Annotated in this window: 37 protein-coding genes and 1 CRISPR repeat array; of the genes, 23 read left to right on the top strand and 14 right to left on the bottom strand. The window is 44.5% G+C overall.

Annotated features, from left to right (window positions below):
- Window positions 1–310: 310 nt before the first annotated feature.
- The 4 genes from QZ918_RS22580 (at window position 311) to QZ918_RS22565 (ending at window position 10,189) form a co-directional block, all read left to right on the top strand.
- Complete coding sequence (locus QZ918_RS22580; protein ID WP_293155027.1) at window positions 311–1,003, top strand: response regulator transcription factor; 693 nt, start codon at window positions 311–313, stop codon at window positions 1,001–1,003.
- A 396-nt stretch (window positions 1,004–1,399) separates the two neighbouring features.
- Window positions 1,400–1,777, top strand: a complete 378-nt coding sequence (locus QZ918_RS22575) for a hypothetical protein (protein ID WP_293338535.1) — start codon at window positions 1,400–1,402, stop codon at window positions 1,775–1,777.
- 601 nt (window positions 1,778–2,378) lie between these two features.
- A complete protein-coding gene (locus QZ918_RS22570) occupies window positions 2,379–7,580 on the top strand; it encodes a WD40 domain-containing protein (protein ID WP_293338533.1) in 5,202 nt (1,733 codons plus the stop codon).
- 335 nt (window positions 7,581–7,915) lie between these two features.
- Window positions 7,916–10,189 (top strand): FdhF/YdeP family oxidoreductase, encoded by a 2,274-nt coding sequence (locus QZ918_RS22565; protein WP_293338531.1) that lies wholly within the window; start codon window positions 7,916–7,918, stop codon window positions 10,187–10,189.
- A gap of 149 nt (window positions 10,190–10,338) precedes the next feature.
- Here QZ918_RS22565 and QZ918_RS22560 read toward each other — a convergent pair whose 3' ends face one another.
- From QZ918_RS22560 to QZ918_RS22550, 3 genes are all read right to left on the bottom strand, one after another.
- Window positions 10,339–10,986 carry a hypothetical protein gene (locus QZ918_RS22560; RefSeq protein WP_293338529.1) on the bottom strand — a complete coding sequence of 216 codons (648 nt, stop codon included), beginning with the start codon at window positions 10,984–10,986 and terminating at the stop codon, window positions 10,339–10,341.
- A gap of 140 nt (window positions 10,987–11,126) precedes the next feature.
- The gene (locus QZ918_RS22555; protein WP_293338527.1) at window positions 11,127–11,594 is read right to left on the bottom strand and encodes a deaminase domain-containing protein; all 468 of its coding nucleotides are present in this window, start codon (window positions 11,592–11,594) and stop codon (window positions 11,127–11,129) included.
- 380 nt (window positions 11,595–11,974) lie between these two features.
- Window positions 11,975–13,216, bottom strand: coding sequence for a glycosyltransferase family 2 protein (locus QZ918_RS22550; RefSeq protein ID WP_293338525.1), 1,242 nt, complete (start codon window positions 13,214–13,216; stop codon window positions 11,975–11,977).
- Between the two features lie 637 nt (window positions 13,217–13,853).
- Between QZ918_RS22550 and QZ918_RS22545 the strand changes: the two genes are divergently transcribed.
- Complete coding sequence (locus QZ918_RS22545) at window positions 13,854–16,373, top strand: WD40 repeat domain-containing serine/threonine-protein kinase (RefSeq protein ID WP_293338523.1); 2,520 nt, start codon at window positions 13,854–13,856, stop codon at window positions 16,371–16,373.
- A gap of 203 nt (window positions 16,374–16,576) precedes the next feature.
- Here QZ918_RS22545 and QZ918_RS22540 read toward each other — a convergent pair whose 3' ends face one another.
- Complete coding sequence (locus tag QZ918_RS22540) at window positions 16,577–17,992, bottom strand: hypothetical protein (protein ID WP_293338521.1); 1,416 nt, start codon at window positions 17,990–17,992, stop codon at window positions 16,577–16,579.
- A 190-nt stretch (window positions 17,993–18,182) separates the two neighbouring features.
- On the opposite strand from QZ918_RS22540, the gene QZ918_RS22535 reads away from it, so the two are divergent.
- Complete coding sequence (locus QZ918_RS22535; RefSeq protein WP_293338519.1) at window positions 18,183–19,208, top strand: hypothetical protein; 1,026 nt, start codon at window positions 18,183–18,185, stop codon at window positions 19,206–19,208.
- A gap of 193 nt (window positions 19,209–19,401) precedes the next feature.
- Here the strand turns inward: QZ918_RS22535 and QZ918_RS22530 are convergent, their stop codons facing one another.
- Window positions 19,402–19,734, bottom strand: coding sequence for a TMEM14 family protein (locus QZ918_RS22530; protein WP_293338517.1), 333 nt, complete (start codon window positions 19,732–19,734; stop codon window positions 19,402–19,404).
- A gap of 126 nt (window positions 19,735–19,860) precedes the next feature.
- On the opposite strand from QZ918_RS22530, the gene QZ918_RS22525 reads away from it, so the two are divergent.
- Together QZ918_RS22525 and QZ918_RS22520 are read left to right on the top strand one after the other, a co-directional pair.
- Complete coding sequence (locus tag QZ918_RS22525) at window positions 19,861–21,165, top strand: ATP-binding protein (protein WP_293338515.1); 1,305 nt, start codon at window positions 19,861–19,863, stop codon at window positions 21,163–21,165.
- Window positions 21,166–21,590: 425 nt separating this feature from the next.
- On the top strand, window positions 21,591–22,037 hold the full coding sequence (locus QZ918_RS22520; RefSeq protein WP_293144004.1) for a tellurite resistance TerB family protein: 447 nt from the start codon (window positions 21,591–21,593) through the stop codon (window positions 22,035–22,037).
- Window positions 22,038–22,135: 98 nt separating this feature from the next.
- Here the strand turns inward: QZ918_RS22520 and QZ918_RS22515 are convergent, their stop codons facing one another.
- Window positions 22,136–22,297 (bottom strand): hypothetical protein, encoded by a 162-nt coding sequence (locus QZ918_RS22515; RefSeq protein ID WP_293338513.1) that lies wholly within the window; start codon window positions 22,295–22,297, stop codon window positions 22,136–22,138.
- Window positions 22,298–22,349: 52 nt separating this feature from the next.
- Here QZ918_RS22515 and QZ918_RS22510 point away from each other — a divergent pair, with 52 nt between their 5' ends.
- Both QZ918_RS22510 and QZ918_RS22505 read left to right on the top strand, forming a co-directional pair.
- On the top strand, window positions 22,350–22,763 hold the full coding sequence (locus QZ918_RS22510) for an acyl-CoA thioesterase (protein WP_293338511.1): 414 nt from the start codon (window positions 22,350–22,352) through the stop codon (window positions 22,761–22,763).
- A 237-nt stretch (window positions 22,764–23,000) separates the two neighbouring features.
- The gene (locus tag QZ918_RS22505; protein ID WP_293143341.1) at window positions 23,001–23,972 is read left to right on the top strand and encodes a putative 2-dehydropantoate 2-reductase; all 972 of its coding nucleotides are present in this window, start codon (window positions 23,001–23,003) and stop codon (window positions 23,970–23,972) included.
- Window positions 23,973–24,206: 234 nt separating this feature from the next.
- Here the strand turns inward: QZ918_RS22505 and QZ918_RS22500 are convergent, their stop codons facing one another.
- The 5 genes from QZ918_RS22500 to menA form a co-directional block, all read right to left on the bottom strand.
- Window positions 24,207–25,829 (bottom strand): AMP-binding protein, encoded by a 1,623-nt coding sequence (locus QZ918_RS22500; RefSeq protein ID WP_293338509.1) that lies wholly within the window; start codon window positions 25,827–25,829, stop codon window positions 24,207–24,209.
- Window positions 25,823–26,818 carry an o-succinylbenzoate synthase gene (locus QZ918_RS22495; protein ID WP_293338507.1) on the bottom strand — a complete coding sequence of 332 codons (996 nt, stop codon included), beginning with the start codon at window positions 26,816–26,818 and terminating at the stop codon, window positions 25,823–25,825. Before QZ918_RS22495 ends, QZ918_RS22500 begins: the two co-directional genes overlap by 7 nt.
- Window positions 26,819–27,018: 200 nt before the next feature.
- Window positions 27,019–27,819, bottom strand: a complete 801-nt coding sequence (gene menH, locus QZ918_RS22490; protein ID WP_293338505.1) for a 2-succinyl-6-hydroxy-2,4-cyclohexadiene-1-carboxylate synthase — start codon at window positions 27,817–27,819, stop codon at window positions 27,019–27,021.
- A gap of 25 nt (window positions 27,820–27,844) precedes the next feature.
- Window positions 27,845–28,090 carry a hypothetical protein gene (locus QZ918_RS22485; RefSeq protein WP_293338503.1) on the bottom strand — a complete coding sequence of 82 codons (246 nt, stop codon included), beginning with the start codon at window positions 28,088–28,090 and terminating at the stop codon, window positions 27,845–27,847.
- 148 nt (window positions 28,091–28,238) lie between these two features.
- Window positions 28,239–29,135 carry a 2-carboxy-1,4-naphthoquinone phytyltransferase gene (menA, locus tag QZ918_RS22480; protein WP_293338501.1) on the bottom strand — a complete coding sequence of 299 codons (897 nt, stop codon included), beginning with the start codon at window positions 29,133–29,135 and terminating at the stop codon, window positions 28,239–28,241.
- 59 nt (window positions 29,136–29,194) lie between these two features.
- Here menA and QZ918_RS22475 point away from each other — a divergent pair, with 59 nt between their 5' ends.
- The 3 genes from QZ918_RS22475 (at window position 29,195) to menD (ending at window position 33,466) form a co-directional block, all read left to right on the top strand.
- Complete coding sequence (locus QZ918_RS22475; RefSeq protein WP_293338499.1) at window positions 29,195–29,347, top strand: hypothetical protein; 153 nt, start codon at window positions 29,195–29,197, stop codon at window positions 29,345–29,347.
- Window positions 29,348–29,516: 169 nt separating this feature from the next.
- Window positions 29,517–30,947 (top strand): isochorismate synthase, encoded by a 1,431-nt coding sequence (locus tag QZ918_RS22470; RefSeq protein ID WP_293338497.1) that lies wholly within the window; start codon window positions 29,517–29,519, stop codon window positions 30,945–30,947.
- A gap of 272 nt (window positions 30,948–31,219) precedes the next feature.
- Complete coding sequence (gene menD, locus QZ918_RS22465; protein WP_293338496.1) at window positions 31,220–33,466, top strand: 2-succinyl-5-enolpyruvyl-6-hydroxy-3-cyclohexene-1-carboxylic-acid synthase; 2,247 nt, start codon at window positions 31,220–31,222, stop codon at window positions 33,464–33,466.
- 163 nt (window positions 33,467–33,629) lie between these two features.
- Here the strand turns inward: menD and grxC are convergent, their stop codons facing one another.
- Window positions 33,630–33,944 carry a glutaredoxin 3 gene (grxC, locus tag QZ918_RS22460; protein ID WP_293338494.1) on the bottom strand — a complete coding sequence of 105 codons (315 nt, stop codon included), beginning with the start codon at window positions 33,942–33,944 and terminating at the stop codon, window positions 33,630–33,632.
- A 256-nt stretch (window positions 33,945–34,200) separates the two neighbouring features.
- On the opposite strand from grxC, the gene QZ918_RS22455 reads away from it, so the two are divergent.
- Complete coding sequence (locus tag QZ918_RS22455) at window positions 34,201–34,410, top strand: hypothetical protein (protein WP_293338492.1); 210 nt, start codon at window positions 34,201–34,203, stop codon at window positions 34,408–34,410.
- Window positions 34,411–34,782: 372 nt separating this feature from the next.
- Here the strand turns inward: QZ918_RS22455 and QZ918_RS22450 are convergent, their stop codons facing one another.
- A complete protein-coding gene (locus QZ918_RS22450) occupies window positions 34,783–35,643 on the bottom strand; it encodes a transcriptional regulator (protein WP_293338490.1) in 861 nt (286 codons plus the stop codon).
- A 62-nt stretch (window positions 35,644–35,705) separates the two neighbouring features.
- On the opposite strand from QZ918_RS22450, the gene QZ918_RS22445 reads away from it, so the two are divergent.
- Genes QZ918_RS22445 through cas6 form a run of 5 tightly spaced genes read left to right on the top strand, consistent with a single transcriptional unit; the run spans window position 35,706 to window position 43,500 of the window.
- Window positions 35,706–38,513 carry a CRISPR-associated protein Csc3 gene (locus tag QZ918_RS22445; RefSeq protein WP_293338488.1) on the top strand — a complete coding sequence of 936 codons (2,808 nt, stop codon included), beginning with the start codon at window positions 35,706–35,708 and terminating at the stop codon, window positions 38,511–38,513.
- 17 nt (window positions 38,514–38,530) lie between these two features.
- On the top strand, window positions 38,531–39,550 hold the full coding sequence (gene cas7d / locus QZ918_RS22440) for a type I-D CRISPR-associated protein Cas7/Csc2 (protein WP_293338486.1): 1,020 nt from the start codon (window positions 38,531–38,533) through the stop codon (window positions 39,548–39,550).
- A gap of 3 nt (window positions 39,551–39,553) precedes the next feature.
- Window positions 39,554–40,315 (top strand): type I-D CRISPR-associated protein Cas5/Csc1, encoded by a 762-nt coding sequence (gene cas5d / locus QZ918_RS22435; RefSeq protein ID WP_293338484.1) that lies wholly within the window; start codon window positions 39,554–39,556, stop codon window positions 40,313–40,315.
- Window positions 40,308–42,593, top strand: a complete 2,286-nt coding sequence (gene cas3 / locus QZ918_RS22430; RefSeq protein WP_293338482.1) for a type I-D CRISPR-associated helicase Cas3' — start codon at window positions 40,308–40,310, stop codon at window positions 42,591–42,593. The genes cas5d and cas3 overlap by 8 nt, the downstream gene beginning before the upstream one ends.
- A 25-nt stretch (window positions 42,594–42,618) precedes the next feature.
- A complete protein-coding gene (gene cas6 / locus QZ918_RS22425) occupies window positions 42,619–43,500 on the top strand; it encodes a CRISPR-associated endoribonuclease Cas6 (RefSeq protein ID WP_293338480.1) in 882 nt (293 codons plus the stop codon).
- 148 nt (window positions 43,501–43,648) lie between these two features.
- Here the strand turns inward: cas6 and QZ918_RS22420 are convergent, their stop codons facing one another.
- Window positions 43,649–43,888 carry a hypothetical protein gene (locus tag QZ918_RS22420; protein ID WP_293338478.1) on the bottom strand — a complete coding sequence of 80 codons (240 nt, stop codon included), beginning with the start codon at window positions 43,886–43,888 and terminating at the stop codon, window positions 43,649–43,651.
- Between the two features lie 28 nt (window positions 43,889–43,916).
- Here QZ918_RS22420 and cas4 point away from each other — a divergent pair, with 28 nt between their 5' ends.
- From cas4 to QZ918_RS22400, 4 genes are all read left to right on the top strand, one after another.
- Entirely contained in the window at window positions 43,917–44,510 is a 594-nt protein-coding gene (gene cas4, locus QZ918_RS22415; RefSeq protein ID WP_293338476.1) for a CRISPR-associated protein Cas4, read from the top strand.
- Window positions 44,511–44,537: 27 nt separating this feature from the next.
- A complete protein-coding gene (cas1d, locus tag QZ918_RS22410) occupies window positions 44,538–45,539 on the top strand; it encodes a type I-D CRISPR-associated endonuclease Cas1d (RefSeq protein ID WP_293338474.1) in 1,002 nt (333 codons plus the stop codon).
- A gap of 2 nt (window positions 45,540–45,541) precedes the next feature.
- Entirely contained in the window at window positions 45,542–45,817 is a 276-nt protein-coding gene (gene cas2, locus QZ918_RS22405) for a CRISPR-associated endonuclease Cas2 (protein WP_293143413.1), read from the top strand.
- A gap of 253 nt (window positions 45,818–46,070) precedes the next feature.
- Window positions 46,071–47,669: direct repeats of the CRISPR family, unit length 37 nt; unit sequence GCCGCAATCAAACTAAACCCCTACTAGGGATTGAAAC.
- A gap of 91 nt (window positions 47,670–47,760) precedes the next feature.
- Window positions 47,761–48,063 (top strand): transposase (locus QZ918_RS22400; RefSeq protein WP_293338472.1); only part of this gene is annotated, 303 nt, incomplete at its 3' end.

Raw genomic sequence — 48,063 nt, 5'->3', positions numbered from 1 at the left:
GTTTAATGCGTTTGATAATCAACGCTTCTGTTTCTGAGAGTTCGATTGGAGGATGCCATAAGTGAGGGGGCATAAAGTTTCTTCCTTCTTCATGATTGTGAGAATTTAACAGGCTTTTTAATTCACATATCATTTTTAGTTGGTTTTGTCAAGATATTCTACTGAACCGACGCCCTAGGGGATCAGGTTTAACTGAACCGTATAGGAGTTTAATCGCAATTTTTGGAGTTGCTTCTATAGATGGAGTGAAAAAATAGTTGAATTCGGCTAAATTAAAAGATAATAGTAGTAAAACGTAAGGGTAATGGATATGTCAGCAAGACTATTATTGGTAGATGATGAACCGGGCTTGCGGGAAGCAGTACAAGCTTATTTGGAAGATAGCGATTTTTCGGTTGAGGTTGCCAGTAATGCTCGGGATGGCTGGGAATTATTGCAGCAGATGAATCCGGATTTGGTGATTTCAGATATTATGATGCCGCAGGTGGACGGCTATCAGTTTCTCAAGCAAGTGCGGGAAGATCCTCGCTATAAGGCTTTGCCGGTGGTGTTTTTGACGGCTAAGGGGATGACGGGCGATCGCATTCAAGGCTATCAAGCAGGCTGCGATGCTTATCTTTCTAAACCCTTCGATCCCGACGAGTTAGTAGCAATTGTCACGAATTTGCTGGCCCGTCGCGCGGCGGCTAAGGAGACGGGCGGCAATGCTGAAAGTCCTGATATTGCTGCTTTGGCCAGCCAAATGGCGAGAATTGAGTCTTTGTTAAGCGGGCGAAGTGCGATCGTCCAAAGTAGCTCGTCGGTTAAAATTGATTTGACTCCGCGAGAGCAAAGTGTTTTGGATTTGGTTGCTCAAGGTTTGATGAATAAGGAAATTGCCCGCCGCTTGGAAACTAGCGTGCGGAATGTGGAAAAGTACGTCAGCCGTTTGTTTAGCAAAACTGGTACTAACAGCCGTACTGAGTTGGTTCGCTACGCTCTCGAACACGGTTTGACAAAGTAACAAGCGCCTTACTTTTGCTAGTTTCTCTTCCTCGCCACCCTGCGTTACCAGGAAGAGCCTAGTAACGAGAATTATACGAGTTGACGGTTGCAGGGGCAGTGCCCCCGTGCCTGCCCTCTTCGTTGTTCGCCGTTTTTAGCCTGAAATAGACACTCGCCCTCATTTCCAAAATTACCTACAGGAAAACCTGATTGTTTAAGAGTTTTCACGTAATCAATAGAAACGGGAAAAGTTGGCCGGATACCCTCCGTCAGGCAAACTTGCCCCGAAGTGTCACAGATCGGGGTATTTTTTGTCGAAAATAAGCGACTATTAAATAATAGCAGCGCTCTCAAGTAGCGGCGGATGTTTAAATTTATAGCAGCACCAAAATTTAGTTGATACTAGGAGGAGATTATGGGGAAAATCACGGTACGAAAAACGATAAGTGCAATGGTAGCACTGCCGCTCGTACTAATTGCCAATAACAGTCAAGCTTTAGCTACTGATACCGGCCAGAAAATCGAGCCAAACAAGCAAGTTTCTAATTTAGGTGATGAGCTTGATTTAGAGATGGTGGCACCAACCACAACAATCCTCATTGAAGAAAGCGAAGATTGGGATCGACCTGATTTTTCAGCTACTAATTTAGATATGGAGATTGATAAAATTCTGCTCGAAAATGCGATCGCAAATATGCAAGTTGTCATTGAGGAACCGCCGCCCGTAGTTTATCTCAGTGCGGCGAGGGGCCAGCAAAGCAGGGAATGCAAGATTTCCGCCGTTTGCGAATAACTGCATCGGATTTGTGGGATTTTGGGCGATCGACTTTTTTGCTCGGGAGAATGTGAGTCACCGAGGGGAAAAAAATCAGTAAAATCCACCAGATTTTCCTGAAATTATGATAATAACAGAGTATGTATTTTTTCGGGTATGCTTTAAGGGCGATCGGCTAAAATAATCGGACAGTTTCAGAGCTGAGGTACGGGCAGCTAAAAACAAGGTACGTTGTTGGGCTTTAGCCCTAAGAGTTTAATTGGTTATATAAGCTGTCAGGCATACCTCATCTTTTTGAGAAAGGCTATATTTATTATATCGTTGACCGTTGCATAGGAATGATTTAACCGCAGAGAACACAGAGGACACAGAGAGAGAATAGAACTCTGAATAATTGTGATGTTAGAGGCTGCTCCCGAATCCGATCCCCCCTAACCCCCCCTTAATAAGGGGGGGGATAAGATTCCGCTCAAAGTCCCCCGAATTGAGGGGGATTTAGGGGGATCGAGATATATGGAACTTCACATTAAATTGGTATCAACTGTTAACTGTCAACTGTCAACTGTCTACTATCAACTGTCAAGTGAAAGCATCTATTCAATCAGGATTTTCAAATATTATGGTTAATTCGCACTGCCACCAAGACACCGCAGCAGAGCAAAATAAAAGTGCTCTGCAAACTCTCTCCCGGACTCTTTCAATGTCTCAGGGGCAATTTTCGCTGATTTTGGTGCGGTGCAATTACAGTGCGATGCGAGAACAAACTGTACGGCAATTGCGCGAGCAGTCTGGTGTCGAGATTCGAGAAATTGTCCTCCCGAAATCTGTTAAAACTCTGTACACGACGATAGAAACTGAACTTGATGGCAGTCAACCTCAAGCTTTAATGGTGTTTGGATTGGAATCGGTAAGTGCAATAGATAGGGTACTAACATCTACCAACTACGTCAGGGAAGAATTTCGCAATAATTTTCCCTTCCCAGTGGTGCTGTGGGTGACAGACAAAATCTTAAAAAAACTGATTCGGTTAGTCACAGATATCGAGACTTGGACGACAAGTGTTGAATTTGTGCTGGGCCCAGACGAGTTAGTGGATTTTTTGGGCAAAAGTTGCGATCGCATTTTTGCTAAGATTTTAGAAAGCGGCAAATGGCGTTTAAGTAACTCTGCCATCCTCGGAGCCAATTCTTTAGCTGAATTAGAGTCGGCGAGGCAAGACTTGCAAACTTGCAACATCAGGTTAGAACCAGCTATTGAAGCAAGCTTGCAATTTATTCGCGGTCGAGACGAATATGCTGGCAACCGCATCCAGGCAGCTCTTGAATTGTATCAAAAAAGTCTCAGTTTTTGGAAGTATCAAGTAGCATTTATTGGGCCCCAAACAGCATTTAGCGATTTATTATTTACTGTTCACCCTGCACCAGTATTAGAGGGAATCGTAGTATTTCACATTGGTCTTTGCTACCGTTTTCAAGCAGAAAAGCACCGCAGCGGCAACCGTCCTTACTGGACGGAAGCTAAAAATTATTTTCAGCAATGTATTGATGTTCTAGAACGCGCGGGACAGCCGGATGCCGTCGGTATATTCATCAATCAACTCGGCGAAGTATTGCAGCATTTAGAAGATTGGGATGCACTCTGGAATTTAGCTCTGAAAGCTCGGAGGTTACATGAAAATATGGAAAACTCAACAGTTAATTTGGCTCAAGATTACGGCTTTTTGGCTAGAGTAGCCTTAGAGCAAAAGAATTGGCAAGGGGCAAAAGAATGGGCTTCAGTCGCCCTACAATCTCTCAACTCAAAATTTGAAGCGACAGGACACGCAACGCCTCTCAAAGCGCAGCATCTAGGCTTATATCTGTTAATTTTAGCAGAGGCCCAGAGCGAGTTGGGTGAGATTGACGAGGCGATCGCACATTTAGAGCTAGCTCGATCGCAAACCGAACCTTGCTACAACCCGCAACTGTATTTGCGCGTTTTAGAAATGCTGCGAGGATTCTATTTTCAGCGGGGAGAATATCTCAAAGCATTTCAGCTTAAGCAAGATTATCGAGCGGTAGAACATACGTATCGCTTCCGAGCTTTTATTGGAGCCGGAAAATTGCAGCCGCACAGAGAAGCGATTAATCCCGCCGAAACAGTTGCCGCCGCTGCTACGATTGCTGACGAAATTACCGCTTCTGGTAGAGAAGCAGACCTCAATCGCTTGATATATAGGATGAACAATACCCCAGACAAACTGACAGTAATTTACGGTCAGTCTGGAGTTGGCAAAAGTTCAATTGTCACCGGGGGATTAGTGCCGGCTCTCAAGCAAAAAAAGATCGAAATGCGGACTGTTTTGCCTGTAGTGCTGCAAGTTTACAACAACTGGCCGCGGGAATTGACCAGACAGTTATCTGCTGGGAAAGCTGAAATATTCGATCGCGACATTTTCGATGCAGTACCGGGATCGGCTTCGGGAGATTTGAGCGCAGCAGGCGCAGTCAACGCCAATCTGCGGCTGGAATTTAACGGCGGCTCGTCGGTTGGAGCAAGCCAGGATCTGATTGAGCAGTCACAGCCTGTAGAAGTAATTGTCGAGAAACAGGCGATCGAATATGAGAAAATCATCAAAGAGTTGCAAACAAATTCAGAACATCTAGTGACAGTTCTGATATTTGACCAATTTGAAGAATTCTTTTTCGTGTGGAAAGAGCCTGCGGAAAGACAAATATTTTTTAATTTTTTGCGGGAATGCTTGACAATCAAGTATTTAAAAGTCGTCCTGTCTTTGCGGGAAGATTACCTGCACTATTTGCTGGAATTTTCCCGACCCAAAAACCCAACAAAATTTATCAACAATGATATTTTGGCGGACGTTCTCAGCAAAGATATTCTGTTTTATTTGGGTAATTTTTCCCAGGGCGATGCGCGAGCGGTAATTCGCACTTTGACAGAACGATCGCAGTTTTACTTAGAACCGGAGCTGATCGAAGAATTAGTCAAAGATTTAGCTGGAGAGTTGGGAGAAGTCCGCCCGATCGAACTGCAACTTGTGGGCGCTCAACTCCAACAAGAGGACATTAGAACTTTAACTCAATATCAGGAACTGGGTAACAGTCCCCAACAAAAATTAGTCGAAAGATTTCTCGAAGAAGTCATCAAAGATTGCGGGCCAGAAAATGAAGGAGCTGCTCGCCGAATTTTGTATTTTCTCACAGATGAAGATGAGATTCGACCCCTGAAAACCCGCGCCGAATTAGCCTCGGATTTAGCGATATTTGCAGCCACTGATAAATTAGATTTAGTCTTAGAACTGTTAGTCAAATCCGGTTTAGTTTTTCGGTGGACTGAACTACCCGCAGAGCTTTATCAGCTCGTTCACGACTATCTAGTTAGCTTCATCCGGCAGCAGCAGGAATTAGATAAAAAAGCAGAATTTGAGGAACTCCGCAAACAAAACCAAATTAACCGAGATGAAATTGAACAAATTCGTAAAGACAGAGAGCGAGATGCTTTGCTGTCGGAAGCTAGAGACAACCAGCGCTTAGCTAGAGACAAACAGCACCAAGCGGAAGCTCAACTTTATCAAACTCGGAGATGGCAATTGCGGGCGGCAATTCTAGGAGTGCTGGTACTCGGAGGTGTTTCTTGGATAGGATTCGAGCAAGCAAAATTAGCAGAAAGCGCGCGGCAAGAAGCAGAAACAAGTCGGACTGATGCCTTAAATTCTGCGTCGGAGGCGTTGGTGCTTTCTAATGAAAAAAATCAATTAGGAGTGTTAGGAAATAGTATCAAAATCGGCAGTGATTCTCTCAAAAGTACCGCACTGCCTGTGGATACTAAAAATAAAATTGCTGAGAGGCTCATACAAGCAGTTTCGGGGGTGCAAGAAAGCAACCGTTTCGAGCAGCACAGCAAGTCTGTTTTGGATGTGAGCGTGAGTCCCGATGGCAATTCAGTTGCTTCGGCAAGTGCTGACAAAACTGTTAAATTGGTCAGCAAATCAGGTAAGTTGTTAAAGACTTTCAAGCACGGCGATACTGTGACGAGTGTTAGTTTTAGCCCGGATGGGAAAACGATCGCAACTGGTAGCGCCGATCGCACAATTAGAATTTGGCAAGTAGATAACGACAAAAGTGCGATCGCCACCTTATCCGGCCACGGCGATATCGTCACCAGCGTCAGTTTCAGCCCCGACGGCAAAACCCTAGCTTCTGGGAGTCACGACAACACCGTCAAAATCTGGAACCTGGAAACAAAAAAATTGCTGCAAACCTTAGCCAAACACAAAGATTGGGTACTCGGCGTTAGTTTCAGCCCCGACGGCAAAACAATTGCCTCAGCAAGTGCTGACAAAACTATCAAACTTTGGAATCGCAAAGGTAAAACCCAGAAATTTCAAATTAATCCCAAAACATTAACCAAACATTCTGACTTTGTTCGCAGTGTTAAGTTTAGTCCAGACAGCAAACAACTCGTCTCAGCAAGTGCCGACACCACAGCCAAAATTTGGAATCGAAAGGGTGAGGAAATCAAAACTCTCAAAGGACACAACGATGGAGTTGTCAGCGCGAGTTTCAGTCGCGACGGCGAAAAAATTGTCACCGGCAGCGCCGACGATACGGTAAAAATTTGGAGTCGCAGCGGCACTTTGCTCAACACTTTTCGAGGACATCAAGACGACGTGAGGGCCGTAACTTTCAGCAGCGACGGCACGATTGCTTCCGCCAGTAGAGACAAAATGGTAAAACTTTGGCAACCAAACAGCACTCCGTTGAATAAGATTTTATCGGGCCATGGAGATTGGGTTTATCAAGTCAGTTTTAGTGGAGACGGCAAAACAATTGCATCTGCTAGCGGCGACAAGACGGTGAGACTTTGGCGCCCTGATGGCAGTTTAATCAAAACCTTAGCAGGCCACAAGGAATCTGTTACCTGGACGAGCTTTTCGCCGGACAATAAAACTGTAGCTTCTGCCAGCGATGACAAAACCGTGAAAATCTGGAGTTTAAACGGAAAACTGTTAGATACTCTGCGTCATAGCGACATTGTCAGAAGCGTGAGTTTTAGTCCAGATGGCAAGATAATTGCCGCCGCCAGTGCCGATCGCAAATTGTATCTTTGGCGCTGGAATGGTACAAAAGCAACAATGCTAGCAAAACTCGACCACAGCAATCCAGTAATTAGCGTTAGTTTCAGCCCAGACGGCAAAACTATTGCTACGGGTACCGCTGCTGAGAATAAGGCAAGTGGAACCCAAAATGATGCTAGAATTGCTGGACAAAATAGAGTTTACCTCTGGCAATTCAACGGTACATCGGCGAAGATGCTGCAATCTCTCGATCATGCAGATAGTGTCAGAAATGTCAGTTTCAGTCCAGATGGTAAGACTGTTGCTGCTGGTTGTGCTGACAAAAAAGTTTATTTGTGGGGTTTTGATGGTAAGACGGCTAATTTAACCGAAAAACTCGACCACAGCGATACTGTCGAAAGCGTGAGTTTCAGCCCAGACGGCAAGTTGATTGCGGCGGCGAGTGCGGGAAATACCGTTAAGCTGTGGAATTTTGACGGCAAGAAAGCACTGCTATCGAAAACATTGGAATCGGGCGATCGGGTATTGAGCGTTACTTTTAGTTCAGATAGCAAAACACTCGCTTTTGCTAGCAGGGATGGGAGTGTAATTCTGTTACCTGTGGAGAATTTGGAGCTAAATAATATTATTGCTCGGAGTTGCGAGTGGTTGGGCGATTATTTACAGAATGGCCCAAATGTCGCGGAGGGCGATCGATTGCTTTGTCTGGGGTTTGGCAAGCAGACGTTAAATAAGAAGAAGTAAACCCCGTTTGTAGTGAGGACTTCAGTCCTCTCTTTGTGAATGAAGAAGGACTGAAGTCCTTACTACGAACCAGGGTGAAGAATGACGGAAGTCCTTACTACTAACCAGGGTGAAGAATGACGGAAGTCCTTACTACTAACCAGGGTGAAGAAGGACTGAAGTCCTCACTACGAACCAGGGTGAAGAAGGACTGAAGTCCTCACTACGAACCAAGAGTTTAATTGAGATTAAAACATCTATCTATTGACTAATTTTTTGTGCTGTAAGTTTGCGGTAAATTATAGTAATAAACTTAACTGTAGATCAATTCGCAATTCCAATAAAAAATAAACCCTATGGACACCAACTCCCAAAATATCCAACCCGTTCCGCCATTTAGCGAAAAAAATGACGAAAGCCCAGACATGGGCGGCGGTTTACCAATAATTGAATATTGGGCAAAGCAAACTTTGTCACCCGAAGGCCCGAAACTTTGGCAAACTTTGCTGCACAAAAGTGCTTGTTTATCTTGTTCTTGGGGTACTGGCGGGCAGAAAGGAGGCTTTACTAATGAAGACGGCGAGAAACTTCAGCGCTGCATGAAAAGTGTGGAAGCAATCTCGGCTGAAATTAAACCAGCTATCTCGACTAACTATTTTCAACAGCACAATATTGCAGAACTCCAACAATTAACTTCCAGGGAAGCAGATAGACTGGGAAGGTTGAGTTATCCGATGATTTTGCGGGCTGGTGCATCTCATTACGATCGCATTTCGTGGCAAGAAGTCTATGAAATTGCCGAGGCTGCATTTCGCAAAACCCCCGAACGAGTGGCATCTTATAGTTCCGGTCGCTCTTCCAACGAGGCGGCTTTTTTGTTGCAATTGATGATGAGGGCGATCGGCTCTAACAACTTAGCAGATTGTTCCGATCTCTGCCACGCTCCATCGACCACCGGGTTAAACGAAATGTTTGCCACCCGCACCTCGGTAGTGAGTCTAGAAAACTTAAAGCAAGCAGATTGCGTCGTACTCGCGGGCGCGAATTCTGCCTACAACCATCCCCGCTTCATGAACGAGTTAATTAAAATTCGCGACAAAGGCGGTAAAATAATTGTCATCAATCCGGTAATGGAAATCGGGTTAGTTAAGTTTGGTTCTCCGGCATTTCCAGTCAAGTCGCTCATCCCCGGTTCCGACATTGCCTCGCTCTACTTGCAACCAATTCCTGGCAGCGATACGGCGCTATTTGTAGGCATTCAAAAATCGGTAATCGAACAAGGATTGCTCGACGAAACCTACTTGCAAGCCCACACAGAAGGCTGGGAAGCAGCAGTGCAGCACGCCCGCGAAACCGACTGGGAAACTATTACTACAACTTGCGGAGTTTCCCAAGCAGAAATTGAGGCCGCAGCTAAAATAATCGGCAATTCTCAGCGGGTTGTCTTCGGTTGGGCGATGGGAATTACCCAACAAAAAAATGGCGTAGATAATGTATTCAGCATTGCCAATACTGCTTTGATGACGGGAAATCTCGGCAAAACAGGCGCAGGATTACTGCCGGTGAGAGGACACTCAAACGTCCAAGGATTTGGCTCTATGGGCGTGACTGTGAACCTGAAAAAAGAAATCCAACAGACTCTCGAAAAGCTTTTGGGGCGTCCCCTGAGCGCCGTTAAGGGTTACGAAACTCGATCGCTCATTGAAGCAGCAGATGCAGGCAAAGTCGATACGCTAATCTGTTTGGGTGGCAACTTATACGGGGCGAATCCCGATTCAAATGAAGCAAAACGTGCTTTAGGCAAGATTGAAACCATTATTTACATTGCAACCAAACCAAACTTGGGACATTTTAGCGGATTGGCTCATCACAATACAATTGTGTTACCGGTGCTGAATCGCTTTGAAAATCCCTACAAAACAACCGTGGAATCCGGTAATAATTTTGTGCGTTTCAACGATGAAGGCGAAACTCATCTCAAAGATGCTGATTTGATTTCTGAAGTACATTTCTTGACAGAATTGGCAGCCAGAATTCACGGTACTTATCCGGTAGACTGGCGCCAGCTTCGAGATACTAAGTACGTTCGGCAATTGATTGCTCAAACAATTCCCGGCTACGAAAAAATGGCAACAATTGATGAAACCAAAGAAGAATTCACCATCAGCGGGCGGATTTTTACCGAACCCAAATTCCCCACAGATTCCGGCAAAGCCAAGATGTTTGTCACACCTTTACCAGTGCTAAAATTACCGGAAATCAAAGAGTTTGGAGCATCGGAATCGGTACGGGGTTTAGTTGTGGCATTGATGACTGGACGCAGTTATTCTCAGCACAATACTGTAGTTTACAAAATAGATGACAAGTACCGGGGAATGCCGCACCGCAACTGCATTTTGATGAATCGCGCGGATGCAGAAAGCGCTGGCATGAAAGAACACCAGCGAGTTACTGTGCAGGGAAACGTGGGGAAAATGGAAAATGTTGAGGTGATTTACGGGGCGGTTCGTGAGGGTGCTGCGTTGATGTTTTATCCTGAAGTTAATGTAATTTTTCACCCGGAGATTGAAAGGCGATCGGGCACACCTGCTTACAAGCGGGTACCTGCTTTCGTTTACGCGGAAGCATAAGGTACGTTGTTGGGCTTGGGCCCTCTTTATAATCTTAGGAAAGAGCGATCGCACTCCTCAAATAAATCGTGCGTCAGCATGAGAATTTTTGTCCTGATTCAAAATCTCAAACCTGACGCACCCTACTACTATTGATTGCCTCATCGCAATTACGCACACTGACTCAGGGGCGGAAATTCCCATTTTCCCGAATATAAAGTAGATGGCAGCTTTAAACAATAGGCAGCAGGAGTTACTTCGATCAACCACCAATTAAACATATCTCGTTGGGCCGCAGCAAAACCAGAAATAGCATCGCCAGTAATGGCATCATACAAAATATCCAAGATGGCATTATAAGCTGTTTTGGCATTGAGTGTTTGCAGCAAGCCATAGAAGATATTATAAGCTTCATCAGCAGCTTGATATTTTCCAATTTTGTCGATATGAGGAAACAAGGTATCTGCCCAAGTTTCTGGAATTTCACCACCATCTTTTAGCCAACAAGATACAATTGCTTGAACGATATCAGCCTTGTGTTCTTCAGGAAAGTAATGTTTAATGGTCGGTTTAGCTGCTAATGCTATTCCATAAGCCATATAGACGTATCGTTGATGGGATACTTTATCATTGGGCATTCCAAATGCTTGCATTACTTCCACAAAAGCTTCTTCTACATTGTACTTTCCACCTCTTTCGTACAAATCCCGATACTTTCTGTCCCAGACCATTTGAAGAGTTTGCTGCAATTGCTCTGGAATATCTAAATTGTTGGGCAACTTAAAATTGGTGTAATGACCTATCTCAAACTTAATCATCGATCTTCCCTCAATATATATTTTCCTTAATCGTCAATCAGGAGCCAGCTAATTTTAAGCTTTATATCACCTCTATTTTACCTCAGATATAGAAGCCAGTAAAGCCCTGGCAGGCTCTACTGGTTTTCTATTATCTATTTCTACGGATATGGATGTTCGTAGAAAATAATCACTTTAATATTGGGGAACCTCTCCTTAAAGTCTTGCAAATTCATATAGCAGCCAGAACACATATTTCTTTCAGTGTAGAGGTAGAGTGTCCCTTCTACCTCCAAAGACACATTATTTGTTTCCAAGTCTTCTGCAATTGCATTGAAGAGCTTGTGCTCAGCGTGCTTCTCGTTGTAATTTTCTCCCGCTCTGTCAATCCTTGGCTCAAAAAAACACTTTGGCCCATCGTCTTCACCAGGAATATTTAGAGGATGTTGCTTGCTGGTAGCTTCTTTATTATAAACTGCACCAGTATCTAGTGGTAGTTTGGCAACAGCAGCATTACCAGAACGGAGTCTTTGAATATGGGTCGATCGAACTTCTTGAGCCTTAGTCCGCACTTCCTCTACGATGCCTGCATACTGCTCGGGTATGCCTTCGGGGTACTGATAAATCATTTTTTTAATTCCTATACAAAAACTTTTAAATAACCTGACTTAGACAAGAAATGAAACATCCCTGGGACTGATCGGGGTATGACGATCGCTATGCTCGCCTGATAATTGGCCGCGTATTCAGGGTTGGTCATTGTCTCAATTATATGATTTTCTGTTGGATTTTGCCCAGCCAGTGAATTTGAAGTCTTTCCTTAAGCAGCCACGCTCCCCCAAAAAGCTATATGTAGGGTGCATCAACGAGGATTATTTTCGTAACAAACCAACAAGCTCATACTGACGCACTCCTCGAATAAATGGTGCGTCAGTATGAAACTTTTGGTGCTGATTGAAAATCTCAAACCTGACGCACCTTACTACTAATTGTGAATGCAAAATCGGGATTAATTATTGTTAATTTGCAAAGCTCTCCCGCGCCAAGTCCATCCCCAACCTGTTTCAGTTTTGATTGCAGAACCGATCGCAATTGCTGCAATTAACGTCCCTCCCAAACCTCCCAACCACCAATATTTCGTCGGACAGTCCGAAATTTCGGCACCCAAACGGCGCAAGGTGTAATGGTATCCAATGACGATCGCAGATAAACAGATAGTTAACAACGCAACCGGCAAATGGTAATTGCTAATTGCTAATTGGCCATTGCTAATTATGTTGGCAATTTCGCCGTTAGCCAGCAAAATAGCTAATGCCAGCCACGGCATCGGATAAAGAAATAACATAATTGCGGCCATGTAAATCATGCTCCCCCAACTGCGGTTAGCGCCGAGATACAGATTCTTTGTCCAGCCTTCCCACAACGCGTTCCAAGACCGATACATCCGCACGGATGCCAAATTTGCCCCCGAATAAAGTCCGAGCTTTAAACTCGCACGTTTGATGCGTCTAGCTAATTCCACATCTTCGACAATTTCGCCTGCAACTGCTTCGTGCCCGCCGATTTTTTCGTAAGCCGATCGCCTAAACAGCATAAATGGGCCGCCCGCAAAGGCACTGTCTGTTTTTGCAGCATCATTAACGGCTGTAAAATCGAAGCAAACAGCTAGGTTATTGAACATTAAAGGCTGCACCAACCACTCGGAAAAACACCCACAAACCAGCGCTGGCATACAGGTTAGCAGGTCTATTTTCTCGGTTTCGGCTGTGGCGATCGCAGTTTCAATCGCCCCGGGTTTCAGTCGCACGTCGGCATCGATAAATAATAGGAATTCTCCGGTTGCTTCCCCAACAGCTTGGGCGCAGGCCCAGTTTTTGCCCGCCCAATATTGGTTTGCCGGTCGCGCCTCACCTGCTAATATTTTGAGGCGGGGGTCGTTGCGCTGTTGTTGCAGAGTTTGGGCGATCGCCTTCGTGTCGTCTGTCGATCGATCGTCTACAATCAAAACCTCTAGCTTGTCAGCAGACAGAGCTGTACTCTCCAAAATGGCGATCGCGCAATCCTGAATATTCTCGGCTTCGTTGTATGCTGGTACGACTACCGAAACTTTGGGGAAGTCACCCGCCGGCGGAAATAACTGCTGAGCCACACTGCTGTTGGTGCGAGGCGCATTTTTGACCGATTGGCGCAAATTCTTGGTGTAAGCTCTACTGACTATGAGAGAAAAAATTACCAGGGTTAACAATATCAAAGCGAACTTACCTCAAAATTTACGTTCACAATTTGTGTCCTTAAATATTAAAAAATATTAAAACAAAAAGCTAGTCGATCGCCCAAAAAGTTATTTCGAGCATCTCCTTTGCTATAATTTGTGAGCATCTTTCGGCTCTACCGCAGTAAGGGGCAAGACCCCTCACCCAGTCTGAGACCGAAAAGCCGAGGATAGATATCAGTTGTCAGAGGATCTTGCAATGGGCGAATTTGTTTCAGTAGATGTGTTTGCGAATACCATAGCGATACTCGGTGCTTTGGGTTTTTTCTTTTTGGGATATCAAGCTTTGCAGATGTTGAAAAGATAAAGTATGGCCTTTCTCAAAAAGATGAGGTACTCATGGGTATAGGGCATAGGCGAAACCGGGCATAGGGCATAGGGCATAGGGCATAGAGCATACCTCACCACGCTTGAGAACCGCTATATGTCAGATGTTGAAGGAAGATGTTGAAGGAAGAAGGAAGATGTTGAAGGAAGATATTGAAGGAAAGAAAAAACAATGCCAATTCCCAATGCCCAATGCCCTGTTTGGCCAATGACCTGCGCAAGCCAATGCCCAATCCCTCCGCTTCGCTTCGCCCAATGCCCAATGCCCAGGAGCAACTAAGTTATTATCATGGTGAGCCAACTTTTAGATGGACGCTATCAAGTCATTGAAGTCATAGAAACAGGAGAATTTGGACAAACCTATCTGGCCAAAGATACTCGTCGCCCCGGTGAACCGCAGTGCTTTGTCAAGCACCTGCGTCCCGGTACCAGCGAACCGAAATTAATTAATACTACGCGCCGTCTTTTCCAAAAAGAAGCAGAAGTTCTAGAAAAGCTCGGTCAACACGACCAAATCCCTCAGCTATTCGCTTATTTTGAAGAAAATGAAGAATTTTTCTTAGTAGAATCCTTTATTGCCGGTCACTCGCTATCCACAGAGATTGTACCAGGAAAACCGGTTCCCGAAGAAAAAATTATTCCTTTGTTGAAGGAACTGTTAGAAATTTTAGTCTTTGTACACGGACAAGGAGTAATTCACCGAGATGTTAAACCAGCAAATTTAATCCGTCGCTATGCAGACAACAAGTTAGTTTTGATTGACTTTGGCTCGGTGAAAGAAATTCACATCGCTCAAAGACAAGCACCGGTAACTGTGCGGATTGGGACGCTGGAATATATGCCGATCGAACAATTTCAATACAACCCGCAACTCAACAGCGATATCTACGCCTTGGGAATGATTGGCATCCAAGCTATGACGGGTTTGCCGGCTTACGATTTGCCGAAACTGCGGGATTTGAAAAATTCTAACCGAGGTGAAATTGTTTGGCGCCATTTAACCTCCTGCTCCCAAGCGTTGGCCGATGTTTTGGACAATATGGTGCGCTACGATTTTCGGGAGCGCTACCAGTCGGCGGCGGAAGCTTTAGCCGATTTGCGGAAAATTGGCGATCGATCGCGCACGCGGGTACCCAAACTCACAATCTATCGCGAAGAAGTCGATCGGCGCAGCAGCAGTCGCGGTGACATTACAGTCGTCGGGCGGAGAATATTAGAAGAATTGCGCGTCAGTTTGGAATTGCAACCAGAAGAAGCAGAGGCGATCGAAGATGAGGTATTGAACCCTTACCGCAAATACAGGCAAAAAGGCGAACGCTACGAACAATCGCTGCAAGAAACCATGCAGCAAGAATATCCTTTTTCTGCCAACACTCGCGAGGAATTAAAACGGTTGCAGCAAGTTTTAGGGCTTACCGACGAAGATGCCGCCAGAATCGAAGAATTAGTCGTTCCTAAATCTTTATTCGGTAAATTGTACAAGGCGATCGCGATCGTCTTGGAAGGACACCGCAACCCCAACGCCATTGTGTCCCCAGCCAGCAGCACTCTGCCACTGGGAGTGCAGGCAACTCCGGCGGCATCCCCAGAGGTAAATTTGAACGGAAAAGGGAGTTTATCCATCGCCCCAGACAGCACCAGCGCCTCAGCAATTGTCCCCAAAGAACCTCGCAAAATCAATCCTTATATCGCCGCAGCAACGATTGCAGCCCTCTTAACTGCGATCGGCGGAATTTACGGATACCTCAAATGGCAAGAAAGACAGCAGCAAGTGCAGCAAGAAACCCAACAATTCAATCAAATCGAAGCTTTTTATCAAGAAAGCAATTATGAAGGCTGCATCAGCCAAATCCCAACAATTGCCAAAACTTCCAGCACCTATACCTCCGCCCAAAACTTACAACAAAAGTGCCAAGCAGGTCTCCAATGGAAAAACGCCAAAGTCAAAAACTTCGCCCAGCATTCAGATGCAGTTGGATCTGTTGCTTTTAGTCCAGACGGCTTAATGTTAGCCAGCGGTTCCAAAGACAAAACCATCCAAATTTGGGATTTAGCCACAGGCAAATCGATCCGCACTTTCCCAGGAGATTCATCCACCGTTTGGTCGGTTGCTTTCGATGCAAAAGGTACGAAACTAGCCACAGGAACAGGTTTTTGGAGAGTCATGTTGTGGGATTTGAAAACAGGTCAAGCTACTCGCAGTCTCGATCACAGTGCCTCTGTTTGGTCAGTCGCTATCAGCCCCGACGGAGAGCTCGTTGCTAGCGCCAGCGGAGACAAAACCACCAAAATTTCGGATGCAACAACTGGCAATTTGCTCCAGAATTTACCAGATCATACAGATTTTGTTTATTCTGTTGCTTTCACTCCCGATGGCAAAAATTTAATTAGCGCTTCTAAGGATAAAAAAATCACAATTGTCGATGTAGCAACAGGGAGGTTGCTCAAAACTATTGAAGGACACGGCGACGCGGTGAGGTCTGTGGCAGTTAGCCCGGACGGCAAGACAATTGTTAGCGGTTCCTACGATGAAAGCATTAAAATCTGGAATCTCGAAAGTGGAGATTTACTTCGTTCGATTAAGGGACATTCTGACGATATTGTTTCGGTTGCTATCAGCCCGGACGGGAAATTTATCGCCAGCGGCAGCAAGGATAAAACCATTAAAATTTGGGACTTTGATACCGGAGAATTGCTGAATACTTTGACGGGACATACCGATGAGGTTTATGTAGTGACTTTTAGTCCCGATGGTAAAACTATTGCTAGCGGTTCTAAAGACAATACGATTAAATTGTGGCTCAGGTAATGTGAAAAAAGTAGTAGGGTGCGTCAGCCACTTCTGGTTCCCCACCTGAAAATTAGGCCCCTCGCTGACGCACCCTACAATATCTAAGCAGGACGGTTTTATTCTGGTCAGACAAATTAGGTACGTAGTTGCGCTTGGGCGCTCTTTATGAGCTTAGCAAAGAGGGCTGAAGCCCAACAACGTACCTTGGTCAGCGCTTTCAATTAATTGGAGTAATTGAGTTCTTTTTCTAAGAATTTGGGAAAGTGCCAAGCAGGAGTTTCTATTGTGTTTTCAGTGGGATAAATTTCACTTGAATCCTCTCGACTTTGGAAAAAGTAGTAAAGGTTAGCCACAGTTAAATCGGATATTTCTTGCCAGTTTGAGGGAGCTAAAGCTGGATAGCCAGTTGCGATCGCCTGTTGGCACACATAAAATTCGTATCCCCGGCGCAGTTCCGGCTTCAGAGCGAAGGCTAGCTGGTCGCGCAAGGATAGAAAATGAGACTTTTGCTTTAAACTTTGATAAAGCGAAGGTTCCGCAGTTAATACCGCAAATGTCGTGTGGATACTGCTTCTTATATGATAGTCGCCGCTGAGTTTATCTAAACTAGCTAACTGGTGCTGCTCTTTGGGAGACAAAGTTTGCATCCAATCTACCTCGTTTTGCCAAAATTCTATTACACTTAGATCGTGACCGAGAATCCTAGTAACTTCTGGAAATAAAAAATCTAGTTCAGATTCCGATTGACATCCTTTCACAACAGTGAGAAGATCGTGACGAATTGTTGATTGAAGTTTGAGCAGGCGATCGCTCACTAGATCGTAAGCCCGCTGCAATTGAAACGTGATGCCCAGCGCCAGCTCAATCGCCCAAACACATTCCATTTGCCGGAGCTTTCCGGCACAAGACAGCCCCTCCAACAAACCGGGACGATCGTAAATTTTTAAAGCCTCAAACAGCATATCTCGCCCGTTATTAATCTCCGAATTCCGCAGCTTGAGATCCGGCACTGTCAGGGCTGACTGGCAGCGTTTAATAGCTTTAGAAAAAATATCGTAACCGTTAACCAGTTGCTGGCGGTGCCTTTGAAAATTAGAGTCATGAGCCACCTTAAAAATTTGCTGAATTACCTCTACTCCCTTATCTTTGAGGATATGCCTGAGATCGATAAACCCGTCTTTAATTTTCAGCTTCTGGTGTTTTGCCTCATCTCTGATTTTTAATACTTGTTCGAGGTTTACTGCTGACAAAACTGTACTCGATACAGCCCCAATACCAATGACGGCAGCAGTCGCTTGCATCACTGCCAAATTAATTTTGAGACAGTTAAGCATTCTGTATATTTTCTGAAAACCCTGGTGACTTTGAGCAAGCTGCAACGGCGCGACTGTCACGTACACGGGAGCTATCAGCGGCTGTACGGGCCCGCCTCCGCCTAACTGTGAGAGCAATCCTAGAACTCCGCGATCGCATAGAGTTGTAGTTGTTGATTGATAAAATATTTTGGCAATCTCCACAAACTCCCCTGTCACCGGATCTCTAGCTGCGGGGAGCAATTTTCCAGTTGTGGTGGCAGGCTGTACGAGGTTGCCAGTATCGAGTCTAGCCTGAGTTGCAGGGGTGAATACATAATCCATGTTGTGACACCAGTTTAAAACAAGAATGCAACTGTAGGCCCGCGCTCCAAACCCTGATAGTCATCAGTCATTCCCATTCCCAATTCTAAAATCTAAAATCTAAAATCTAAAATGGTCTGACTCAGTTTGCATTCCAAAAGGGAGATGTTCTGTATTGTATGCTATTTAGGGAAAGGAGGGATGAAACGAAATGAATGAGTATCTCAAGGTATTCCAGGCTATTACCCAGTTTAGCGATCGATTGCTCGCAGATGAATATCAATCCGTGGAGATTAAACAGTCAGCTACCCACCTCAGTCTAGACGTGGAACCTTGTATTCAGGAAATCAAGCAATCAGCCCTCAGACTCAAGGCGTTAGCTCATGTATGTTTCAAAGATGTATCTCAGGCTGAGGATGTCTGGAATAGCAAGCCGAGAATTGCTAAAGCATCTGCTGTTGATGTCTGGGAGCAAATTGGCGAACTAAGCGGATGCGACGTGAGAATTCGCAGTTTGGGAAAAAAAGGCAAATATGATGCTGTTGTTAAAGTTCGCAAATCGTGGAGCGACAAAGCTACAAAGTTAAAAAATAAGTGGTTTTTGTGGGATCAAAACCAGCAAGTGTTTAAAAAAGATTCTATCGGTTTTTATGACAAAGATAATTTGTACAAAGAATTGCGAAATGAAGTAGACTATCAAGGCGAGCGAGTAATTTTAATTGTGGAGAATGAGCTCAATTCTATCTTTAAAGAATTACAATCTATTGATATAGAAAAAGTTGAATATTGTATTGAATGCTTCGACTTCAAGAGTCAATCGAAATTTAGAGAGCGACTGCAATCAATAGGCGGCGAGATTGTATCGAAGTTTACGGAACCTCTGAGATATTTACCGGAGTCTTATATGAAGACTTTTAAAGAAACTCTGAGAGATCCTGTAGAAACTCTGGTTCATAAAAGTAAAATGGGAATCAGCTTGAGCGATTTTGAAGAGTCTTGTAAAGTGATTAGCTCAATCCTGGATGATTTAATTTTAGCAGTTTTTGAGGAGCGCATGAAACTGGGAATTCAAACAGTTGAAAAAGCGATTATGTTCTACAATAATTTTTTAGAGAAGCAGGCGCGGTACCAGCTAGAGACAGCCCAACAGCGCGCGGCGGAAAAGGATTGGATTGAATACCAGCGGCAGCAACTCAGGGAAGTCGAGCAGTATATTGAATCAGTCATTAGTCATTAGTCATTAGTCATTAGTCATTAGTCATTGGGCGAAGCGAAGCGGAGGGATGGGGAATGGGGCATGGGGCATGGGGCATGGGGCATGGGGCATTGGTCATTGGTGAAAAAATTAGGTTTCTGTTGATTTTAGATTAACTCCCAGTAAAGCCTGGGAGTTAATCTAAAATCTCAACTCTAAAATCAACAATATAAAATCAAAAACCTAACATCGATTGACCGCTGAGTTCGTAAACGATCGCACCCAAAGACGCCAAACTAGCCAAAATCAGCATCCCAGCGGGCATAAACTTGCGAGTTTTGACCAGCCGTACCATAAAAACTACTACTAAAACAGCGGAAATTGCTGCTGCTAATGTTAAACCCCAAGTTTGTCCCATGAGTTGTGCGGTGCCGGCAAAAATTAGCAGCGAACCGCTAACGAGGCCGGAAATGAGCGAGGCTTGGCTTTTGGCTTTGATGTAACCCATGATGCCGCCAATTAGTGTCAAAACGCCGTAGCCGATCGCCGCTGCTGTACCTAAATTCATTTTTAATTCCCCAGTTTTCACTATTTGCATCTCAATTTATACAGCGATAGCTGCGATTGCGGTCACAAATTGTTAGAAAATTTATTAAACCCAGTCCAGATATCTAACTGTTATACAATTGGCATTATGTCAGCCCTAACTTCTCAGGCGATCGCCCAAATCCGTTACCTCCAACGCCAAGCAGCATCTCTGCTGCTATATCAGTCAGTTCTCCAAAACCCCGCAGGTCAAGCTTTTCTTGACTTGCTGCAAGCTCTCCACCACAGCGAACTCAGCGGTCTAGAGTGTCAGGTAGCTTACGGTAACTGGTTCAAAATTCAAGCAGCTCAAAATTTGAGCTGGAAAGATTCCCTGATTTTGCAAATTCTCAAAGACGAAAATCCCTTTTCTCGCCTAGCTCAGCAAACAGATTTTGCGAGTTTGCCACCTGCTTTAGTGGAAGCAGCCAGACATGATTTACAAGTGCTGCAAAATATTTATGACTGCACCAGCGAGCAGTTGAGCAAGTGGGTGCGAGTAGCGGGTCAACTTGACTCAGTGCCTCCCATTTGGCATTGCGAAAATGTACCAGAAAATGCCGAAAAGCCACTGCACGCAAAACTAGAAAAATGGTCGAGCGCTGCGGAATCTTTGGCAGAATATTACCGCAAGTTTGGCACGGGTTTGTTTGCAGAGTATCGTGCTTTTGGGTGGAAATCCGGGCAGTTAATGAGTATTCCACATCCCGATCGCATAAATTTGCAAGAGTTGGTTTGCTGCGATTGGCAGCGAGATGCTCTGGTGAAAAATACAGAGTTTTTGCTGGCTGGTTATCCAGCTTTGCACGTCTTGCTGTACGGAAGTCGCGGCTCGGGTAAGTCTTCGTTGGTGAAGTCGCTGTTAAATGAATTTGGCTCTCGCAATTTGCGCTTGATTGAAGTATCTAAATCGGATTTGCAAGATTTAGCGCTAATTGTGGAAAAATTGCGGGGAGTTCCTCAAAAGTTTATTATTTTTGTAGACGACCTTTCATTTGAGGAAGATGATGATGCTTTTAAATCCTTGAAAGTTGTTTTAGAAGGAAATGTCACCGCCCGGCCTCAAAATGTAGTTGTTTACGCCACATCTAATCGCAGGCATTTAATTCGAGAGTTTTTTGATGACAGGCCTCGCCCCCGCGACGGTGATGAAGTTCACGCTTGGGATACCGTACAGGAAAAACTCTCATTTAGCGATCGCTTTGGCTTGACTTTAACTTTTGAACCTGCGGATCAAAACACTTATTTAACAATTGTCCGACATCTCGCCGAAATTGCTGGCATCAAGCTCGCTGTTGAGGATTTGGAACACCGGGCTAAGGAATGGGCAACTCGCCGCAACGGGCGCTCTGGAAGGACTGCGCGGCAGTTTGTAGATTTTCTGAAAGCTGATTTAGCTTTGTTTGACAAGTAGATTTTCTGCGCTGGGAGAGCGAGTTTTACCAGAAAGAATTGGTTTAAAGCCTCTCCCTTTTATGGATAAATTAAAATCAGATGATTCATTACTCCAATCCTCTTCCTTCCAGGTAGAAGTCCCCCTCAATCTGTCAACTAAGAGGGCGGGCACGGGGGCACCGCCCCTACAAACTGTCAACTGATTAACGCTGTCAACTGTCAACTGTCAACTGTCAACTGATTAACGCTGTCAACTGTCAACTGATTAACGCCGTTACAGCACTAAAGACAAAAATTAAAAATCTTAATTTTTTCATAATTTTAGTAATAATAAATAACTCAGCAGATTTGATATAATCATCTAAATGCCAAGCCAAGGAAGCTTCCAAAGCCAGAGCCCATAGGGACTCCGTGAATCCACTACTAAAGAATGAGGAAAGTATTATGGGTTTATTTGACAAAGTATCGCAGACTCGCCAACAAACTGATGTCACGTTAGGGCCTGCCGAAGCATTTGCGGCGATCGCGCTAATTGCCGTAGCAGCCGACGGTTACATCAATGACAGCGAAAGTAAAGCGATTAGCATGACACTATCTCGGATGCAACTCTTCCGCAGCTATCCAGATGATGTGATGCGAAAAATGCTCGATCGACTGCTGAACATTCTGCAACGGCAAGGAGTTCAGGTACTGTTTAATGCGGCTTTGGCTACACTTCCCGACGAACTTAAAGAAACAGTTTTTGCTGTGACAACTGATATCGCTTTAGCAGATGGCGAGGTTTCAGAAGAAGAAGAACAACTTTTGAACGATCTTTACTGTGCATTGGATCTTTCCGAAGAAGTTGCCCTCAAGATTATAGACGTGATGTTGATTAAAAACAAAGGTTAAGAAAGCAGGGGTAGGGGCAGGAGCGAGCAGGGTGAGTTTGAGAATATCAAAAATTAGCGCCTGCTTCGTTAGGCGATCGCTGCTGCAAAAGTGCTGGTTTACCGATATGATGGTTGTTCAACAGTTGACAGTTGACAGTTGACAGTTGACAGTTGACAGCTTGAGGGTTTGAGAGCTACCTCTAACCTTAAGTCAGAGGATTGGAGTAATGAATAGTCTGATTTTAAATTCTCGCTCAAAGAGTTCCGGCTTCCAACCAATTCTTTCTGGTAAAATTCAGCTTTAATTTGCGATCGCCCGCGACTACCTCAAATGCCTTTTACTTACACCCGCACTGTGCGCTTTCAAGATACCGATGCTGCTGGAGTCGTTTACTTTGCAAACGTTTTGGCGATGTGCCACGAAGCTTACGAGGCATCTCTAGCAGCATCGGGAGTCAATCTCAGAGCCTTTTTTGGCGATCGAGAGGTTGCCTTTCCGATAATTCATGCTAGTGTAGATTTCTATCGTCCGCTGTTTGCGGGCGACGTGCTGACGATTCAATTGACGCCCGCACAAGTTGCAGGCGATGAATTTGAAATTGCCTATCAAGTATTTTCAGGGGAAGTTGCAGGAAGAAGCTGGGCTAAAGCTCTGACTAAGCACGTCTGCATCGATGCAGTTAGCAGAACCAAAAAACAGCTATCTGAAGACTTAATGCAGTGGATGAGGCAATTTGAGAGTTGAGATTTTAGATAACTTCAATATTTAAATAATCGCAGGGAATCAGAATCAAATTTATGTTTAGTTTAAAAGTTCTTCTGATTTGTTTGCATTAAGTAGTTCCACTTAATTAAACGTAAATACAGATGACTTAAAAACCAGCTCTATAAGAAGCATTCTTCCTTCTTCCGACTTCCATCTTCCTAATGACTAATGACTAATGACTACTGACTACTGACTTCTTCCTTCTTCCTTCTTCTTATGACAAATCGCAATTATGCCATAGTCGGCACGGGAGCTTTAGGCGGATTCTACGGTGCTCGACTGCAAAAAGCTGGTTTAGAAGTTAATTTTTTGCTGCGTAGCGATTACGAGCGCGTCAAAAAACATGGTTTGATTGTCGAGTCTCCCGAAGGCGACTTCACCCTCCCGCAAGTCCGCGCCTACCGCGACGCGAACAAAATGCCTAAGTGCGACGTAGTAATTGTCGCGTTGAAAACAACTCAAAATCACTTGTTGCCCAAACTTTTGCCTCCTCTATTAAAGGATAACGGCGCGGTTTTAGTATTGCAAAATGGACTGAATACCGAACCGGAAGTAGCTAAAATTGTCGGTGCAGAACGAGTGGTGGGCGGGCTGTGTTTTCTCTGTTCTTATAAAGTCAGCCCAGGTCATATCTGCCACCTAGATTACGGTACGATTACGCTAGGCGAATATGCCAAAGACTACAAACCTATAGGCATTACTGATAGATTGCACCATATTGCTAGGGATTTTAAACGCGCTCACATTCCAATTAAAATGAGCGAAGATTTGCTGTTGTCTAGGTGGAAAAAGCTGGTTTGGAATATTCCTTATAACGGACTGTCTGTGATTTTGGATGCGAGAACCGACGAACTGATGGCGAATCCGAATACTCTGATTTTAGTTGAGCATATCATGAGGGAAGTGGTAGCAGGGGCCAAAAGTTGCGATCGCATTATTCCCGATGATTTTATCCCGCATATGCTGGAATACACTCATAAAATGAAGCCTTACCGCACCAGCATGAAAATTGATTACGATGAATCGCGTCCTCTGGAGGTTGAGGCGATTTTTGGCAATCCGATGCGGGTAGCCCAAAAAGCAGGTATTAAGTTGCCACAAATAGAGGTACTTTACCAAATGTTGAAGTTTGTGGATTTTCAAAGGCAAGAAGCTGAGAAGACTAGAAGGCTGTTAGGTGTAGATTAATAGATATATAGCGTTTCTCAGAAAGATTAGGTACGTTGTTGGGCTTCAGCCCTCTTAGTCTCGTTGGTTATGTAAGCTATCAATTATACCTTATCTTTTGGAGAAACGCTATAGGTTCGTAATGAGGAATGCGAGTCTTTTAATTTATGCGGACTAAAGTCCTCACTACGAACCTTTTAGTTCTTTGATTTATGCGGACTAAAGTCCTCACTACGAACCAACCTTTTAGTTTTTTTATTTATGCGGACTAAAGTCCTCACTACGAACCTTTTTGAGTGCTAGTTCTTGTAATTGTTCTCGATTGAGTTTGCCTTGAGCATTTCTGGGCAATTGTGTGACGACAACCCAATTTTTTGGTCGTTTAAATTTGCTCAACTTATCTTCTATTGCTGCTTGCAAGTTTTTGACAGTAACTTCGGAATTAGCGGGAACCCAAACAGCCGTAACGACTTGCCCCCAATCTTTGTCTGGTAAGCCAATTATAGCAACATCTGCCACTAAATTAGTATTCTTAATGGCGGCTTCGACTTGGGCAGGAAATACGTTTTCTCCGCCCGTGATAATCTTGTCGCTGCTGCGCCCGACGATATTTAAGCAGTTATTTTTATCGAAAAATCCTAAGTCATCTAATTGGAAATAGGGGGAATCGTCAAATCGTTCAGGATAATAGCCCAAGGCTAAAGATTTAGCATTAACTCTAATATTGCCAATTTGATTGTAGCACAAAATCTCGCCGCTAGCACTGCAAATAGTTATTTTCGCGTGGGGTAAAGTTTGACCGGAAGTGTTATTGCCCGCGAGAAAATCCTCGGGTTTGAGTGTAGCGATTTGCGAGGCGGTTTCTGTCATGCCGTAAGTCGGCGCTAATTTGATTTGATGCTTTCTAGCTGTTGCTAAAAGTTCCGGCCAAGCGGGAGCACCGCCCAAAAGTACGGCACGAAATTGGGATAGCCAATTAGTTGTATCTGGTTTTTGCAGCAGCCGTTGCAGTTGAGTTGGTACTAAAGAAATGAAAAATTCTTCTGGTTCGACATCGCATTTTTCGCCTGCTTCTAGTGTTTTGAATGATGCAATTGCCAGTTTTCCTCCGGTTGTGAACGATCGCACAAATTGCATGAAACCGCTGACGTGGTATAATGGTAAGACGCAGAATGAGTTAATTTTGTCAAGTTGAAAATATTCTTGAAAACCTTGGACTGAGGCTGTGAGGGTTTCCCAAGTGTGGATGGCAAAACGGATTTTTCCCGAGGAACCGCCCGTGGGAATCATTATTGTAGCTAATTCGTCAATTTCGGGTGAAGGTAATTGTCGTGAATGATGGAATTCGGGTGAAGGTAATTGTCGTGAATGATGGAATCCCGGCGAATGGAATTCGGGTGAATGATGGAATTCGGGTGAATGATGGAATTCGGGTGAATGATGGAATTCGGGTGAATGATGGAATTCGGGTGAATGATGAAATCCCGGCGAATGGAATTCGCGACTACACAAACTAAGTCCGCCTTCGCGGACTGGGAGAGGGGGAAATGTGTTTTTAATATTAGTATTTTGTTCTAAAATTAGGTCGGGTTGGACTAAATCAAAGACTTGTTCCCATTCTTCTTTTACCCAGTTGGGATTGCAGAGAAAAATTTGGCATTTGGCGGTGCGGGCGGCGATGAAACTGGCAAGAAATTGCAGGGGTTCTGGTTCGGCTAGGCAAATTTTGGGGGGTGTTTCTCCTGTTTGATTTTGGGTGATTTGTTGCAATTTCCCATCGACAATTCGAGCAAATTCGCCGCTGCCAACACCGATTAGCCAATTGTCGGGTAATTCTAACGGGATATCGTGAATATTTACTGTGAGATTTGTTACCATAGATGCTGTAACCAGGTGTCTTGATTGTCGTCGAACCAGCTATCGGTACCAAAGCCTAGGGCTCGATTATTTACAGATAATTTTGTTGCTAAGTTTAAGGCGGCTTGTCTGCCAATTTTGGTTTCAAATACGGATGAGAAAACTGCGTCTATATTGTGAGTTTGACAAAATTTGCGGAGTTGGGATGGGGAACCGCCAATCGCAGGTTTGATGACGAAAATTCCCCGCCAGCCTTGGTTGTAGCATTCTTGGATGCGATCGAGATTGGCTGCGGATTCGTCTAGGGCGATCGCCGTTGCATAGGTAGCATTCAATCGTACCATTTCTGGGAACTGTGCGATCGCCAGCGGCTGTTCCAAAAATTCAATCTGGGCGCCCAAGTCGGGTGTTGCTGTCACGGTATCGCAAGCTTCCAGCCATTTTTCAGCCTGGGAGTAGGTGAGTCCCCCATTAGCATCTAAGCGCAAAAGTGCTGTTTGGCGATCGGCTAAATCATCCATTGCTGCGATTAGCTGCTGAAAAATAGTTAATTCTTCCTCAATTGCAGAAACGCCAATTTTCCATTTAAACGTGCGATATCCCTCCAACCAAAGCATTGGTAAAACCTGCAAAGCTGTTTCACCTGCGGGTAATAAACCGCTACACTGATTTTTCGGAATTTTGTCTTGACTGTGTGTATTTTCGATTGCTTTGCCCAGATTTTCCCAAGCTGACTCAAAGCCAAATTGACAGGCTGGTAATTCAGCGGGAATCGCAAAAATTATGTCAGAATCAATATTAGCGGGTAACTGTTGACAAAAATCTAATGCTTCCTCAAACTTTTCCGAACCAAACCAACTCAGCGGGGCAATTTCTCCCCAACCAATGCGATTATTTTCGTCAATCAATCGGAGGATAATTCCTTCTCGCATATCCCAAATACCGTGACTTGTTTGTAGCGGGCGCTTAAATTTTCGCTGATAGGTGCGAAAGTCGAATTGATATAACATTTACTTTTTAGTCGATTGTCACCAAGGCCAAAGAAACCGGGTTTTTTACCTAATTTGTCGGTAACAACGAAGAATTTTCGTAAAAAACCCGGTTTCTGACTACCTGTTAATCATCACTAAGACGAAAGAAACCGGGTTTTTAGCTAATTTGTCGGTAACAACGAATGATTTTAGTAAAAAACCTGGTTTCTGAATACTCGTTAATCATAAAATTGTCTCACAACTTCTCCAAACTTATCAATACTTTCAAAATGGATATTGTGACCGGCATTTGGTACAATCTTGAGAGTAGCAGCCGGACACAAGCTGGCAATTTCTGCATTGATACGTTGAAATTTATCATCATCTTCTCCCGCTAGCAAGAGAAGGGGGATTTGATTTTGGGCGAGTTTTTCCCACAGAGAGGGCTGGTTGCCGGTTCCCATGTTACGCAGAGATTTGGCTAATTCTAAGGGATTGTTGGTTAAGCGGCTTTCTATGAGTTGGTGGAATTTGGGGGATTTTTGTAATGATTTGAATAAAGGGCGATCGTACCAGCTTAAGATAAAATCTTTGATATTGCTATTTTCGAGGTTTTGTGCTGTTTGTGAATCGGCTTGCCGTCTGTGCGATCGATCTTTTTCCGCCTTCAATCCCGGACAAGCTGACTCTAACACGACTTTCTCGAATCTTTCAGGAAAATGTAATGTCATGTACAGCGCCAGTCGCCCGCCCATTGAGTAGCCCAACAACAAACATTTGTCTATTTGTAAATCATCTAATAAGTGGATCAATGCTTGGGCTGTATTTGACATATTGTAGCAACTTTCGTCGCCGCTGACTCTGGTTTGTCCGTGACCGGGAAGGTCAACGGCGAGACAGCAATAATTTTTAGATAGTAAGGAAATCACGCTGCTAAAGTCTTGACTGTTGCCCGTGAATCCGTGGAGTAATAAAATTAGTGGCTGATTTTTGTTGCCAGTTAACGAATAGTGAAATTGATATTTTTTAGATTTGTTCATCTACACCGTTAAGCTCCTATTTTTATTACAATATCATTACTATGTTATCAGGGATAGCGCCAGTGTATTCTATTGCTACAGATTTTCCATTTCTTAATGACAGCTTACTATAAATTTCATCGCGTTCTGTTGCATGGGCTAAAACTTCACCTCGAATCACACTTAATTCTTCATATAATTCAGGATTGACAATAAGTACCCACTCATCAGGATACAGACTATAAATTTCTTCTAGGGTGAGGATTGGGCTAGTTTCTACTGGCGTACTCATGATTTGCTTCTCCTTGTTTTCGATTCAATATCAAACTGTTTGTAGTAAGGACTTTAGTCCTTAATTGACTAAAATCTTGGAGAGAGGACTAAAGTCCTGACTACGAACCATAGTTCTATTTTACCGAAATTATCGATAATCGCCCAAACTACAGCACAAACCCCAGCGCTAGCAGCAAACCGCTCGTAAAATGCAGTGTCACTGCGATAAACTTAGAGTTGCTGACCTTTGCGGGTTGGTCGTGATATTCTGTGACATGGCGGCAAAGGTCGATCGCAAAAAACAAACTTCCAAAAATCAACAGCGTCCAAATTGGGAACATTCGCAGCGCCACAAACAGCACAGTCAAAGCATAAACGCTGCCGCACAACCACTGCAACAACTGCGCGCCTTTCTGCGTACCAATTCGGACAATCGGCGATTTTTTACCCGCCGCCAAATCGTCCTCAACTTGATGGAAGTGAGAACAAAATAAGATGATACTGGTAGTAATTCCCACGATGGCAGAAGCTGCAAAATTACTAGCAGACCAAGTTTGAGATTGACTGTAATAAGCAGCAGCTAAAGCCAGCGGGCCGAAGGTAAAAAAGCAAATAATTTCGCCTAAACCCTGATAGCCCAAACGAAACGGCGGCCCTTGATAAGTGTAGCCGAGGGCGCAGCACAAAACTACTAGCAAAATTACTGTTGGATCTTTTTGCCACCAGGAAATACCGCAGATTCCCGACACTCCGATTGCTAAAAATAGATTGGCAAGCCAGAAAATTAAAGCTTTATTTCCGGTTAAGTTGACCAAGGAATGTGCTTTATTTTTATCTATCCCTGTTTCCGAGTCAAATACATCATTGGTGAGATTCAGCCATGCTATAATTAAAATGGCTGAAATTAAAAATGTCGAAAAAATTGACGCATTAATCGTTTGAGTTTCGGCAAAAGCAATTGCAGTTCCTACTGAAATAGGAATAACAGCAACGCTGTACATGGGCGGCTTGATTGCCGCCAGCCACAATTTACTATTTGAACGCTCAATTATCTTTGTTGTCATTACACAAACTTGATGCAATTGATAGCAGCTTGGTAATTTTACAATTTTATTGGTGAAGAATGTCTGCTAAGTCTCCGCTTGAGTGCGCCTCCGGCATCCGTCGATCGCCTTTGCGGGCTCTCGCACGCCCGGTAATGCCCACCTGCAAACCTCTGCGGGGTCGATCGCCTTTTATCGAGAGTCGCCCTCTCAATCTTAAGTTTTATGTCTAAATGTTTCGATGAATCGCGCGATCGTCTGTTTTCTCCCTCCAGCGCGCCCAAACAGTCGGGAAACTCGAAAGGTCATGTTTGGCGATCGCCCGAGCGTGGTTAGATCGAAATAGGGATTATAGCGGGACAAAACCGCACTCTTTCTGACAAATCTGCTATTCTCGATTTCATGACAGTAATACCGCACCGCGCCAATCTTTTGCAAGACCGCAATCAACTGCATCAGTTGCTGTTAGATTGCCAGCAGTCTTTAACCGAAAAAGATCAAACAAAAATAGTTAGTATTTCTCAGGAAATTTCCCCCGTCGATCCGCTAGCGGTACTGCAAGAAATTGCCACACCCGATGACAGACACTTTTATTTTGAAAAAAGAGATCCGATTGCCGGCAACAGTTTTGCGATCGCCGCCCTAGATTCGGCAACCCATCTCACAGTAGCAGGAAGCGATCGATTTGCCCTCGCTCAAAATTTTATTCAATCTTGTCTAGCCCGGACAATTACCATCGGTACGGAACGTTTGCCCTTTAGCGGGCCGCACTTTTTTTGTAGCTTTGCTTTTTTTGATGAGAATCTCGCAACCAATTCTTACTTTCCCCCCGGCACCATATTTTTACCAAAATGGCAGATTACTCGCCTCAACGATAGCTGTACAATTGTCGCCAATGCCAAAATAGATAGAGATATAAATGTTAAAATTATTACTGAAACCATTAGCAAACAATTTGATAAAATTGCCTCTCAAAAATACATCAAATTAATTAACAGCCAAAACTCACTTCCATTAAAACAAATTCCTGTGAATGATGCCGCTCAATTTAAAAAATCTGTCAAGTCCGCTTTAGAATTAATCGAGTCTAAATATTTCAGTAAAATTGTGTTGTCCCAAGCTATAAATGTCATTTGCCAAACACCTTTTAGCGTAATAGATTCCTTAAATAACTTGCGCCTCACCTATCCAGGTTGCTACGTGTTTTCTACCAGTAACGGCAAAGGTCAGCAATTTATCGGTGCCAGTCCAGAACGCTTAATTAGCATTCACAACAATCAGTTGATCGCAGATGCTTTAGCCGGTTCTGCACCGAGGGGAAAAACTGAAGCAGAAGATGGTAATTTAGGCAAAGATTTACTCAACAGTGAAAAGGATATTCGAGAACATCAAGCTGTGATTGACTTTATAGTCGATCGCCTGTTACATCTCGGCATCCATCCCGACTTTTCCCCGCTACCGAGACTGCTGCAACTATCCAACATTCAGCATTTGTGGACACCCATCAGGGCTAGAATTCCCCCAGATATTCACTTGTTGAAAATTTTAGCCCAACTGCATCCAACGCCAGCCGTGGCGGGCGTACCGAGGGATATTGCCCTACAGCAAATTCGGGGCGGCGAAAGCTGCGATCGCTCTTTGTATGCAGCACCCCTGGGCTGGATCGATCGCACTGGTAACGGCGAATTTGCTGTCGGCATTCGATCGGCTTTAATCGATGGATCTCGGGCTATACTTCATGCTGGTGTTGGAATTGTGGCAGGTTCCGAACCTGATAAAGAACTAGCAGAAATTCAACTGAAACTGCAAGCACTTTTAAATGCTTTAGTTTAAGAATAATATAGCCTTTCGAGCGAAAAATGAGATAAGACATAGGGCATAGGGCATAGGGCATAGGGCATACCTTACTTTTGCGATAACTGCTATATCTCATAACTATGTAGCGACAAATTTGGTAACTTAAGATTTAGATATGGGTAGCCAGAAACCGGTTTTTTCAGCCAATACTAGCCAAAAACCCTCAATCTCGAAAAAACCCGGTTTCTTGAGCTTTGATTGAGAACCGTTAGATGTCATAAAATATTAGCGATCGCCAAAACAACAAAATGCTTGACTTTCGGAACACAAACACCCTCTGGGCTTCCATAATAGCCGAGACATTGCAGCGACTGGGACTAACCACAGCCGTAATTTGTCCCGGTTCGCGATCGGCACCGCTAACCATAGCCTTCGCCCAGAATAAGCTAATAGAAACTATCCCCATCCTCGACGAGAGATCTGCAAGTTTTTTCGCCTTAGGAACCGCCAAAAAATCCGGTGTACCAACCGCCCTAATTTGTACCTCTGGAACCGCCGCAGCCAACTTTTATCCGGCGATTATCGAAGCCCGTGAAAGTCGAATTCCGCTGCTAATTCTCACAGCAGATAGACCCCCCGAATTGCGCGACTGTCATGCCGGACAAGCGATCGACCAAATTAAACTATACGGCAATTATCCCAACTGGCAAGCCGAATTAGCCATCCCTGCTGCGTCCATAGGAATGCTAGACTATGTGCGACAGACGATCGTATATGCGATCGAGCGATCGACCTTTCCGACACCCGGCCCCGTGCACCTCAACATCCCCCTGCGCGATCCCCTGGTACCCATTTCAGATATTGCTGTCGAAGCTTTAGAAACACAATTCGATATCGCAGATTTCTTTGCAGGATTAGAACCCTTTTTTGCAGCAGAAACTTCTACCCCCCCCAGCCCCCCCTTGCTAAGGGGGGGAGAAAGAAGTGCAGTAGAATCTATTGTTGCAGCAGAAACTTCTACCCCCCCCAGCCCCCCCTTGTTAAGGGGGGGAGAAAGAAGTGCAGTAGAATCTATTGTTGCAGCAGAAACTTCTACCCCCCCCAGCCCCCCCTTGCTAAGGGGGGGAGAAAGAAGTGCAGTAGAATCTATTGTTGCAGCAGAAACTTCTACCCCCCCCAGCCCCCCCTTGCTAAGGGGGGGAGAAAGAAGTGCAATAGAACAATGGCAGAAGTGCAGCAGGGGGATAATTATTGCAGGTGTAGCCCAGCCTGAAGATGCAGAAAAGTATTGTAGTGCGATCGGCAAAATCTCCCAACTATTAAACTGGCCAGTATTAGCAGAAGGACTATCGCCCTTAAGAAACCGCGCCCAACTTAACCCTCATCTAATTTCCACCTACGACTTAATCCTGCGAAACCGCGAACTAGCAGAAAAATTAACCCCAGAAATCGCCATTCAAATCGGAGACTTACCCACAAGTAAAGAACTCCGAAACTGGCTAGAAAAAACCCAACCCAAACGCTACATAATTGACCCCAGCCACCACAACTTAGATCCCCTACACGGCCCAACAATTCACCTACGAACCTCCATAGAAAACCTCGCAACTCTATTAACTCTTGTCCCCCCCCTTACCAAGGGGGGGCTAGGGGGGGTTCAAACCTCTGCTACCACTAATAATATCTCCCCTCAAATCCCCCCCCTTACCAAGGGGAACTCCCCTCATGTCCCCCCCCTTACCAAGGGGGGGCTAGGGGGGGTTCAAACCTCTGCTACCACTAATAATATCTCCCCTCAAATCCCCCCCCTTACCAAGGGGAACTCCCCTCATGCCCCCCCCCTTACCAAGGGGGGGCTAGGGGGGGTTCTTATCTCTCCATCCCACGAATACATCCAACTGTGGCACAACACAGAAACCCAAATCAGACTAACAATAGACCAAAAATTCTCATCAACAAACAACATCATCGAACCGAAAGTTTCCTGGCTGCTTTCCCAAATATTGCCACCAGGAACACCGATATTTATTTCCAACAGTATGCCCGTTAGAGATGTTGAGTTTTTCTGGAAGCCGAACAACTTAGAAATAAAACCATTTTTCAATCGCGGCGCCAACGGCATAGACGGCACATTGTCAACAGCTTTAGGAGTCGCCCACCGCAATCAAAGCAGCATTTTGTTAACAGGCGATTTAACACTTTTGCACGATACAAACGGTTTTTTAATTAAAAATAAATTTGTCGGTCATCTGACAATTATTTTAATTAATAACAACGGTGGCGGGATTTTTGAAATGTTGCCAGTTGCTAAATTTGACCCGCCATTTGAAGAGTTTTTTGCTACGCCGCAGGATATCAATTTTGCTCAATTGTGTGCAACTTACGGCGTCGAACACGAGATAATCGACGATTGGGAGCAGTTCAAAGAAAAATTAAGTTTTCTAGCAAATAACGGGATTCGTGTCTTAGAACTGCAAACAAACAGGCGTACAGATGCTAAATGGCGGCAAGATAACCTAAGTAAATTTGCCAAAGGTTCGCAGTCAGGACTTTAGTCCTTCCCAAGGTTCGTAGTAAGGACTTCAGTCCTTCCCAAGGTTCGTAGCAAGGACTTCAGTCCTTCCCAAGGTTCGTAGTAAGGACTTCAGTCCTTTCTTGGGAAATTTAAGGACTAAAGTCCTCACTACGAACCTAATACGAACCTAATACAAAGAGTATTTAAACGGCTGCTTGAGCTAGCAGCGAATCTAATTGTCCTTCTCCATCAAGTTTGTGAATGTCATCGCAGCCACCGACGTGTTGGTTGTTAATAAATATTTGGGGCACGCTGCGCTTGCCGTTAGCGCGATCGGCCATGGCATTTCTAGCAGCTTCGTCGCCGTCAATTTTGTATTCCGTGTAATTGACGCCTTTCCACCACAGCAAAGTTTTGGCGCGGATACAGTACGGACAGGTTTGCCAAGTATAAATTTCAACATTGGCTTTGATGCGATCGGGCTTGCGGCCCAAAATGGGATTGAGAAAATCAAGCATTTTCGGTACAGGGTAAAAATTGAACTGGTTGAGAGATTAAATCATTTTAGCGAAACGCCATCAATCCCGCGTCCTACCAAAGGTTAGGCTGGGATGCAATTCGCCGCACCTGTAGCGCCGTGATTCGCGTCACACATTTACTCTACTCGGATCACTTGCTTTCATCCAAAATAATCACCTGCGGAACCTCCTTAATATCACTGATCTTTTGAAGAAACCGAGGGATTATGAATATATCGAATTCAACCGCACTGCCATGAACGCTTTACAACTCCTCCCCGGCGCTATCTCTGAAATCCTCGCTTCTGTAACCGATACAGGCGTTTTGACTTTAGCCGATCGCTACGGTTTGATGGCCGCCACGTTAGACGAGTCGCTGAATGACGAAGATAGATGCTGTGTCAACCGCCTGCTGCGGGCAGTAATCAGAGGCCGGGTGAAAATCGTCAACGAACTTTCAGCGTAACGAGGATTTGGAGTTTTGTTCTGATGGTAAGGTGAGTCAGCGGTAGATAAAGATGGCGAAATTGGTTGGCAGCCGATCGCCCGCCGGAGTCCCAGAGACTTGATATAACGGCAACTTGAATTCGATTTAAAAGTTTTCTCCTCCAACTAAACAACGGTTTTTTCGATGTGCAGCCTGTAACGGGCTGCTTTTTTTTGGAGTTATATCATGTCCGATCAATCGTCGTCACAAAAACAGTTCGTTCGTAGTGTGGACTTTAGTCCGCAATCATCAGCGGACTAAAGTCCACACTACGAACCGATCTGATCGTTGTCAATTGACGGGACACGATATTACGGTTTCTTAAGTCTCTGTGTGTGTTTCGGGGAACGGCTAATCGGGGATGTTGATGTTGTACTGACGGCAGAGGGCGATCAGTTTTTGTTGGAAGCGCGATCGCACACTGTCTGGAGAGACGATGACGCAATCTTCCCAATACCGCGATACCTCTCGCATCAGCCAAAAAGGATTAGAGACAGCCCGCACGACTTGACGGATGTCTCCCACGACTTCATCGCTGATATCTCTTGCCCTCGGTTCGTAGGCTTTCACCATGCCACGAGAAAAGTGCAAGTACACTTCTAGGTAATCCAAGCCTTCATCGCGCCAGTTTCCGTCCGTTTTGACGATCGACTGAATGCGATCGAACCGCAGACAGCGATTGTGGATCAGTTCGGGATACTCGGGATTTTTGATGTCATCAGTCTCTTCGCACCAAATTTCTAGGTAAAAGCGCTTTTCCTCAAAGGAAATCTCGGCATAGCGCGCTGTATATGCCAAATCCTCTCCTTTGGTATTGCGGTACAGAACCAGAAAGGGTTGTCGCTGGTTCTTGTATTCTTCGGCTTGAATGCGCCACGCTGTGGTGGGTTGAATGGCTTGTTGGAGGAGGGATTGGCGCAGAGGGGCTGCGAGGTTTCCCCGACCGATCAGAAGTTGTGAGAGCGATCGGGCTTGCTCAACATAGCCTGAGTCGATCAGCAGTCTGATGCCTTGTTGTAAGGCTGTGACTTCGGTGGAGTTGAGCGTGAATGGTTCGCCTACATCGAGTCGGTGTTGGGCGATCGCGACCAGTAACCCAGACACACTGGGGGATTTACCCCAAAAGATGCCGAGGCGAAGGGCGATCGACTCTAGCTGCTCTTTGGTTTCCGGCGGGACTGAAAGGGTGAGTGCTTCTTTTTTTCGCGGCATTTCTAGAAATATACTTGCACTTATAAGAATACGTGCTATATTGACTTTATTGTAAATAGCAATTGTCTGCAAACCCAGAAAGTACAATCATTGCACTTACAGAAGTTGTTGGCAACTCAAAAGCTTGTCCCAAGCAAGAAATTTTACATGAGGAATCGATCGTGTCAAACCAGCATCGACTTTTGAACCGTCCTCCCAAAACCTTAGAAGAACGGTATTTCAGCGAAATTCGACCCCAGCTTTACAAACGTCACGCAGCCCATCACCAGTACGGCGTCAGGAAAGGGACAACTCTTGCAGAACATCTGGACTCCGCGTGTCAGTTCATGTTGACAGTCAGCCGTATCGGCGGAGTCCCCGAAGACAAGCGACCTGTACTTTTAGCAGCAACAGCCGTTCACGACCTCAATAAACTCGATTTATCGGAACAAGAACGGAATGTCAAAACTTTAGCCAGAAATCGAACTTTCTTGCAAGAACAGCTAGAAAAAGCTTGCGTACTCAGCTTTGTTGTCACGGAAAATGACTTTGAATTAGCCAGAAAGCTGATAGAAAGGCACTCAGGGCACAACCGCAGCGATGCGGCGATCTTTTTACCCGAAGATCCGGCGATCGATCGCTGGGCCGCAATGTTAACAGGGGCGGATTTATTCGATTTGGGAATTCCCGAAAACGTTCGGATTCGGAAAGTTCAAACAGAATTAACCGTTGCCTTCGATCGTCCCAGCAAACTGTTTCGAGTCCGCGTATCTGAAGACAGAGGTTACATCACAGCTTTGTTGCTTGGGGCTTGCGAAGAAGTTTTGCAAAAATACGGACTGACTCCCTTAGCAATTTTTCCCGATGGAGAACTGTTTGAGGGAGAAACTTTGCCAACAGTTGATTTGACCACAGAAATAGCTGCTTGTTGGCAAGGAAAAATTGACGGAGTTTTTGGCAATAATATCGAACGGTTGGTGCGGCCTACCAAAGATGGGATTAAGATTGCTCAATCAGCCATCCAGCAAAATATTGAAGAAGTGCTGCTAAACGTGCAGGCTTTATTGGAAAAGAAAAAAGCTGGATTCAAGGCAGATAAAATCAATAAAGATATTGCCAAGTGGGGCGATACTGCGGGCGCAAGTGCAGTGGAGAACGCCGCAGCTATTGGTTTGCTGGCTGTTGGGAGTGCAGAAGAATTTGCGATCGCCGAAGGATTAAAAGCGGCTTATCTCAGCTATCGAGAAGCCGGAATTAACCCTAAAGAAGTTTGGGACAAAATTGCCAGTCATGTTGGTATCTCACAACAGCAAAGAGCCGCAATTGAACCTTTTAACGGACAATACGGGCGACCTTTATTTGCAGCTAAAGCAGCTCAAAAAGGATTAGAAGGCATTCTCGAAGCCCTGCGCGAATCTTTCCAATTGCGAACAGAAAGCACCCACAAACCAGAGATATCTGAGGCTTCAGAAGAAATAATTGCAGCAGTTGCCAAAACTTTGAGTTTGCCGATTGCACTTCAATGGAACGGAATTGACGAACTGAATGCTTATATAGAAGCAAATCCTCGGAAACGCTGTTCTCTGGGGTCTACTTTCAGCGAAACAGACGACTTAGTTTCCGGCAATATGCCCCCCGGTACAAAAGTTCAAGTTTTCTCAAATCGCTTACCGGGTGGAAGCAGTGCAGAACCAAAAAGGCAAGCAGACTCAATGGCTGCTTTAGCTTATCAGCTAATGGCGATCGGCGCAAATTTTCCGGCTGCCAATAAAAAAGACCCGATCTATTTGCACCTAGCATTACCGAAAGGTTCTTCTCCCGAATTACTCAGAATTTGGCGAGAACATTTAAAACAACTTGCCGCTACAAATGCTGAAGGCGGTACTGTAACAGTTGACGAATTTAAGCTGTACAAAGACAACATTCTGGAATTCAAGCCTAACAAAGTTGTCGGAATTGCCTTTCCCAAACGTCCAGAATTTATCCATGCAACTGTTACCGAAGCCTTAGTTTGGGGAGATGCTAATGCTTCTGTTGCTTTGCTCAAGTCACTGCGACTGGGTTTAGAATTATCCTTATCCTTAGAGTTTGGCTTTCCCTTTACTCTCAGCAGCAATTTAGAAGTAGAAATATCATCAGATATTTACGGGCGGGTAGAAGGAATTCCGGCTGCACTCCAAACTTTGCTAGGAAGCGGAGAATACAGCCGTGAAGAAGCCGAGAAAATTCTGAAGCGGCTGCGCTGTATCGGTGAATTAGCGATCGCAGTTGCCAGCATTCAGAAAGCCGATGATTGTTTGTACGATTTAGCCCGTGCAGCAGCACAACCTCTTGACCTTTATTATGTGCTGCTGCGCTGGACTTTGCGAGAACAAGATGAACCTAATCTGAGTGTAATTTGGAGTCGCATTCGCGAACCTTTGAATAGTTTACTGGAGAGTCTTATGCCCAATCAAAATGCACTTTTAACTCAATATCTCAAAGAAGCAGCTCAAATTGCGGCGGCTGCTAACCTCAAGGGAAGTTCTTTCAAACGCACGTCTTTAGCAGAACCATTCACTGATTTTACAGCAGCAGTACGATCTCAAAAGCCTTACATGGATTTAGAGTTTATGTTTGCATCTCTAGTGCAGCAGTATCATACTCGCCTCGATCGCATTCGCGATCACATTGTAGGTGCAACTAAGCGCGAACAAATCAAGCAATATTACGAGGTTTTGCGAAAGCTTTACGAGGAAGTTTATCAAGGGCGTCCAGAGAAACTTCTCTCCGATAAAGACAAGCTTGAAGCTGCATATTTGTTTTTCTGGCAAGAAGCATATCAGCAACTTCCGAAAAGAAAGTCTGAAGATAACTCTGATGACTCTGTTGAAACCACCACATCTGTTTAATTAATTAGGAGGTTCCCATGTCAATCAACAAACTAAATCCTGTTCTTGCTCCCTGTTACGAAAATTTTCCAAAAGGGCGAATTGTCAGTTTAATTGTTCTCAGGACAACGCATTCTGAAACTATTTTTCGCACCGAAGGTTCAGGCGAACCAATGTGCAGCGAATTTGTGCCTGCTGGTTTAGAAGATAAAAAGACAATCGTGCAGCGTTTGGTGATGACTAAGCGCAAACAGGTAGCACCAGAAAGGCGCAGGGGACGCGAATTCTTAAGAGCTCACGAACTTCTTTATACAAGTCCAAAAGAAGGTGCTCTTTGTTCGCTAAACACCAATGCACCTTGCGAAATGTGCGTCGATTGTTTTCTCTACGGTTTTGCTGCTGGAGGTGGCGGCGCTCAAAAAAGCCGGGTTTGGACTGAAGATGCTTTTAGTATTTTGACTGCGGGTCAAGCTGTGGGCGATCGCACGATCAATGCTATCTTTGAAAACGGCACAATGCGCGATGAAAATGGCAAACCATCAACCGCTTTGAATACCAGTGAATATATCAAACCTGGAGTCCATTTTATTGATGTCGTCACCCTCAAAGATGTTACGGCTGACGAGTTGCGTTATGCGATCGGCAATATTCTGCTAACAAGTCGCTACGGCGCTATTTCCAGCCGCGTCGGACGGATGGAAAACCAGATATTAGGTGTATTTGGTAGCATTGCCGAACTTCCTAGTTCTCTCGAATTGGTACAAGCTACCTATGATGCTTTACCAAAGCCTTTAGAACATCCTTTCGATACTGATGTATTGAGTGCAGCAATCAAACAAGTCATTGCAACTTGGACTAACAAGCGCGGAGTTTCGATGCAGCTTTCTCAGGATGAATTAGATAGTTTAATTGCTGACGTAGACCTCCACTGGTCAGAAACAGAACGCGATGATTTTCTGAAGCGATTGGATAAATCTTACCAGCCTTTCCGTCTGCCTCCTGCCGAGAAAAAGAGCAAAAATAAAAGTAAAAAGACACCTGTAGAAACAGAGAGTTAATTTATGTCAACACTTCCGTTTCAAAAGGCAAAAATAGTTGAGTTGTGGTGTGCAGAACCAGTCTTTTTTGCCTCTAGGGAGTTGTCTGATACCTATTACACTGAAGGTGCGATCGGGAACTATGCTCTTGCCTATGCTTTTGGCTGGGTACGTTCCCCCTATCGCCTTCAAGGTGAAGCAACAGGACGACCAACCTACAAAGAAGATTTAGAACCGATCGCACAAGCTTGTTATGTATTGCCAGCTTCGCCAAGTAATGGCACAGTAACATTCAGATTTGAGCGGTTCAATGCACTTTCTGATGCTTATTGGTACGCGATGACTAATAACCGCGTCGCTACAGCCCGTGAAGATTTACCAGTTCAAAGACAAGGGAAAAAACCGAGTTCATTTAGGGCAAGTAATTTCCCTCAAACCGGACGATTGCGGATGATTGAACGTGGCAACAAGTTTCAAACTTTGGTGTTTGGAAATTGCGAATTACCCGATTATATTCGCGTGGGTAAATTCATGAGTAAAGTCAAAGTGAATGTTTTATCTGAACTTGAAATAGCTCTTTTGCCAAGTGGCGATTATCAAAGTCAGGCTTATTTAAGTGTAGCTGATCTGCCACCAAATTTAGAGCTGTTGTCATTCGATTTAATTTCGATGCCACCAGCACCTTTGCTAAAAAATCTTTCCTTCCGAGGTGCTGCTTGGCAGATTGGTGAAATGATTATTCCAGCCAATTTATATTTCTGTTGCGGAGGCAGACAAAATGGCTAATGAAAGATTAGTTATTAAGCTAGAACCTCGAAGTATTTCAGCTTGTGCATCGCTGCCGACTGAGTTGGCATTTATGAAGAATGCACTTCAGCATCAAGTTGATGTATTTGAACAGTCTCGAAATGCCGATATTGTTCTCAATTCGTCGCCAACTGGCACTGGAAAAACGGAAGCTAGTTGTACAGTATTACTGCACAATCCTACTCAAAGTGCTGTCTACATTGCGCCGACTAATGCGTTAGTGGAACAACAGCGGGAAGCTTTAGAAAAGTTTGTCCGCGAGGCGGGTTTGCGTCACGTTGTGAAATCTGCTTCTGCTAAAGAAGTGAAGGAATGGCCTAATGATAAAGTTGGAACTCGTCCGGGCGAGAAGCTGTACAATGTATTGCGGAATCCGGCTACAGTTTTCTCGGATGTCGGGGCTAATCAACCAATTATTTTGGTGACAAATCCTGATATTTTTTACTACGCGACTTTCTTTGCATATAATAAGCTCGATCGCACAAACATCGCCAGTGCTTTTTACCAAAAATTTGGTACGGTCATTTTTGATGAATTTCATCTATATGATGCCAAACAGCTCGTCAGTTTGCTGTTTTATCTAGCTTATTCTTACGTTTTCGGCTTTTTTGAATACGGGCGGCGAGTAGTGTTGCTGACAGCAACACCAGAACCAGCTTGCGAGTTAGCACTGAAAAATTTAGAGTTTAAGGGTGTCAAAATAGCTTGGATTAATGGCGAGAATAGTGATTCTAATCTTTTACCTTCCCAGACATCTGTTAATCTTGAATTGCGATCGCAACCTGATAAAAATGAATGGTTGAAAGAATTAGCAGATGAAGTGACTAAACGTTTTCAGGAGAATCCAGATCAAAATGGTGCTGTAATTTTAGATGCTCTTGTTAACATCAACGATCTATACCACTTGCTAAAACAAAGAGGACTTGGTAATGCGATCGGTCGAATTACTGGCCCTGCACCTAAAGCAGACAGGAAACGGGCGATGCAATGCCCGATTATTCTAGCAACCAGCACCGTAGATGTCGGATTTAACTTTGAAAGAAAGCCTGAACCGACGCGGCAAAACTTGGATTGGTTGATTTTTTCAGCACGCGATCGCTTCTCTTTTTGGCAGCGATTGGGACGAGTTGGCAGGGTATTGGGCAAGTCTGAGACTAATATTGATTCAGAGGCGATCGGCTATTTACCAGAAAAAGCTTGGGAACAAGGTTTATCCACCCTAGATTGTACGGGAGGACGCGCCTCACTCAAACAAATGCTTGACAGCATTCCCTGTCTTGACAAACCTTTTTTAGACGTTTATTGGCGTTCCGAAGCATTCCTAGAAATTGCCCGCCCTCTGTTAGAACTCGAAGAAAAGTTTGAGAATTTACCCGGTATCGAATTAATAGCGCAACTTTTTAATACCCTGAAAGAAACACTCGGAGGAAATCGCGACTGGGACTATTACCGCGGCCGAATGCGAACTTTGCGCGGGGCGGAAGATATTGTCAAAGTCTCTGCGAAAAAGCTCACTCTCAAAAGCCAGTGGAAATACATCAAAGGCGGTCAAGCTTTTGTCAAAAAGTTTTTAGAGGTTCATTATCCGTTTGAAGTTGAGGAACTCAAAGCAAAAAGGGCTAGCATAGAACAATTTGAAGAATTGTTTCAAGAAGATGATGAACATGGTAAAGAATTAAAAGACTTTGCTGAGATTTGGAGTGCTAGCTATGCACCGCTGTTTCAATTTCGTTCCAGCTTGTTTGAAAGTCTCCCGATCCGCGACCCTCAAGGCTTGTTACTGGATGAATCGGAAGAAACAATTTTAGACCCTCTGCATCTTTTACGTTATTACGAATTTGATGAAAATGGCGAATTTGTGGTAGTAAAATCCCGCGCTGAAGTTACCTATACATTAAGTTTTAGGTTGCGGTATCGCGACAGTCACCAAAACTTTGTTAACAAAGAACTCAACAAGTTAACTGCTTTTCCGAATTGTCGCATAGAACGGAAGATTGGAGATGCGAAAAAACCAACTCGTTTGCTGAAAGTTTTGGAAAAACCTTTGCTACCCGGTGTAATAGTTTGCGGTGTCAAAAATGCTGCTGCTATTTTCCAACTCCGAAATCAAGGAATTGTGTCATATCCGATCGCCATTACTTTTAATGATGTCGAAAAAGAGACTTACAGATTTTTACCCGGATTAGCAGGAATCTTAACTATGGCAATGAAAAACAAACAGCTACGTCTCCCCGATGATGAGCCTTTAATCGTTTAATCAACACAACCAACCATTAACAATTATGCCGCACAGCCTCGTCCTCAACATCCTGCCCCTGGCCCCAATTCCCGCCGGATACCTGACAGGAAGACACCTGCACGCCCTCTTCCTCACCCTCGTGAGCTCCGTTGACAAACAACTCGGAGATTACCTCCACGATGCCGCCGCTGATAAAGCATTCAGCCTCAGCCCTTTGCAAACTAAAAAATGCCCTTTCAAAAAACACCATTCCCTGCAATGGGAACACGCAGAATCGATTCCTGAATATACTCCCTGTTGGTGGCGAATCAGCCTGCTTGATGACTCTTTATTCGGCAAATTAACTCACCTTTGGCTGAATATCAATCCCTCGAAGCCGTGGCATTTGGGGCCTGCTGATTTGTCGATCGCCAATATCTTCGGTACGCATCAACCCGATCGCCCTTGGGTTAATGCTTGTACTTATGCTCAACTCTACGAACAAGCCTCGGAAACCAACCGCTTAATTGCCTTCAGTTTTGCGACTCCGACTACTTTTCGACAGGGCAAGTTCGATTCGGTGATTCCGACTAGGGAATGCGTTTTTAACAGTCTTCTCAGTCGCTGGAATAAGTACAGCGGGATTGAGATTCCCGAGCTTTCATTAGATGCACTTTATTCGAGTTTTGTCAATATCAAAAGTGAAAAAGTGACTAACTACGAAATCAATTTTGTGGGAATGGTTGGAGAGGTTAGTTATCGAATTTTGGGAGATGTGGAGCCTTTGGTTATCAAGCAAATTAATGCTTTGGCGGATTTTGCACTTTACTGCGGGGTGGGGAGGAAAACTCCGATGGGGATGGGAATGACTCGACGAATTGCGATCGCACCTTCTCAAAAAATTACTAAGCAAAATGCAGAATTATCGTTCCCCATTCAAGGGTAATAGCTTTTTGTATTTGTCGTTAAGTCGTTTGAAATTGAAATGTTGCACCATTGTCAATCAACCTGTAGGGGCGGGTTCGCCAAGGGCTTTAAAGCTAGCAAATAGGTTAAATAAACCCGCCCCCACCCACGAACAAAACCCGCTTTAGTCACTTTATATCCGGGCACATGGCAAAGCATTCGGGTTTGATATTTGACGTTTTATCTGGAATAATCCCCCGAATTATTAGCTGATAATTCACATCTTGCACAAATTTATATATCGGGGATATTTCATGGGGTCGGGCGGGTTTATTTAACTTATCTGCAAGCTTTAAGATTGCTGGTAAACCCGCCCCTACAGGATTATTTAAAATGGTGCCAAATGTCATTTTTCCCGAATTTTTCACGTTCTAATTTAGGGGAATTATTGCAATTATGAACGATTCTGATTACATTTCGATCGCACTTTTGAACCAATACTCTTACTGTCCCCACCGCTGCTGGCGGATGTCTTGCGCGGGAGAGTTTACGGACAACCAGTATACCATCGAAGGTACGAGCTTGCACGATCGCGTTCACACGATGGGCGAAATCAACCGCGACGAAACTTGGCAGGTGCGGGCGATTTGGCTGAAGTCTGAAAAGTATATGCTGATTGGGAAATCCGACTTGATTGAATCAACGGATGGTGAGTTGTATCCCGTCGAGTACAAGCGCGGGCGCAAGGGCGAATGGGATAACGATGAGTTGCAGGTTTGCGCGCAAGCTTTGTGTTTGGAGGAGATGACGGGGAAAAGTATTGCGACTGGATATGTTTATTACGCGCAGTCTCATCAGCGGCAATTGGTGGAGATTTCTGAGGAGTTGAGATTGGAGGCGATCGCAACTATTAACGCTATCCAAATTTTACTGCAAACTGGCATCATGCCTCCGGCGAATTACAGCAAGCGCTGTCAGGGTTGCAGTCTTTACCAGCAATGCTTGCCGCAAGCTGCTGAGAAAGTCCGGCGCTATCAAGAAGCAAGTTAATCCAAACTACAAATTTAGGAGTCAATCATGGGAACACTTTACATCAATCAAGATGATGCTTTTATCGGCAAAACAGACGAACGGCTGTATGTCAAAATCAAAGACAAAAAATTGCAGGATATACCTTTGATTCATCTAGAAGCTGTGGTGATATTGGGACGGGCGACAATTTCTCCCGCGGCGCTGACAGAACTTCTCCAACACAAAATTTCTTTGACTTTTATCTCAGAAAAAGGAGAATACTTGGGGAAACTAGAACCGGAATTAACGAAAAATATCTTTGTCCGCAGCGCCCAGTGGAAAGCAGCGGGCGAAACTCCTCAGGCAATTCATGTTGTTAGGGGTTTTATTCGAGGTAAGTTGAAAAATTACCGCTACGGTTTGTACAAAACTCAGGGGAATCATCCTGAACTAAAATTGGAACCAGCAATGACTCAAATTGCTAATACGATCGCAAAACTCGATCGCACTGATAATATCAACTCTTTGCGGGGCTTAGAAGGTGCGGGAAGTGCGGCTTATTTTGGGGTTTTCAATCAGCTAATTCGGGCTGAAGGTTTTGTCTTCAAACCCCGACACCGCCCCGCTACCGATCCGGTTAATTCCTTGATGAATTTTGGTTATACTCTGTTGCGCCGTGATGTGGAAAGTGCGATTAATATTGTCGGTTTTGACCCTTATTTGGGATACCTGCACGTTCAGCGGTACGGGCGCGTGGGGCTGGCTTTCGATTTGATGGAGGAATTTCGATCGGCTGTTGTGGATAGCACTATTTTAAATGCGATCAACAATCGGAAACTTACGCCTAACGATTTTACTGTGGAACCGATCAGCAATGTTATGCGGCTGTCGGAAACTGGACGGCGGGAATTTCTGACGCTTTACGAAAAGAAGAAGCAATCTGAGTTTACGCATCCGGTTTTGAGGAAAAAGTGCAATTATCGCGAGGCTTTTGAGATTCAAGCGCGATTGTTGGCGAAATATTTGATGGGCGAAATCGACCAATATCCACCTTTAGTTTTGAAATAATCATGCACATCCTAATTTCTTACGATATCCCGGAAGACAAGCGCCGGACAAAGATTCACAAAATGCTCAAATCCTACGGGCAGTGGATGCAGTACAGTGTGTTTGAGTGTACGGATTTGACGGAAACGCAGTATGCTAAGTTGCGATCGCGCTTGGCTAAAGTGATTAAACCCGAGCAAGACAGCATTCTGTTTTTTCCGCTGTGCGCTTGCTGTCAGGGGAAAATTGAGCGGATTGGTGGGATAGTGCCGATCGATCGAACTATATTTTTTGCGTGAGATTTCGCTAGGCAGTAGGTGTAAAATTGAGGGTGTCAAATTTTTCGGCTATAATGTAGATGCTGCAAGGGTTTGACGCCCACTCTCTCCAAAAGAGGTTAGCGAAATGGCTACAATCCATAGTTGGCAAGGATTTTAAGGGAAAATGAATCAGCGGGGGTTGACAGGTCGAAGCCTGAAATGGTACTTTTGGATGAGGTTAGCGAAACTGAACCTTGAAAACCAAATACAGCAACGGTTTCAAACACCGGCGGCCGCAATCAAACTAAACCCCTACTAGGGATTGAAACTCAATCCTTACAAAATGGTTTGATCGCGGTGTATCTTCTAGCCGCAATCAAACTAAACCCCTACTAGGGATTGAAACCATGCGATCGATAAACACGCCAACATTATCGCTATGGCCGCAATCAAACTAAACCCCTACTAGGGATTGAAACCGTTGTTTGCTTTTATTAGCTTTTCTAAGCCCGCATAGCCGCAATCAAACTAAACCCCTACTAGGGATTGAAACTTTGAAGCTCACAACACAGGGATTTTACCGCTTCCTGCCGCAATCAAACTAAACCCCTACTAGGGATTGAAACCGAAGTTGGCGGCGAAATCGGCGAGCATTTAGATAAGCCGCAATCAAACTAAACCCCTACTAGGGATTGAAACTGAATGAATACATCACTGCCATTAGTGGCAACTTGGGCCGCAATCAAACTAAACCCCTACTAGGGATTGAAACGAACCTGATTTCAGCACAAGAAGTCGCGGCCCCGGAATTCCTAGAGCCGCAATCAAACTAAACCCCTACTAGGGATTGAAACAAACCACCAAACAAAAAATGGTATCAGTAACCATAAAGCCGCAATCAAACTAAACCCCTACTAGGGATTGAAACTTTCTTCTTGCCTGATGCTATTGAAATCCGGCTTAGCCGCAATCAAACTAAACCCCTACTAGGGATTGAAACATCAAAATGCAATCAGTCATCTGTGCGATCGCAATTACGCCGCAATCAAACTAAACCCCTACTAGGGATTGAAACTGACAACTATTACAGGTAATTAATTTGAGGGGGGCGCGCGCCGCAATCAAACTAAACCCCTACTAGGGATTGAAACTGAGAAACTAAAAGATACAACCTTTTGCCACTCCCCTGCCGCAATCAAACTAAACCCCTACTAGGGATTGAAACTTAATCAATTCAGGGAGCAAGCTATCGAGAATCTGTTAGGCCGCAATCAAACTAAACCCCTACTAGGGATTGAAACAGATTTGTCTATTTTTGGTAGTGGAGATTTTGGGTCATGCCGCAATCAAACTAAACCCCTACTAGGGATTGAAACTCGATACAATAAGATTGAATCCGATCCAGGTCGAGCCGCAATCAAACTAAACCCCTACTAGGGATTGAAACCGATCGCACTTGCGGCTTCATCCAGATTACTGCCAAAGCCGCAATCAAACTAAACCCCTACTAGGGATTGAAACAGCCGAACGCGGTGCAACTTTTCAAGAGCCAGTTCAAGCCGCAATCAAACTAAACCCCTACTAGGGATTGAAACCCCAAATAACTCTATGTAAAAAAACTTTTTCCCCGCCGCAATCAAACTAAACCCCTACTAGGGATTGAAACCTGAGTGTTGAAAATAAACGGCGCGGGAGCAACTAGCCGCAATCAAACTAAACCCCTACTAGGGATTGAAACTCACAAAACTTTTCCAAATTTAATTTCTCGGCAAGCCGCAATCAAACTAAACCCCTACTAGGGATTGAAACAGGGAGAAACTCGGGAACGGGAACCGTAGAGGTGATTTCGCGCGCGCCGCAATCAAACTAAACCCCTACTAGGGCGTCGGTTCAGTAGAATATCTTGACAAAACCAACTAAAAATGATATGTGAATTAAAAAGCCTGTTAAATTCTCACAATCAGGAAGAAGGAAGAAACCTTATGCCCCCTCCCTTATGGCATCCTCCAATTGAACTCTCAGAAACAGAAGCGTTAATTATCAAACGCATTAAACGAGCCAAGTTATTCACCTTTCTTCGACTGAACCTTTCATTCATATTTAATGATGAGTTTCAAGAAGAACTTGCTACAATTTTTAAAGACAGCACCGTAGGTCAGAGCCCAGTTCCTCCTGCACAAATTGCTCTGGCAATTATTCTGCAAGCCTACTTAGGCATTTCTGATGATGAAGTAATTGAAGAAATGCTCATGGATCAACGTTGGCAGTTAGTTCTTGATTGTCTC

Origin of the sequence: Microcoleus sp. CAWBG58, from assembly GCF_020883045.1 — a bacterium.
Lineage (GTDB): Bacteria > Cyanobacteriota > Cyanobacteriia > Cyanobacteriales > Microcoleaceae > Microcoleus.
The sequence above is the reverse complement of the archived record's forward strand: the minus strand, read 5'-3'. Positions and strand labels throughout refer to the sequence as shown.

What these genes read in the sequence shown, in the direction of transcription:
- cas2 (WP_293143413.1), top strand. Translation starts at nt 45,542, where the DNA reads ATGCACATCCTAATTTCTTACGATATCCCGGAAGACAAGCGCCGGACA.
- QZ918_RS22535 (WP_293338519.1), top strand. Translation starts at nt 18,183, where the DNA reads ATGAATGAGTATCTCAAGGTATTCCAGGCTATTACCCAGTTTAGCGAT.
- QZ918_RS22520 (WP_293144004.1), top strand. Translation starts at nt 21,591, where the DNA reads ATGGGTTTATTTGACAAAGTATCGCAGACTCGCCAACAAACTGATGTC.
- QZ918_RS22540 (WP_293338521.1), bottom strand. Translation starts at nt 17,992, where the DNA reads ATGGATTATGTATTCACCCCTGCAACTCAGGCTAGACTCGATACTGGC.
- QZ918_RS22545 (WP_293338523.1), top strand. Translation starts at nt 13,854, where the DNA reads ATGGTGAGCCAACTTTTAGATGGACGCTATCAAGTCATTGAAGTCATA.
- QZ918_RS22530 (WP_293338517.1), bottom strand. Translation starts at nt 19,734, where the DNA reads ATGAATTTAGGTACAGCAGCGGCGATCGGCTACGGCGTTTTGACACTA.
- QZ918_RS22485 (WP_293338503.1), bottom strand. Translation starts at nt 28,090, where the DNA reads ATGAGTACGCCAGTAGAAACTAGCCCAATCCTCACCCTAGAAGAAATT.
- QZ918_RS22565 (WP_293338531.1), top strand. Translation starts at nt 7,916, where the DNA reads ATGGACACCAACTCCCAAAATATCCAACCCGTTCCGCCATTTAGCGAA.
- QZ918_RS22500 (WP_293338509.1), bottom strand. Translation starts at nt 25,829, where the DNA reads ATGGTAACAAATCTCACAGTAAATATTCACGATATCCCGTTAGAATTA.
- cas4 (WP_293338476.1), top strand. Translation starts at nt 43,917, where the DNA reads ATGAACGATTCTGATTACATTTCGATCGCACTTTTGAACCAATACTCT.
- QZ918_RS22560 (WP_293338529.1), bottom strand. Translation starts at nt 10,986, where the DNA reads ATGATTAAGTTTGAGATAGGTCATTACACCAATTTTAAGTTGCCCAAC.
- QZ918_RS22525 (WP_293338515.1), top strand. Translation starts at nt 19,861, where the DNA reads ATGTCAGCCCTAACTTCTCAGGCGATCGCCCAAATCCGTTACCTCCAA.
- cas7d (WP_293338486.1), top strand. Translation starts at nt 38,531, where the DNA reads ATGTCAATCAACAAACTAAATCCTGTTCTTGCTCCCTGTTACGAAAAT.
- cas3 (WP_293338482.1), top strand. Translation starts at nt 40,308, where the DNA reads ATGGCTAATGAAAGATTAGTTATTAAGCTAGAACCTCGAAGTATTTCA.
- QZ918_RS22455 (WP_293338492.1), top strand. Translation starts at nt 34,201, where the DNA reads ATGAACGCTTTACAACTCCTCCCCGGCGCTATCTCTGAAATCCTCGCT.
- menD (WP_293338496.1), top strand. Translation starts at nt 31,220, where the DNA reads ATGCTTGACTTTCGGAACACAAACACCCTCTGGGCTTCCATAATAGCC.
- QZ918_RS22580 (WP_293155027.1), top strand. Translation starts at nt 311, where the DNA reads ATGTCAGCAAGACTATTATTGGTAGATGATGAACCGGGCTTGCGGGAA.
- QZ918_RS22555 (WP_293338527.1), bottom strand. Translation starts at nt 11,594, where the DNA reads ATGATTTATCAGTACCCCGAAGGCATACCCGAGCAGTATGCAGGCATC.
- QZ918_RS22575 (WP_293338535.1), top strand. Translation starts at nt 1,400, where the DNA reads ATGGGGAAAATCACGGTACGAAAAACGATAAGTGCAATGGTAGCACTG.
- cas1d (WP_293338474.1), top strand. Translation starts at nt 44,538, where the DNA reads ATGGGAACACTTTACATCAATCAAGATGATGCTTTTATCGGCAAAACA.
- QZ918_RS22450 (WP_293338490.1), bottom strand. Translation starts at nt 35,643, where the DNA reads ATGCCGCGAAAAAAAGAAGCACTCACCCTTTCAGTCCCGCCGGAAACC.
- QZ918_RS22470 (WP_293338497.1), top strand. Translation starts at nt 29,517, where the DNA reads ATGACAGTAATACCGCACCGCGCCAATCTTTTGCAAGACCGCAATCAA.
- menA (WP_293338501.1), bottom strand. Translation starts at nt 29,135, where the DNA reads ATGACAACAAAGATAATTGAGCGTTCAAATAGTAAATTGTGGCTGGCG.
- grxC (WP_293338494.1), bottom strand. Translation starts at nt 33,944, where the DNA reads ATGCTTGATTTTCTCAATCCCATTTTGGGCCGCAAGCCCGATCGCATC.
- QZ918_RS22475 (WP_293338499.1), top strand. Translation starts at nt 29,195, where the DNA reads ATGTCTGCTAAGTCTCCGCTTGAGTGCGCCTCCGGCATCCGTCGATCG.
- QZ918_RS22510 (WP_293338511.1), top strand. Translation starts at nt 22,350, where the DNA reads ATGCCTTTTACTTACACCCGCACTGTGCGCTTTCAAGATACCGATGCT.
- cas5d (WP_293338484.1), top strand. Translation starts at nt 39,554, where the DNA reads ATGTCAACACTTCCGTTTCAAAAGGCAAAAATAGTTGAGTTGTGGTGT.
- QZ918_RS22505 (WP_293143341.1), top strand. Translation starts at nt 23,001, where the DNA reads ATGACAAATCGCAATTATGCCATAGTCGGCACGGGAGCTTTAGGCGGA.
- cas6 (WP_293338480.1), top strand. Translation starts at nt 42,619, where the DNA reads ATGCCGCACAGCCTCGTCCTCAACATCCTGCCCCTGGCCCCAATTCCC.
- menH (WP_293338505.1), bottom strand. Translation starts at nt 27,819, where the DNA reads ATGAACAAATCTAAAAAATATCAATTTCACTATTCGTTAACTGGCAAC.
- QZ918_RS22495 (WP_293338507.1), bottom strand. Translation starts at nt 26,818, where the DNA reads ATGTTATATCAATTCGACTTTCGCACCTATCAGCGAAAATTTAAGCGC.
- QZ918_RS22570 (WP_293338533.1), top strand. Translation starts at nt 2,379, where the DNA reads ATGGTTAATTCGCACTGCCACCAAGACACCGCAGCAGAGCAAAATAAA.